This window comes from Geodermatophilus sp. SYSU D01045 (assembly GCF_054050295.1).
On record NZ_JBJGZB010000016.1, the window covers coordinates 54,032 to 110,789 of the forward strand.

At 76.1% G+C, this 56,758-nt stretch carries 56 protein-coding genes and 1 riboswitch (2 of these 57 cut by a window edge); of the genes, 30 read left to right on the forward strand and 26 right to left on the reverse strand.

The annotated features are described in order from the left end of the window. Nucleotides 1–226, reverse strand: partial view of an FKBP-type peptidyl-prolyl cis-trans isomerase gene (locus ACI798_RS14855; protein ID WP_456929985.1) — the 5' portion only. 155 nt of this gene lie to the left of the window's left edge; the window shows 226 of its 381 coding nt (coding positions 1–226); its start codon is at nt 224–226; the stop codon falls past the left edge of the window. Nucleotides 227–342: 116 nt separating this feature from the next. Here ACI798_RS14855 and ACI798_RS14860 point away from each other — a divergent pair, with 116 nt between their 5' ends. Beyond that, complete coding sequence (locus ACI798_RS14860; protein WP_457048259.1) at nt 343–2,052, forward strand: glycoside hydrolase family 13 protein; 1,710 nt, start codon at nt 343–345, stop codon at nt 2,050–2,052. Here the strand turns inward: ACI798_RS14860 and ACI798_RS14865 are convergent. Further along, nucleotides 2,015–3,421: an MFS transporter gene (locus tag ACI798_RS14865; RefSeq protein WP_457048260.1), complete on the reverse strand. Its 1,407-nt coding sequence runs from the start codon at nt 3,419–3,421 to the stop codon at nt 2,015–2,017. The two genes, ACI798_RS14860 and ACI798_RS14865, sit on opposite strands and share 38 nt — an antisense overlap. A gap of 128 nt (nt 3,422–3,549) precedes the next feature. Between ACI798_RS14865 and ACI798_RS14870 the strand changes: the two genes are divergently transcribed. After that, the gene (locus ACI798_RS14870) at nt 3,550–4,782 is read left to right on the forward strand and encodes an MFS transporter (RefSeq protein ID WP_456943443.1); all 1,233 of its coding nucleotides are present in this window, start codon (nt 3,550–3,552) and stop codon (nt 4,780–4,782) included. Nucleotides 4,783–4,839: 57 nt separating this feature from the next. Here ACI798_RS14870 and ACI798_RS14875 read toward each other — a convergent pair whose 3' ends face one another. Together ACI798_RS14875 and ACI798_RS14880 are read right to left on the reverse strand one after the other, a co-directional pair. After that, nucleotides 4,840–5,334 (reverse strand): hypothetical protein, encoded by a 495-nt coding sequence (locus ACI798_RS14875; protein WP_457048261.1) that lies wholly within the window; start codon nt 5,332–5,334, stop codon nt 4,840–4,842. A gap of 140 nt (nt 5,335–5,474) precedes the next feature. Continuing rightward, nucleotides 5,475–6,731, reverse strand: coding sequence for an acyl-CoA dehydrogenase family protein (locus ACI798_RS14880; RefSeq protein ID WP_456943445.1), 1,257 nt, complete (start codon nt 6,729–6,731; stop codon nt 5,475–5,477). 165 nt (nt 6,732–6,896) lie between these two features. Here ACI798_RS14880 and ACI798_RS14885 point away from each other — a divergent pair, with 165 nt between their 5' ends. Genes ACI798_RS14885 through ACI798_RS14895 form a run of 3 tightly spaced genes read left to right on the forward strand, consistent with a single transcriptional unit; the run spans nt 6,897 to nt 8,796 of the window. Next, nucleotides 6,897–7,697: a DeoR/GlpR family DNA-binding transcription regulator gene (locus tag ACI798_RS14885; RefSeq protein WP_456943446.1), complete on the forward strand. Its 801-nt coding sequence runs from the start codon at nt 6,897–6,899 to the stop codon at nt 7,695–7,697. Between the two features lie 23 nt (nt 7,698–7,720). Then, complete coding sequence (locus ACI798_RS14890) at nt 7,721–8,095, forward strand: DUF4406 domain-containing protein (protein ID WP_456943447.1); 375 nt, start codon at nt 7,721–7,723, stop codon at nt 8,093–8,095. Further along, nucleotides 8,092–8,796, forward strand: a complete 705-nt coding sequence (locus ACI798_RS14895; protein WP_456943448.1) for an NUDIX domain-containing protein — start codon at nt 8,092–8,094, stop codon at nt 8,794–8,796. The genes ACI798_RS14890 and ACI798_RS14895 overlap by 4 nt, the downstream gene beginning before the upstream one ends. On the opposite strand, the gene ACI798_RS14900 is transcribed toward ACI798_RS14895, so the two are convergent. Continuing rightward, entirely contained in the window at nt 8,746–10,725 is a 1,980-nt protein-coding gene (locus ACI798_RS14900) for an acetoacetate--CoA ligase (RefSeq protein ID WP_456943449.1), read from the reverse strand. The genes ACI798_RS14895 and ACI798_RS14900 overlap by 51 nt on opposite strands. A 174-nt stretch (nt 10,726–10,899) precedes the next feature. On the opposite strand from ACI798_RS14900, the gene ACI798_RS14905 reads away from it, so the two are divergent. The 8 genes from ACI798_RS14905 (at nt 10,900) to ACI798_RS14940 (ending at nt 18,343) form a co-directional block, all read left to right on the forward strand. Beyond that, nucleotides 10,900–11,799, forward strand: coding sequence for a hypothetical protein (locus ACI798_RS14905; RefSeq protein ID WP_457048262.1), 900 nt, complete (start codon nt 10,900–10,902; stop codon nt 11,797–11,799). Between the two features lie 89 nt (nt 11,800–11,888). Further along, nucleotides 11,889–13,325 carry a hypothetical protein gene (locus ACI798_RS14910; protein WP_456943451.1) on the forward strand — a complete coding sequence of 479 codons (1,437 nt, stop codon included), beginning with the start codon at nt 11,889–11,891 and terminating at the stop codon, nt 13,323–13,325. 100 nt (nt 13,326–13,425) lie between these two features. Further along, complete coding sequence (locus tag ACI798_RS14915; RefSeq protein WP_456943452.1) at nt 13,426–13,833, forward strand: DUF2237 family protein; 408 nt, start codon at nt 13,426–13,428, stop codon at nt 13,831–13,833. A 55-nt stretch (nt 13,834–13,888) separates the two neighbouring features. Beyond that, a complete protein-coding gene (locus ACI798_RS14920; protein ID WP_457048263.1) occupies nt 13,889–14,383 on the forward strand; it encodes a glutathione peroxidase in 495 nt (164 codons plus the stop codon). A gap of 160 nt (nt 14,384–14,543) precedes the next feature. Further along, entirely contained in the window at nt 14,544–15,260 is a 717-nt protein-coding gene (locus ACI798_RS14925) for a mycothiol-dependent nitroreductase Rv2466c family protein (RefSeq protein WP_456943454.1), read from the forward strand. Nucleotides 15,261–15,414: 154 nt separating this feature from the next. Continuing rightward, nucleotides 15,415–16,398, forward strand: a complete 984-nt coding sequence (locus ACI798_RS14930) for a FecCD family ABC transporter permease (RefSeq protein ID WP_456943455.1) — start codon at nt 15,415–15,417, stop codon at nt 16,396–16,398. Continuing rightward, entirely contained in the window at nt 16,395–17,504 is a 1,110-nt protein-coding gene (locus ACI798_RS14935) for a FecCD family ABC transporter permease (RefSeq protein WP_456942550.1), read from the forward strand. Before ACI798_RS14930 ends, ACI798_RS14935 begins: the two co-directional genes overlap by 4 nt. After that, nucleotides 17,501–18,343 carry an ABC transporter ATP-binding protein gene (locus ACI798_RS14940; protein ID WP_456942549.1) on the forward strand — a complete coding sequence of 281 codons (843 nt, stop codon included), beginning with the start codon at nt 17,501–17,503 and terminating at the stop codon, nt 18,341–18,343. Before ACI798_RS14935 ends, ACI798_RS14940 begins: the two co-directional genes overlap by 4 nt. Before the next feature lie 71 nt (nt 18,344–18,414). Here ACI798_RS14940 and ACI798_RS14945 read toward each other — a convergent pair whose 3' ends face one another. Continuing rightward, the gene (locus ACI798_RS14945; RefSeq protein WP_457048264.1) at nt 18,415–19,353 is read right to left on the reverse strand and encodes a siderophore-interacting protein; all 939 of its coding nucleotides are present in this window, start codon (nt 19,351–19,353) and stop codon (nt 18,415–18,417) included. Between the two features lie 110 nt (nt 19,354–19,463). On the opposite strand from ACI798_RS14945, the gene ACI798_RS14950 reads away from it, so the two are divergent. Further along, on the forward strand, nt 19,464–20,465 hold the full coding sequence (locus ACI798_RS14950; RefSeq protein WP_457048265.1) for an ABC transporter substrate-binding protein: 1,002 nt from the start codon (nt 19,464–19,466) through the stop codon (nt 20,463–20,465). Here the strand turns inward: ACI798_RS14950 and ACI798_RS14955 are convergent. Next, nucleotides 20,414–21,442: an EamA family transporter gene (locus ACI798_RS14955; RefSeq protein WP_457048266.1), complete on the reverse strand. Its 1,029-nt coding sequence runs from the start codon at nt 21,440–21,442 to the stop codon at nt 20,414–20,416. The two genes, ACI798_RS14950 and ACI798_RS14955, sit on opposite strands and share 52 nt — an antisense overlap. Before the next feature lie 175 nt (nt 21,443–21,617). Here ACI798_RS14955 and ACI798_RS14960 point away from each other — a divergent pair, with 175 nt between their 5' ends. The 10 genes from ACI798_RS14960 (at nt 21,618) to ACI798_RS15005 (ending at nt 32,689) form a co-directional block, all read left to right on the forward strand. Further along, entirely contained in the window at nt 21,618–21,977 is a 360-nt protein-coding gene (locus ACI798_RS14960; protein WP_457048267.1) for a hypothetical protein, read from the forward strand. Between the two features lie 43 nt (nt 21,978–22,020). After that, nucleotides 22,021–22,803, forward strand: a complete 783-nt coding sequence (locus ACI798_RS14965) for a thioesterase family protein (RefSeq protein WP_456942544.1) — start codon at nt 22,021–22,023, stop codon at nt 22,801–22,803. Nucleotides 22,804–22,873: 70 nt separating this feature from the next. Next, on the forward strand, nt 22,874–23,764 hold the full coding sequence (locus ACI798_RS14970) for a mechanosensitive ion channel family protein (RefSeq protein WP_456942543.1): 891 nt from the start codon (nt 22,874–22,876) through the stop codon (nt 23,762–23,764). Further along, nucleotides 23,761–24,285: a hypothetical protein gene (locus tag ACI798_RS14975; RefSeq protein ID WP_457048268.1), complete on the forward strand. Its 525-nt coding sequence runs from the start codon at nt 23,761–23,763 to the stop codon at nt 24,283–24,285. Before ACI798_RS14970 ends, ACI798_RS14975 begins: the two co-directional genes overlap by 4 nt. Nucleotides 24,286–24,355: 70 nt before the next feature. Beyond that, on the forward strand, nt 24,356–25,936 hold the full coding sequence (locus ACI798_RS14980) for a carboxyl transferase domain-containing protein (protein ID WP_457048269.1): 1,581 nt from the start codon (nt 24,356–24,358) through the stop codon (nt 25,934–25,936). Next, nucleotides 25,933–27,909, forward strand: coding sequence for an acetyl/propionyl/methylcrotonyl-CoA carboxylase subunit alpha (locus tag ACI798_RS14985; RefSeq protein WP_457048270.1), 1,977 nt, complete (start codon nt 25,933–25,935; stop codon nt 27,907–27,909). Before ACI798_RS14980 ends, ACI798_RS14985 begins: the two co-directional genes overlap by 4 nt. Nucleotides 27,910–27,933: 24 nt before the next feature. Next, the gene (locus ACI798_RS14990; RefSeq protein ID WP_456942539.1) at nt 27,934–28,974 is read left to right on the forward strand and encodes an NAD(P)H-dependent flavin oxidoreductase; all 1,041 of its coding nucleotides are present in this window, start codon (nt 27,934–27,936) and stop codon (nt 28,972–28,974) included. A 23-nt stretch (nt 28,975–28,997) separates the two neighbouring features. Further along, nucleotides 28,998–29,114, forward strand: a riboswitch (SAM riboswitch). A gap of 44 nt (nt 29,115–29,158) precedes the next feature. Then, nucleotides 29,159–30,451 carry a bifunctional o-acetylhomoserine/o-acetylserine sulfhydrylase gene (locus ACI798_RS14995; protein ID WP_457048271.1) on the forward strand — a complete coding sequence of 431 codons (1,293 nt, stop codon included), beginning with the start codon at nt 29,159–29,161 and terminating at the stop codon, nt 30,449–30,451. A 10-nt stretch (nt 30,452–30,461) separates the two neighbouring features. After that, complete coding sequence (gene metX, locus ACI798_RS15000; protein ID WP_457048272.1) at nt 30,462–31,535, forward strand: homoserine O-acetyltransferase MetX; 1,074 nt, start codon at nt 30,462–30,464, stop codon at nt 31,533–31,535. 86 nt (nt 31,536–31,621) lie between these two features. Continuing rightward, a complete protein-coding gene (locus ACI798_RS15005) occupies nt 31,622–32,689 on the forward strand; it encodes a threonine aldolase family protein (protein ID WP_456942537.1) in 1,068 nt (355 codons plus the stop codon). A gap of 76 nt (nt 32,690–32,765) precedes the next feature. Here the strand turns inward: ACI798_RS15005 and ACI798_RS15010 are convergent, their stop codons facing one another. Further along, a complete protein-coding gene (locus tag ACI798_RS15010; RefSeq protein WP_456942536.1) occupies nt 32,766–33,353 on the reverse strand; it encodes a gamma carbonic anhydrase family protein in 588 nt (195 codons plus the stop codon). Nucleotides 33,354–33,397: 44 nt separating this feature from the next. Between ACI798_RS15010 and ACI798_RS15015 the strand changes: the two genes are divergently transcribed. After that, a complete protein-coding gene (locus tag ACI798_RS15015) occupies nt 33,398–34,435 on the forward strand; it encodes a uroporphyrinogen decarboxylase family protein (RefSeq protein ID WP_456942535.1) in 1,038 nt (345 codons plus the stop codon). 28 nt (nt 34,436–34,463) lie between these two features. Next, nucleotides 34,464–35,030, forward strand: coding sequence for a YdeI/OmpD-associated family protein (locus ACI798_RS15020; RefSeq protein ID WP_456942534.1), 567 nt, complete (start codon nt 34,464–34,466; stop codon nt 35,028–35,030). A gap of 3 nt (nt 35,031–35,033) precedes the next feature. Here ACI798_RS15020 and ACI798_RS15025 read toward each other — a convergent pair whose 3' ends face one another. From ACI798_RS15025 to ACI798_RS15055, 7 genes are all read right to left on the reverse strand, one after another. Then, nucleotides 35,034–36,518 carry an APC family permease gene (locus ACI798_RS15025; protein WP_456942533.1) on the reverse strand — a complete coding sequence of 495 codons (1,485 nt, stop codon included), beginning with the start codon at nt 36,516–36,518 and terminating at the stop codon, nt 35,034–35,036. A gap of 50 nt (nt 36,519–36,568) precedes the next feature. Then, nucleotides 36,569–37,597 carry a C40 family peptidase gene (locus tag ACI798_RS15030; RefSeq protein WP_457048273.1) on the reverse strand — a complete coding sequence of 343 codons (1,029 nt, stop codon included), beginning with the start codon at nt 37,595–37,597 and terminating at the stop codon, nt 36,569–36,571. A 174-nt stretch (nt 37,598–37,771) separates the two neighbouring features. After that, entirely contained in the window at nt 37,772–38,245 is a 474-nt protein-coding gene (locus ACI798_RS15035; protein ID WP_456942531.1) for a hypothetical protein, read from the reverse strand. A 102-nt stretch (nt 38,246–38,347) separates the two neighbouring features. After that, nucleotides 38,348–38,650, reverse strand: coding sequence for a hypothetical protein (locus tag ACI798_RS15040; RefSeq protein ID WP_457048274.1), 303 nt, complete (start codon nt 38,648–38,650; stop codon nt 38,348–38,350). Nucleotides 38,651–38,905: 255 nt separating this feature from the next. Continuing rightward, entirely contained in the window at nt 38,906–40,294 is a 1,389-nt protein-coding gene (locus ACI798_RS15045; RefSeq protein WP_457048275.1) for a metallopeptidase TldD-related protein, read from the reverse strand. Continuing rightward, nucleotides 40,291–41,802, reverse strand: a complete 1,512-nt coding sequence (locus ACI798_RS15050) for a TldD/PmbA family protein (RefSeq protein ID WP_457048276.1) — start codon at nt 41,800–41,802, stop codon at nt 40,291–40,293. Before ACI798_RS15050 ends, ACI798_RS15045 begins: the two co-directional genes overlap by 4 nt. A gap of 38 nt (nt 41,803–41,840) precedes the next feature. Beyond that, nucleotides 41,841–42,179: a UBP-type zinc finger domain-containing protein gene (locus ACI798_RS15055; RefSeq protein WP_457048277.1), complete on the reverse strand. Its 339-nt coding sequence runs from the start codon at nt 42,177–42,179 to the stop codon at nt 41,841–41,843. A gap of 116 nt (nt 42,180–42,295) precedes the next feature. Here ACI798_RS15055 and ACI798_RS15060 point away from each other — a divergent pair, with 116 nt between their 5' ends. Further along, the gene (locus ACI798_RS15060) at nt 42,296–43,141 is read left to right on the forward strand and encodes an MBL fold metallo-hydrolase (RefSeq protein WP_456942526.1); all 846 of its coding nucleotides are present in this window, start codon (nt 42,296–42,298) and stop codon (nt 43,139–43,141) included. Between the two features lie 60 nt (nt 43,142–43,201). Here ACI798_RS15060 and ACI798_RS15065 read toward each other — a convergent pair whose 3' ends face one another. From ACI798_RS15065 to ACI798_RS15085, 5 genes are all read right to left on the reverse strand, one after another. After that, nucleotides 43,202–43,609 carry a VOC family protein gene (locus tag ACI798_RS15065; protein WP_457048278.1) on the reverse strand — a complete coding sequence of 136 codons (408 nt, stop codon included), beginning with the start codon at nt 43,607–43,609 and terminating at the stop codon, nt 43,202–43,204. Then, nucleotides 43,602–44,084, reverse strand: a complete 483-nt coding sequence (locus ACI798_RS15070; protein ID WP_456942524.1) for an SRPBCC family protein — start codon at nt 44,082–44,084, stop codon at nt 43,602–43,604. The genes ACI798_RS15065 and ACI798_RS15070 overlap by 8 nt, the downstream gene beginning before the upstream one ends. Beyond that, complete coding sequence (locus ACI798_RS15075) at nt 44,081–44,443, reverse strand: metalloregulator ArsR/SmtB family transcription factor (RefSeq protein ID WP_456942523.1); 363 nt, start codon at nt 44,441–44,443, stop codon at nt 44,081–44,083. Before ACI798_RS15075 ends, ACI798_RS15070 begins: the two co-directional genes overlap by 4 nt. A gap of 61 nt (nt 44,444–44,504) precedes the next feature. Continuing rightward, a complete protein-coding gene (locus ACI798_RS15080; RefSeq protein WP_457048279.1) occupies nt 44,505–45,344 on the reverse strand; it encodes an endonuclease/exonuclease/phosphatase family protein in 840 nt (279 codons plus the stop codon). A 50-nt stretch (nt 45,345–45,394) separates the two neighbouring features. Next, nucleotides 45,395–46,690, reverse strand: coding sequence for an amidohydrolase family protein (locus ACI798_RS15085; protein ID WP_457048280.1), 1,296 nt, complete (start codon nt 46,688–46,690; stop codon nt 45,395–45,397). A gap of 89 nt (nt 46,691–46,779) precedes the next feature. On the opposite strand from ACI798_RS15085, the gene ACI798_RS15090 reads away from it, so the two are divergent. Genes ACI798_RS15090 through ACI798_RS15100 form a run of 3 tightly spaced genes read left to right on the forward strand, consistent with a single transcriptional unit; the run spans nt 46,780 to nt 48,751 of the window. Continuing rightward, nucleotides 46,780–47,463 carry a DedA family protein gene (locus tag ACI798_RS15090; RefSeq protein ID WP_456942520.1) on the forward strand — a complete coding sequence of 228 codons (684 nt, stop codon included), beginning with the start codon at nt 46,780–46,782 and terminating at the stop codon, nt 47,461–47,463. After that, nucleotides 47,460–48,116 (forward strand): HAD family hydrolase, encoded by a 657-nt coding sequence (locus ACI798_RS15095; RefSeq protein ID WP_457048281.1) that lies wholly within the window; start codon nt 47,460–47,462, stop codon nt 48,114–48,116. Before ACI798_RS15090 ends, ACI798_RS15095 begins: the two co-directional genes overlap by 4 nt. Further along, entirely contained in the window at nt 48,113–48,751 is a 639-nt protein-coding gene (locus ACI798_RS15100; protein ID WP_457048282.1) for an alpha/beta hydrolase family protein, read from the forward strand. Before ACI798_RS15095 ends, ACI798_RS15100 begins: the two co-directional genes overlap by 4 nt. 140 nt (nt 48,752–48,891) lie before the next feature. On the opposite strand, the gene ACI798_RS15105 is transcribed toward ACI798_RS15100, so the two are convergent. From ACI798_RS15105 to ACI798_RS15130, 6 genes are all read right to left on the reverse strand, one after another. Next, nucleotides 48,892–49,989, reverse strand: a complete 1,098-nt coding sequence (locus tag ACI798_RS15105; protein ID WP_457048283.1) for an SRPBCC domain-containing protein — start codon at nt 49,987–49,989, stop codon at nt 48,892–48,894. Between the two features lie 92 nt (nt 49,990–50,081). Next, nucleotides 50,082–50,939, reverse strand: a complete 858-nt coding sequence (locus ACI798_RS15110) for an FAD binding domain-containing protein (RefSeq protein WP_456942516.1) — start codon at nt 50,937–50,939, stop codon at nt 50,082–50,084. A 28-nt stretch (nt 50,940–50,967) separates the two neighbouring features. Continuing rightward, on the reverse strand, nt 50,968–53,469 hold the full coding sequence (locus ACI798_RS15115) for a xanthine dehydrogenase family protein molybdopterin-binding subunit (RefSeq protein WP_457048284.1): 2,502 nt from the start codon (nt 53,467–53,469) through the stop codon (nt 50,968–50,970). Next, nucleotides 53,466–53,960, reverse strand: a complete 495-nt coding sequence (locus tag ACI798_RS15120; RefSeq protein ID WP_456942514.1) for a (2Fe-2S)-binding protein — start codon at nt 53,958–53,960, stop codon at nt 53,466–53,468. Before ACI798_RS15120 ends, ACI798_RS15115 begins: the two co-directional genes overlap by 4 nt. A gap of 218 nt (nt 53,961–54,178) precedes the next feature. Beyond that, nucleotides 54,179–55,402 (reverse strand): MFS transporter, encoded by a 1,224-nt coding sequence (locus ACI798_RS15125; protein ID WP_456942513.1) that lies wholly within the window; start codon nt 55,400–55,402, stop codon nt 54,179–54,181. Between the two features lie 95 nt (nt 55,403–55,497). Further along, nucleotides 55,498–56,758 carry the 3' portion of a GAF domain-containing protein gene (locus ACI798_RS15130; RefSeq protein WP_456942512.1) on the reverse strand. The gene runs 62 nt beyond the window's last position, so the window shows 1,261 of its 1,323 coding nt (coding positions 63–1,323); the start codon falls outside the window, past its right edge; its stop codon occupies nt 55,498–55,500.

The window sequence follows — 56,758 nt, forward strand, 5'->3', positions numbered from 1 at the left end:
GGATGACCATGCCGACGCCGAGGCGGAACTCCAGCGGGTCGCCGCGGTCCCACGAGGCGTCGAACTGCTCGCCGCCGTCGTGGGTGACGCCGACGTAGTGGGCGCTGACCAGGTCGCCGGCCGTGGCCTCGGGGCCGTCGCCGACGACGAGGTCCTCGATCACCAGGTCGTCGGGCGCGGGCCCGGTGGGCGGCTCGACGTCGGGTCGGCTCAGGGGCTCGGCCATCGGTCCTCCTCGGATCAGGGGTGCCGGGGGGTCCCCGACGGGTCCCGGCCATCCAATCAGCGCGCTCCCCGGGCCGCGCGGGTGCGGACCGGGGCCAGGGGTGCTGGGCTGGTCGGGTGACCCCCGAGCAGTCGCCGTGGTGGACCCGTGCCGTCGTCTACCAGGTCTACCCGCGCTCGTTCCAGGACTCCGACGGCGACGGGATCGGCGACCTCGGCGGGGTCCTGCAGCGGCTGGACCACCTGGCCGACCTGGGCGTCGACGTCGTCTGGCTCTCGCCGGTCTACCCCTCGCCGCAGGCCGACAACGGCTACGACATCAGCGACTACCAGGACGTCGACCCGCTGTTCGGCACGCTGGGGCAGCTCGACGAGCTGGTCGCCGGGCTGCACGCGCGCGGGATGAAGCTGGTGATGGACCTGGTGGTCAACCACACCAGCGACGAGCACCCGTGGTTCGTCGAGAGCCGGTCGTCGCCGGACTCGCCGAAGCGGGACTGGTACTGGTGGCGGCCGCCGCGGCAGGGCATGACGGCGGGGCAGCCCGGCGCCGAGCCGACCAACTGGCACGGCTTCTTCTCCGGCTCGACCTGGGAGCTCGACGAGGCCAGTGGCGAGTACTACCTGCACCTGTTCGACCGCAAGCAGCCCGACCTGAACTGGGAGAACCCCGAGGTCCGGCAGGCGGTCTACGCGATGATGCGCTGGTGGCTCGACCGCGGGGTCGACGGGTTCCGCATGGACGTCATCAACCTGATCAGCAAGGACGTCGGGCCGGACGGCGAGCTGCACGACGGCCCGCCGCTGCCCGGACTGCCCTACGGGGACGCGACCGCGTCGGTGGTGTGCGGCCCCCGCATCCACGAGTTCCTGCAGGAGATGCACCGCGAGGTGTTCACCGGCCGGCGCGAGCAGCTGCTCCTGGTCGGGGAGACGCCGGGCGCGACGGTGGAGGACGCGCTGCTGTTCACCGACCCCGCGCGCGAGGAGGTGGACATGGTCTTCCAGTTCGAGCACGTGGGCCTGGACTTCGAGGGATCGAAGTTCAACCCCCGGCCGCTGCGGATGCGCGACCTGAAGGCCTCCCTCGGCCGCTGGCAGACGGGCCTGGCCGACGTCGGCTGGAACTCCCTCTACTGGGACAACCACGACCAGCCGCGCGCGGTGTCCCGCTTCGGCGACGACTCACCCCGCTACCGCCGGGACTCCGCGACGTGCCTGGCCACGCTGCTGCACCTGCACCGCGGGACGCCCTACGTCTACCAGGGCGAGGAGATCGGGATGGCGAACTTCCCGTTCACCGACCTGGCGCAGTTCCGCGACGTCGAGTCGATCAACCACCAGGTGCAGGCCGTGGCACACGGCGCCGACCCCGACGAGGTGTTCGCGGCGCTGCGCCGGATGAGCCGGGACAACGCGCGCACGCCCGTGCAGTGGGACGCCTCGCCGAACGCTGGGTTCACCACCGGGACGCCGTGGCTCGCGGTCAACCCCGACCACGTCGAGTGGAACGCCGCCGCCCAGCGCGAGGACCCCGCCTCGGTGTTCGCCCACCACCGGCGGCTGATCGCGCTGCGGCACGAGGACCCGGTGGTGGCGCTGGGCTCCTTCACCATGCTGCTGCCCGAGCACGACGAGGTGTACGCGTTCACCCGCAGCCTCGACGGCGACACGCTGCTCGTCGTCTGCAACCTCGGCGCCAAGGAGCAGGACCTCGCCGGCCTGCTGCCCGAGGCGGTGGGCGCGGAGGTCGTCCTCGGGAACCTGCCCGAGGACGACCCCGCCGTGCTCAGGCCCTGGGAGGCCCGGATCCTGCGCCTGCCGTAGGCAGTCCGTCTCGCTCTCCGGCCCCGTCCAGGGCCCCGCCCCGAGCCTGCGAGGGGTGGGGAGGACGGGGTCCTTCGCCTGCGCCTGCCGGCTCGTTGACCGCCTCGCTCCCGGCCGGTTCCTCGGCCGGGACGTCGAGCGGGTGGGCGATCTCGTCGGCGGGCAGCCGCCAGTACAGGATCGCCGCGACCGCCAGCAGCGGCGGCACCAGCCCGGTGAGCAGGAACGTGCCGGTGAGCCCGACGACCTCGCTGACCGGCCCGGCCAGCGCCATCGACAGCGGCATGAACGCCAGCGAGACGAAGAAGTCGAGGCTGGACACCCGGCCGAGCAGCGCCGGCGGCACCCGCCGCTGCAGCAGCGTCCCCCAGATGACCGTGCTCGACTCGAACGCCGCGCCCAGCACCCCGGCCGCGGCGATCATCAGCCACAGCGACGACGTCCAGCCGAAGACGACCATCGGCACGCAGCCGAAGCCCCACAGCAGGTTCATGACCGTGAGGTAGCGCCGCGGCAGCCGCAGCGAGGCGACGACGGCCGACCCCAGCGCGCCGCCGATGCCGAACGCGGCCAGCACCCAGGCGTGCTCCGTCGGGCCGCCGCCGGCCTGGTCGCGGACCGCGAAGGGGACCAGCACCTCGAACGGGCCCATGAACACCAGCACCATGAGCGAGGCGAACAGCAGCGTCGCCAGCAGCCACGGCGTGCGGACCATGTAGGCGACGCCCTCCCGGACGTCGGCGAACAGGCCCGAGCCCACCTCGTCGCGGCGCACCGGCACCGTCGTCAGCGCCGCCACGCACGCGGCCGCGACCGCCGAGGTCACCGCCGTCGCGAGCAGCGCCGCACCGGGTGAGAACGCGCCGACCAGCAGGCCGCCGGCGGCAGGCCCGATCGCCATCGCCAGCGCCGGGCGGACGACGCCCTCCAGGCCGTTGGCGGCGAGCAGGTCGCCCGCCGGGACCACGCTGGGGACCAGCGCGGAGTAGGCCGGGTAGTACAGCCCCGTCGCGACGCCCTGGGCCAGCGCGGCCGCGGCCAGCGGACCGAGCGCCAGCGCCCCGGCCAGCGACAGGACGGCGACCAGCCCGACCGCCGCGGTCTGCAGCAGCGCGACGCCGAGCAGGATCCGCCGCTGCGGCACGCGGTCGGCCAGGGCGCCGCCGAGCAGCGTGCTGGCCAGCATGCCGCCGGCCGACAGCGCGGTGGCGAAGGAGAGCGCGGCGGGCCCGCCGCCGAGGTCGACCACCTGCCAGACCAGCGCGACCGTCCACAGCCCCTGGGCGAGCAGCGAGAGCCCCATCGACGCGGCCAGCAGGCGGTAGTCGCGGTGCCGCAGGGGCGCGAGCGCGCGCGGCAGGCCGGTCATGACGGGTCCTTCCTCGGGGGACGGCGCACCGTCGGCGCCGTCGGCCCCATGCTCGCCGACGGGACCGACAGCAGTCAGCCGGATTACCGGAGGAGCGCAGGAACGGTCGCGTCTACAGTCCCGTTCCCGTGGGCCGGGTGGTCGAGGCGGTGCTGCCCGCCCGGATGGGGACGTCGTTCCGCTGGCTGATGGCGTCGTCGTGGGTGAGCAACCTGGGCGACGGCGTGGCGCTGGCGGCCGGGCCGCTGCTGGTGGCCGCCCGCACCCAGGACCCGCTGCTGGTCGCGCTCGGCGCCCTGCTGCAGCAGCTGCCGTGGCTGCTGTTCGGCCTGCACGCCGGCGTCCTGGCCGACCGGGTGGACCGGCGGCTGCTCGTCGCCGCCGTCGACCTGGCCCGCGCCGGGGTGCTCGCCGTGCTGGCCGCCGCCCTGTTCACGGGCGACGTCGGGCTGGTGCCCGTGCTGGTCGCGCTGTTCGTGCTGGGCACCGCCGAGGTGTTCGCCGACACCGCCGCCGGCACCCTGCTGCCGATGGTCGTCGACCGCGCCGACCTGGGCATCGGCAACGCCCGCCTGACCGCGGGCACGCTGACGATGAACCAGCTGGCCGGGCCGGCCGTCGGGGGCCTGCTGTTCGTGGCCGGCGCCGCGTGGCCGTTCCTCGCCCAGGCGGTGCTGGTGGCCCTGGGCGCGGTGCTGATCGCGCGGATGCGGGTGCCGCCGCCGGAGCGGGCGGCGCGGCGGGGGCGGATCGGCCGGGACGTCGCCGAGGGCCTGCGCTGGACCTGGGGCCACCCCGCGGTGCGGACGCTGACGGTCACGATCGTCCTGTTCAACGTCACCTACGGCGCGGCCTGGTCGGTGCTCGTGCTCTACGCCGACCAGCGGCTGGGCCTGGGCGCGGCCGGCTACGGCCTGCTCACCACGGTCGGTGCGCTGGGCGGCATGGTCGGGACGGCGTCCTACGACTGGCTCGAACGGCGCGTCGGCATCGCCGCGCTCATGAAGGTGGGGCTGCTGCTCGAGACGCTCACCCACCTGTTCCTGGCGCTGGCCACGACGCCGTGGGTCGCCGTACCGGTGCTGTTCGTCTTCGGCGCGCACGCGTTCGTCTGGGGGACGACGTCGCGCACGGTCCGGATGCGCGCGGTGCCGGCCGGGCTGCAGGGCCGGGTCGGGAGCCTGTACGCGATGGGCGTCTTCGGCGGCATCCTGGCCGGCCAGGCCGTCGGCGGGCTCGTGGCCCGGGCCTGGGGCGTGACCGGCCCGTTCTGGTTCGCGTTCGCCGGGTCGGCGGTGCTGCTGGCGCTCATCTGGCGCGAGCTGGACAACGTCGCGCACGCCGACGACGCCGCCGGGTGACCGTGGCGACGCTCGTGCTCCGCGCACACCGGTGAGCGGAGCACGAGCGTCGAGGCGTCAGGCCCCGGGCGCGAAGACGAGGCGGAAGCCGCCGTCGACCGGCTCCACCTGCCAGGAGACGTCCCCGGAGGTGCCCGACACCGCGGGCTCGCCCAGGCCGGTCTCGGTCCGCTCGGCGGCGGGGGCGGCCGACGCGTAGTGCGCCAGGACGTCCTCGGCGGCGAGGTCGGAGGCGTAGTTCGCGTACTCCTGGCTGCCGTCGGCCGTGCCGCCGGTCTCGCACAGGGTCGACCCGTCCGGCGGCTCGGGGAAGCCGGCGGGGACGGACTCGACGTCGACGATGTCCGCCCCGCCGGCGACGGTCAGCGGGAACGCCGCCAGGCACTCCTCCGGCACGTCGGTCGCGGCACCGCCGTCCCCGGCCGCGGCGACGTCCTCAGCCGCGGCGGCGAGGTCGTCGAGGTCCTCACCGCCGCAGGCGGACAGCAGCAGGGCGGAGCCGAGCAGCGCCCCGGCGAGGGCACGGCGGACGGTCGGACGGGTGCGGGACACGGTTCTCCTCGGGCGTCGTCGGGCCCCGGGCGGACGACCGGGACCGGCCCGCCGGCGCCGCCGGGGGGCGGTCGGGCTGCGGGCCGCGCGGGACCGTAGAGGAGGGACGCCGTCCCGTCAGCACCTCGCGACGCGGGAGATCACGTCAGCGGCGAGCGGGGCAGCAGGCGGTCGCTGATGATCCGCTTCTGGATCTCGCTGGTGCCCTCGAAGATCGTGGTCAGCCGGGCGTCGCGCCAGTGCCGCTCGACCTGCCGCTCGGTGGTGTAGCCGTTGCCGCCGTGCAGCTGCATGGCCTGGTTGGTCACCCGCACGGCCATCTCGGTGGCCTCGAGCTTGACCATCGAGGCCTCCTTCTCGCAGCGCACGCCGAGGTCGACGAGGTGGGCGACCTGGCGGTAGAAGGCGCGCGACTGCTCGATCTGGGCGGCCATCTCCGCGACGGCGAAGCGCAGCGCCTGGAAGTCGCCGATCGGGTGGCCGAACTGCTCGCGCTCCTGCAGGTAGACGATCGAGTCCTCGAGCGCGGCGCGGGCCAGGCCGACGGCGCGGGCGGCGGTGTGCACGCGCGCGGTGTTGAGGAACTTCTGCGCCTCGGCGAACCCGGCCCGCTTCGCGGCCTCGCCCTGCTCGTCGCTGGCCGCCGCCTGGTCGACGACGTTCGCCCGCGGGATGCGGACGCCGTCGAAGACCAGGTCCCAGGTGAGGAAGCCGTGGTAGCCGATCTTGTCGATCGGGGTGCCGGTGAGCCCGGGCGGGAACGCGCCGCGCTCCTTCTCCAGCAGCAGGTTGACCAGCCCGGCGGAGCGCGACTCCCCCGGCTCGGGGTCGCGCTCGCGGACGAGGACCTGGATGAAGTCCGCGGCCTCGGCGTTGCCGCACCAGCGCTTGTGCCCGGTGACCACCCACTCGTCGCCGTCGAGGACCGCCCGGGTGGAGACGCCGGCGAGGTCGGAGCCGGCGTCGGGCTCGGACAGCGCGATGGCACCGATCCACTCGCCCTTCGCGCTGCGGCGCAGCAGCTCGCCGCGCCGCGCGGGGTCGGCCACCGCCGTCCCGAGGCCCTGGGAGCGGGCGAGGATGCTCGCGCTGCTCATCCAGGCACGGGCCAGCTCCTCGGACACCATGCAGTACTCGAAGACGCCGAGGCCCAGCCCGCCGTGCTCGGCCGGCACCGTGATGCCGAACCAGCCGAGCTCGGCCATCCGGGCCAGCAGCGCCTCCGGCAGCAGCCCCTTCTGCGGGTCCAGCTCGTCGGCGACCGGCAGCACCTCGTCGTGGGCGAACCGGCGGGCCTGCTCCTGCAGCGCCTCGCGCTCGGGGGTGTGCCACGGCGGCAGCAGCGCGGGCGGCCGGGGCTCGAGCAGGTCGGCGGGGCGCTCCTGGGTCGACGTCATCGTCGCGGGGCCTCTCTCCGTCGTCGGGGGCGGTCCCCGCCCACCATGCGCGTGCCGCCCCTGACCTGCACGGCGCGCCCGCGGGAGCGTGACGGAGCACACGCTCCCGCGCCGGATCACACAATCACTTCACAGAACTCACACGGTGCTGGTAGGAAATCCGCCGTGGCCGTCCCTGACCGACTCGACGTGACGCTGCGGCTGGTGCGCAACGCCGGCCGGGCCTCGCTCGCCGACCTCGCCGCCCGCCTGGGCGTCTCCGAGATGACCGTGCGGCGCGACCTCGACGCGCTGCAGGCCCGCGGACTGGTCGAGCGCGTCCGGGGCGGCGCGGTCGCCGTCGCCGGGCCGGAGGGCTCCGCGGGCTTCAGCGCGCGGGCCGGCTGGCAGGCCGGCCTCAAGGACCGGATCGGCCGCGCGGCCGCCGCCCTGGTCGAGCCGGGCGCGACGGTGCTGCTCGACGCCGGGACGACGACGGTGCACGTGGCCCGGGCGCTGGGCGACCGGGCGGCGGCGGGCGAGGGCCCGTTCACGGCCGCCGTCGTGAGCCTGCCGGTGGCCGACGCGCTGGCCGACCGGCCGGGGATCCGCCTGCTCGTCGTCGGCGGGGAGTCGCGGCCCGGCGAGCGGAGCCTGGCCGGCCCCCTGACCGCCGCGGTGCTGCGGCAGCTCACCTTCGACCTGTTCGTCATGTCGATCGGGGCGGTGAGCGCGCAGGCCGGCTGGTCGGAGTTCACGCTCGAGGACGCCGCGGTCAAGCAGGTGGGGCTGCAGCAGGCCCGCAGCACCGTCGTCGTCGCCGACGCCTCGAAGCTCGGCGTCCGCGCCTTCGCCTCGGTGGCCCCGCTGGACGCGGTCGGCCGGCTGGTCACGGACGCCAGCGCCCGCGACCCCCAGCTCACCCCCGCGGCGCAGGAGACCCTCGCCGCGCTCGACGACGCCGGCGTGGAGGTCGACTGCACATGACTGCGGACAGGACGCCCGGGAGCGTGACCGGACAGCCCCTGATGATCCTGGTCGCCGGCCCGTACCGCGGGGGCACCGGCGACGACCCGGAGCGGATCGCGGCCAACCACCGGGCGATCCGGCAGGCCTGCCTGGAGCTGTTCCGCGCCGGCCACCTCGCCGTCAACGGGGAGGACCTCGCCCTGCCGCTGGCCGAGCTGGCCGGCTCGACGCGGGTGGGCGACGCCGCCTTCGACGAGGTGTTCCACCCGATGGGCCGCCGGCTGGTCGCCCGCGTCGACGCCGTGCTGCGGCTGCCCGGCGCCTCGGCCGGCTCCGACGAGATGGTCGCGCTGGCCCGCGCCCGCGGCGCCGCGGTCTACACCGGCGTCGACGAGGTCCCGGCGGTGGCGCGGTGACCGGCGTCCTCGGGGTCGACGTCCCCGACGCGCGGGGGCGGACGGGGCTCGACCGCGCCGGTCGCGACCTCACCGGCAACCCCGACGTCGTCGTCCGGGACGTCGAGGTGCTCTCCAGCGCCTGGTACGTCAACCGGCGGACGACGTTCGTCCGCCGCGGCCGCGACGGCGTCTGGCGCACCGAGCAGCGGGAGACCCACGACCGCGGCAACGGCGCCACGGTGCTGCTGTACGACGCCGCCCGCCGCACCGTGCTGCTCACCCGGCAGTTCCGCTTCCCCGCGTACGTCAACGGCTCCCACGACGGGATGCTCGTCGAGACCGCCGCCGGGCTGCTCGACGAGCAGGACGCCGAGGCCGCGGTCCGGCGCGAGGCCGAGGAGGAGCTCGGCGTGGCCGTCGGGGCGCTCACCCGGCTGCCGGACCTGTTCATGAGCCCGGGCTCGGTGACCGAGCGGCTGGCGTTCTTCGCCGGGCCCTACACCCCGGCCGACCGGGTGTCGGCCGGGGGCGGGCTCGCCGAGGAGGGCGAGGACGTCGAGGTGCTCGAGCTGCCGTTCGACGACGCGCTGGCCATGGCCGGCGACGGCCGGATCGCCGACGCCAAGACGGTCCTGCTGCTGCAGTGGGCGGCGCTGCGCGGGCCGTTCTCAGCGCGCGCCGCGCTCCCGGGCGAGGGCGACGTAGTGGTCGACCAGTGACGCGTCGTCGACGGCCCCGGGGTTGACCGCCTTCTCCGGCGCCACGCCCTGGAACAGCCGCTTGAGCGGCACCTCCAGCCGCTTGCCGGTCCGGGTGTGCGGGACGCCGGGGACGACGAGGATCTCGTCGGGCACGTGCCGGGGACTGGCCGAGCTGCGGATGGCTGCGCGGATGCGGTCGGCCAGCTCGCCGGTGAGCTCGGCGCCGGGCGCCATCTGCACGAACAGCGGCATCCAGTAGCCGCCGTCGCGCTGCTCGACACCGAGGACGACGCAGTCGGCGACCTCGGGGAAGCTCTCGACGGCGGCGTAGATGTCGGCGGTGCCCATGCGCACGCCGCCGCGGTTGAGCGTGGAGTCCGACCGGCCGGTGATGACGCAGGTCCCGCGCTCGGTGACCTCCATCCAGTCGCCGTGGCGCCACACGCCCGGCCACGGCTCGAAGTAGGCCTCGCGGTAACGGCTGCCGTCCGGGTCGTTCCAGAAGTACAGCGGCATCGACGGCATCGGCTCGGTGATCACCAGCTCGCCCAGCTCGCCGGTGACCGGCTCGCCGTCCTCGCCCCACGCGGCCGCGGCGACGCCGAGCATCGGCCGCTGCAGCTCCCCGGCGGTCACCGGCAGCAGCAGCGTGCTGCCGATGAAGCCGGTGGCGACGTCGGTGCCGCCGGACACCGAGGCGAGGAAGACGTCACGGCCCACCGCGTCGTAGACCCACTCGAACGCCGAGGCCGGCAGCGGCGAGCCGGTGGAGCCGATCGTCCGCAGCGCCGACAGGTCGTGGGTCTCCCCCGGCCGGATCCCGGCCTTCTCGCAGGCGACGAGGTAGCCGGCGCTGGTGCCCAGGTAGGTGAGGCGGGTCCGGGCGGCGAGGGCGAACTGCGCGTCGACCGAGGGGTACGCCGGGGCGCCGTCGTGGACGACCACGGTCGCGCCGCGCAGCAGCGCCGACGTCGCGATGTTCCACATGATCCAGGCGGTGGAGGCGTACCAGTAGAAGCGGTCGCCGGGCCCGACGTCGCCGTGCAGGCCCAGCTGCTTGTGCTCCTCGAGCACCACGCCGCCGTGCCCGTGGACGATCCCCTTGGGCAGCCCGGTGGTGCCCGACGAGTAGACGATCCACAGCGGGTGGTCGAACGGCAGCGCCTCGAACTCGGGCTCCTGCCGGTCGGCGACGGCGTCGGCCCAGCCCAGCGCGCCGTCGGGGAGCTCGTCGGGGAACAGCCGGGGGACGGCGATCGTCGTCGTCACGGTCGGCAGGGCGGCCCGGAGCTCGGCGACGACGCCGCGCCGGTCGTAGGGCTTCCCGTTGAAGCGGTACCCGTCGACGGCGACCAGCACGGTCGGCTCGATCTGGGCGAACCGGTCGAGGACGGCGCGGGTGCCGAAGTCCGGCGCGCAGGAGGACCACACCGCGCCGATCGACGCCGCGCCGAGGAACGCGACGACCGCCTCGGGGACGTTGGGCAGGTACCCGGCGACGCGGTCGCCGCGGCGCACGCCCAGCCGGCGCAGGGTCGCGGCGAACGCACCGACCTGCGCGCGCAGCTCGGCCCAGGAGACCTCGACCGGCTCGGCGTCCTCCGCGACGGCGATCAGCGCCGGGTGCTCGTCCGTGGCGTGCCGCAGCGCCTGCTCGGCGTAGTTGACCGTGGCGTCCGGGAACCACTCGGCACCGGGCATCTCCCGCCGGGTGAGCACCCGGTCGTCGGGGACGCCGGGCAGCACGCCGGACCACGCGGCGACGTCGGCCCAGAACTGGTCCAGGTGCTCGACCGACCAGCGCCAGATCGCGTCGTAGTCGGTGGGGTCCAGGTCCAGCCCGCGGCGGGCGGCCACCTCGCGCGCGAAGGCCGCCAGCCGCGTCGCCTCCCGGACCTCCCCTGTGGGCTGCCAGAGCACCGGTGCGGGAGAGGTGTCAGCGGTCACAGCGGCACCCTGCCACTCCCCTCGCGTCCCCAGGGAGGGTGGGGCCGCCTCACAGGACGTGACCGTTCCGTCCCGTTTTCACCCCATCGGGGGACGGACTTCGCCTGGCGCCTTCCGTGACCGCCTGGCTCCATGGAGTGAGCACTGTGTCGGCCGACACCAGGGGGAGGTGCGATGGCCGAGCGTTCGCTCCTGCCGGGCCGTCGCGCCCGCCTGCGCCGGTGGGGCGGCCGCCTGGCGGTCCTCGCCGGGACCGCCGCCGGCATCTGGCTGGCCGGCGTGTCCACCGCCTCGGCCGACGAGCCGCCGCCCGGCGGCCTGCTCGGCGCGGTGACCGCGCCGGTGGGCCAGGTGGCCGGGTCCGTCGCGTCCCCCGTCGTCACGCCCGTCGCGGAGGCGGTCGCGCCCGTCCTGGCGCCGGTCGCCGAGGCGGTCGCCCCGGTCGCCGCGCCGCTGCGGGAGGCCGTCGCGCCCGTCGCTCCCGTGCTCGAGCCGGTGACCGACGCCGTCGCACCGGTGACGCGGACGCTGTCCCCGGTCACCGGGGCACTGCGGCCGGCCCTGGCACCCGTCACGGAGGCGCTGTCCCCGGTCACCGGGGCACTGTCCCCGGTCACCGGGGCGCTGGCGCCGGTGCCCGACGTCCCCGCGACCGACGTCCCCGCGCCCGTGGCCTCTGCCGACGACCCGGTCGAGACCCCGGCCGGCGCTCCCGTGGCCGGCGCGGCGGCCGACGTCGTGGGCGCGCCGGCCGTCGGGTCCGGCACCGACGTCGCGGCCCCGCGGGTCCCCGCTGCGGCCGGGCGGTCCGCGGACGTGGCCGGTTCCGCGCCCGCCGTGGCGCAGGTCGCCGTCCCGGCGCCCACCGTGCCGGTGGCCCCGCTCGCGCCCGCCGTGCCCGTCCCGCCGGCCGTGCCGGCGTCGGCGGGCACCGCGTCCGGCGCCGACCAGCCCTCCTCCGACCTCGGCGCGACCGTCCCCGTCGCGCCGCGCGCGGCCGCCGTGGCCGCCACCGCCGGGGCCCGGGACGCCGCCGCCGGCGACCCGGTCGACCCCGCCACCTCCCCCGACTGAGGACGCGCCTCCCGGCCACGGGCCGGTCGAGCGCAGTCCCCGCCGTCCCGTCCGGGACGCGGGTCCCCGTCCTCAGTCAGGAGTCCCCCATGCACCCCTGGGCCACCCGCGCCCTGCGCGTGGCACTGATGACCGGCGGCCTGATGGCCCTCGGCACCGGTGTCGCCGCCGCGTCCGACGACCTCGACGTGACGGTGCCGGTCACCGTCACCGACAACGCGCTCGGTGTCCTCGACACCGGCACCCCGATCGGCGGGCTGGAGCTGCCCGCCGTCTCGCAGGACATCTCCCTGGACCTGGGCCCCGTCGACGTCGCGGTGCCCGTGACGATCGGCGGCAACGACGCCTCGGTCGCCGGCGGCACCGCCACGCAGGAACCGGCCGCGCCCGCCCCGGGCAGCACCGACCCGGCCGACGTCGTCGTGCCGGTGACCGTCGTCGGCAACGGGGTCGGCGTGCTCGGCGACGCCACCGCCGGCGGCACCGCCCCCGCCACGCCCGAGGGCGCGGTGACCGTGCCCGTCACCGTCTGCGGCAACGGCGTCGGCGTGCTCGGCGACGCGCTCGGGGGCTGCACCGCCGCCACCGACCCGGCACCGGCCCCCGCCGACGGCGGCCCGCTCGGCGACCTGCTCGACGTCGACGTCCCGGTCACCGCGTGCGGCAACGGCGTCGGCGTGCTCGGCGACGCCGCCGGGGACTGCACCCCCGCGGCGCCGACCGGGGACACCGGGAGCGGGTCGGACGGCGGCAGCCTGGTCGACGCCGACCTGCCGGTCACCGTCTGCGGCACCGGCGTGGGCCTGCTGGGCGGCGCGGCCGGCGACTGCACGCCCGCGACCTCCGGGGACGGCACCGGCTCCGGCGACTCGGACGGCGGCCTGCTCGACGTCGACGCCCCGGTCACCGTCTGCGGCACCGGCCTCGGCGTGCTGGGCGACGCGCTCGGCGGGTGCTCCCCCGAGGGCACGGAGGGTCCCGGCGGCCCCGGCTCCGGGAACGGCTCCGGGAACGGCTCCGGGAACGGCTCCGACGGCGGCATCGGCGTCGACGTGCCGGTGACCGTCTGCGGTCTGGGCCTCGGCCTGCTCGGCGACGCCGCCGGCGACTGCACGCCGCCGACCGCCCCGGTGACCCCGACCGACCCGACGAACCCGACCGACCCGACGAACCCGACCGACCCCACGGACCCGACCGACCCGCAGCACCCGGGCACGCCGCAGGACTGCCCGGGCCACGGCCGGGGCCAGGACCGTGGCCACGGCTGGGGCCACGGTTCCGGGAACGGCTGGGCGCACGGGACCACCCGCCCGGCGTCCGCGGCCGGTGCTCGGGCGACCGGCTCCTGGACGGCGGACGCCTGGACGGCCGGTTCCTCGGCGGCGTCCGACCGCTCCGGCGACACCGGGGAGCTCGCCTACACCGGCACCGGGACGGCGACCGCTCTCGGGGCGGCGCTGCTGGCCCTCGCCCTGGGGACCGGCCTGACCCTCGCCGGCCGGCGCCGTCGCGAGGACGCCGTCTGACCGGCACCGCCTGACCGCCCTCCGCGGGCCCGGCCGAGCAGCGTCTCCGGCCGGGTCCGCGGACGGCCACGTCCGGGAGCACCTCTGCCACGATCCCGTCGTGACCGAGCCGGAGCCGGGGACCGAACGCAACGTGCTGGGCGGTCCCCTGCAACCCTGCGGCACCGAGCCGCTGACCGGCTTCCACCGCGACGGGTCCTGCCGCACCGGCCCGGACGACCTGAGCAGCCACACGGTGTGCGCCGTCGTCTCCCGCGAGTTCCTCACCCTGCAGCGCGAGCTCGGCAACGACCTCACGACCCCGCGGCCGGAGTTCGGCTTCCCCGGACTGCGGCCGGGCGACCGCTGGTGCGTCGTCGCCGCCCGCTGGCTGCAGGCCTACCGCGCCGGCGCCGCGGCGGGCGTGGTCCTCGCGGCCACGAACGAGCGGTCGCTGGAGGTCGTGCCGCTGGCCGCACTGCGTCAGCACGCCGTCGACGTCCCCGACGACATCAGCGACCTGGAATGAGCCCGGCGTCCCGCGCGCTGGTGCCGTCGACCCGCCCGGCCCGCGAGGAGTGCCCGTGACCGACCTGCTCGACCTGCCCGTCTCGACCCTCCGGGGCGAGGACACCACCCTCGGCGCGCTCACCGGCCGCCGTCCGGCCCTGGTGGTCAACGTGGCCAGCCGCTGCGGCCTGACCCCGCAGTACACCGGGCTCGAGGAGCTGCAGAAGGAGTACGGCCCGCGCGGGTTCACCGTCGTCGGCGTGCCGTGCAACCAGTTCGCCGGTCAGGAGCCCGGCAGCGCCGAGGAGATCGCCTCGTTCTGCTCGGCCACCTACGGCGTCACCTTCCCGATGACGGGGAAGGTCGACGTCAACGGCGAGGACGCGCACCCCGTCTACCAGCGGCTCACCGAGGCCCCCGACGCCGCCGGCGAGGCCGGGCCGGTGCAGTGGAACTTCGAGAAGTTCCTGGTCGACGGCGACGGCGCGGTCGTGGCGCGGTTCCGCCCGACGACCGAGCCGGGCGCGCCCGAGGTCCGGACGGCGATCGAGGGCCTGCTCGCCGGCTGACCCGCGGCTCCTCCTGGGGCGTTCCCCGTCCTCCCGGGCGCTGCAGGACCCGAGGAGCACGAACAGCACCCCGGAAGCGGATGGGATGCCGGTGCCCGGCTGCAGGAGCGGGCCCGGGCGGCGGCGTGCCGGGGTCGCGGGGGCGGGGCAGCATCGGGTCATGGCCGACCTGCACTTCTACTTCGACCCGGTGTGCCCGTTCGCGTGGCTGACCAGCCGGTGGGTGCGCACCGTCGCGGCCCGGCGGGAGTACGACGTCGACTGGCGGTTCATCTCGCTGCGCCTGCTCAACGCGCACGTCGACTACGACGCCCACTTCCCGCCCGAGTACGAGGCCGGCCACACCGCGGGGCTGCGGCTGCTGCGCGTGGCCGCCCGCACCCGCGAGGAGCACGGCCGGGCGGCGGTGGGCACGCTCTACGAGACCCTCGGCCGGCGGGTCTTCGAGACCGAGCCCGACCGGCCCGGCACCGCCGGCGAGCGCGGCACCCGGGCCTACCTCGCGCCGGTGCTGGAGCGCGCCGGGCTGCCGGCGGACCTCGCCGGCGCCCTCGACGACGACCGCTGGGACGCCACGATCCGGGCCGAGACCGACGAGGCGCTGGCGCTCACCGGCAAGGACGTCGGGACGCCGATCCTGCACTTCGAACCGCCCGAGGGGGTCGCCTTCTTCGGCCCGGTCATCAGCCGGGTGCCGGCCGACGACGACGCGGTCGGGCTGTGGGACGCCGTCGTCCGCCTGGCCCGCTTCCCCGGGTTCGCCGAGCTCAAGCGCAGCCTGCGCGAGCGCCCGCAGCTGATCGCCGCCGGGGTGCAGCCGGACGAGGTCGGGGTACAGGAGGACTGGCACGGCGGGAGCCGCCGCACGAAGCGGTGAGCGTGACCTGCACCGGAGCGGGTACTAAGGTGAGCCTTGCCTGATCTCGATCGTCCGGAGCTGCCCGGTGCCCGTCCCCAGCGTCACCCGCGCTCCCGCGGCGACCCGGGAGGTCCCCGCACGCCCGGCACGGTCCGCCCGGACCCGGCGCCGCGTGCTCGGACTGCTCGGGCTCCTCGTCCTCGTGGTCGCCGCCTGCGCGGCCAGCATCGCGGTCGGCACCCGCCCGCTCGGCCTGGGCACCGTGTGGGAGGTCCTCACCGACCGCTCGCTGCGGACCGAGGAGGCGGTCATCGTCTGGGACCTGCGGGTCCCGCGGACCGCGCTGGGCCTCCTGGTCGGGGCGTCGCTCGGGGTCGCCGGCGCCCTGATGCAGGGCCACACCCGCAACCCGCTCGGCGACCCCGGCCTGCTCGGCGTCACCGCCGGCGCCTCCTTCGCCGTGGTCCTGGCCATCGCGCTGCTCGGGATCAGCACGCCGTCGGGGTACGTGTGGTTCGCCTTCGCGGGGGCGCTGGCCGGGACGGTCGCGGTCTACGTCCTCGGCGCGGCCGGCCGCGGCGGGGCCACCCCGGTCACCCTCGCCCTCGCCGGCTCCACCCTGTCGGCCCTGCTCTACGCCCTCGTGCGCGCCGTCCTGGTCAGCGACTCGAACTCGCTGGACGCCTTCCGCTTCTGGGTGGTCGGCGCGCTGGCCGGCCGCGGCGCCGACATCGCCTGGCAGGTGCTCCCCTTCGTCGTCGCCGGCCTGGTGCTCGCCCTGCTCAACGCGCCCGCCCTGGACCTGCTCGGCATGGGCGAGGACGTGGCCCGCGGCCTCGGCCAGCGGGTGTGGCCGGCCCGCGCCGTCGGCCTGGTGGCCATCACGCTGCTGGCCGGCGCCGCGACGGCGGCCTGCGGCCCGATCGCCTTCGTCGGGCTGGTGGTCCCGCACGCCGTCCGGGCGTTCACCGGGCCGGCGCACCGGTGGCTGGTCCCCTGCGCGGCACTGGCCGGGGCGTTCCTGCTGCTGACCGCCGACGTCGTCGGCCGGGTGATCGCACGTCCCGGTGAGGTGCAGGTCGGCATCGTGCTCGCCCTGCTGGGCGGGCCCTTCTTCATCGCGCTCGTGCGCCGCCGCCGGAGCGCGACGCTGTGACCGCCACCGTCGACACCATCCGCGAGACGACCCCGCCCGACCCCGGCGGGCGCGCGGCCGGCCGCGCGGTCGTCCTGCGGTACGGGCCGGTGTCGGTGCGGTTCCGCTGGCGGTCGGTCGTCGTGCCGCTGGCCGCGCTGGCCGTCGTCGTGCTGCTCGGCGCGGTCGCGCTGGGCCGGGGCGACTACCCGATCGCGGTCACCGACGTGCTGCGCACGCTGGTCGGGGCGGGCGAGGAGGGCCAGCGGTTCGTCGTGCTGGAGCTGCGGGCGCCGCGGGTCGTCGTCGGCGCGCTGGTCGGGCTGGCGCTCGGCGTGGCCGGCGCCCTGTTCCAGACCTTCGCGCGCAACCCGCTGGCCTCCCCGGACATCCTCGGGATCACCTCGGGCGCCTCGGTGGGCGCCGTGATCGCGATCGTCGTCACCGGGACCTCGTCGGTCGGCGCCGTCCTGGGCGGCGTCGGCGTCCCGCTCGCGGCCCTCGCCGGGGCACTGGGAGCCGGGCTGCTGCTGTTCCTGCTGGCCTACCGGTCCGGCGTCGACGGCTACCGGCTGGTCCTGGTCGGCGTCGCCGTGTCCTCGATCTCGCTGGCGGTGGTCGACTGGCTGCTCACCCGGGCGGCCATCCACGACGCCGCGGCCGCCTACGTGTGGCTCGTCGGCTCGCTCAACGCCCGCACCTGGGACCAGGCCGTGCCGCTGGCCCTCGCCCTGGCGGTACTGGTGCCGCTGGCCCTCGCGGCGGGGCGCGTGCTCGGCGTGCTGCAGTTCGGCGACGACACCGCGCGCGGACTGGGCGTGCGACTGGCCTCGGCGCAGGCCGCCGTGGTGCTCGTCGCCGTCGTGCTGGTCGCCGCGTCGGTGTCCGCCGCCGGGCCGATCACGTTCGTCGCGCTGGTCGTCCCGCAGATCGCCGTCCGGCTGACCGGCGGCTCTCGCCCGCCGCTGCTGGCCTCCGGCCTGCTCGGGGCGGCGCTGGTGGTGCTGGCCGACCTGCTCACCCGCACCGTCCTGCCCGAGGCCCTGCCGGTGGGCATCCTCACCGCCGTCGTCGGCGCCCCGTACCTGCTCTGGCTGCTCGTCCGCGGGAGGCGGACCATCGCATGACGACTCCCACCACCGACGCGCCCCCGCTGCCCGCCGCCGTGAGCGAGGGACGGGTGCGCCTGGCGGCCGAGGGGCTGCGCCTGGCCTACGACGACCGCGTCGTCGTCGACGGGCTGGACCTCACGTTCACCGACGGCTCGTTCACCGCGATCGTCGGGCCCAACGGCTGCGGCAAGTCCACCCTGCTGCGGGCGCTGGGCCGGCTGCTGCGCCCGGCGGCGGGTCAGGTGCTGCTCGACGGGCGGGCGATCGCGCGGACGCCGACCCGCGAGGTCGCCCGCGTGCTCGGGCTGCTGCCGCAGACGCCGGTCGCCCCGTCCGGGCTCACCGTCGCCGACCTCGTGGCCCGCGGCCGGCACCCGCACCAGAGCTGGCTGCGGCAGTGGTCGGCGGAGGACGAGGCGGTCGTGGCCGAGGCGCTGACCTGGACCGACATGGGCGACCTCGCCGACCGCCCGGTGGACGAGCTCTCCGGCGGCCAGCGGCAGCGGGCGTGGATCTCCATGGCGCTCGCCCAGGGCACCGACCTGATCCTGCTCGACGAGCCGACGACCTACCTGGACCTGTCGCACCAGATCGACGTCCTGGAGCTGGTGGCGCGGCTGCACGCCGAGCGGCGGCGGACGGTCGTCGTCGTGCTGCACGACCTCAACCTCGCCGCCCGCTACGCGCAGCGGCTCGTCGCCATGCGCGACGGCGTCCTGGTCGCCTCCGGCACGCCGCACGAGGTGCTCACCGAGCGGCTGCTCGCCGACGTCTTCGACCTCGAGGCCCGCGTGGTGCCCGACCCGGTGGCCGGCACCCCGATGGTCGTCCCGGTCCGCCGACTCCCCAGGTGAGTTGATGGAACGGCCCCGCTGCAGGGGCCCGCCGCGAGCGTGCGAGCGGTGGGGGGCAGCGGGGTCCTTCGTCAGTTCTCGGCGCGGCCCTCGCGCCAGTAGCCCATGAAGGCCACCGAGCGCCGGTCGACGCCGAGGTCGCCGACCAGGCGGCGGCGCAGCTGCTTGACCATCCCGGCCTCGCCGGCCAGCCAGGCGTAGCAGCCGGCCCCGGCGGCGGGGTCCTCGGGGACCTCCCACAGCAGGCCGGTGTCGAGGTCGACGTCCTCGGGGGCGGGTGCCGGCGCGGCGCAGACCCCCAGGTCGACCAGCGCGGCGTGCACTGCGGGCACCAACAGCTCGCCGCGGGGGCGGTCGGCGCGGGCCAGCCAGCGCACCTGCACGCCCTCGGGCAGCCGCAGGTCCTGCAGGTCCCCGGCCGCGGGCACCTCGAGGACGGCGACGGCGCGCCGGCCGGGCGGCAGCGCCTCGAGGATCGCGCTGACGGCGGGCACGGCGGTCTCGTCGCCGGCGAGCAGCAGGCAGGAGGCCGTGGCCGGCGGCGCCCACTCGACACCCCACGCACGGCCGCGACCGGGCCGGTCGGGGCCCATGAGCACCGTCGGGTCGCCCGGGCGGGCCTGCGCGGCCCAGGTGGCGGCGGGGCCGGCGTGCCCGTCGGCGACGCCGTGCAGGACGACGTCGAGGTCGACCTCGGCCCGCTCGGGACGGGCCGCGCGCACGGTGTACGTGCGCAGGACCGGGCGCCGCTCCTCGGGCAGCGCGCAGTAGGCGGGGTACCACTCGGCGCCGGCGGCCTGCAGCTCGGCCAGCGCCGCCGGGTCGGGCGTCAGGACGAGCTTGACCCGCTGGTCGTCCCCGGCGACGCCGAAGTCCTCGAGCCGCGGGCCGGTGAGCGTGATCCGCACCGTCGAGGGGCCGAGCGGGCGCACGCGGGCGACGACGGTCTCGAAGAACAGCCACTGCGGCAGCTCGGCCACCGCCGCTGCCGGGGCCTGAGTCGTCGTCACGCGGGTCTCCGCTCCGCTCGGGGACGGCCCTCGCGGACCGGTTGTAAGGCAAGGCTAACCTCCCCTCGCTCGCAGGGGGAAGCCGCCTGCCCGAACCGGAGGAGGACCCCGTGTCCCGACCCCCGCGCCTGCTCGGCGCCCCCCTCGCGCTGGCGGCGGTGCTCGCCGTCAGCGCCTGCGCCGGATCCGGCACCGACGACGAGGCGCAGGCCGCGACGGGCGGCTGGTCGTTCACCGACGACGTCGGCACCACCGTCGAGCTCGACGCCGCGCCGGAGCGGGTGGCCGGCCTCAACGACGTCGCCTCGTCGCTGTGGAACCACGGCATCGAGCCGGTGGCCACCTTCGGCCAGACCTCGGCCGCCGACGACGTCCAGTTCGAGGGCCGCGACCTGTCCGGCGTGGAGATCGTCGGCGAGAGCTACGGGCAGATCGACCTCGAGGCGCTGGCCGCCGCCGACCCCGACCTCATCGTCACCACCGTCTACCCGGTGGACTCGGAGGGGACGCTGGACGACACCCAGCCCCTCTACGGCTTCGAGTCCCTGGAGCAGCAGGAGCAGGTCGCGCGGATCGCGCCGGTCGTGGCGATCGCCTGGCGCGGCTCGGCCGCCGAGGTCATCGAGCGCACCGCCGAACTCGCGGGGGCCCTCGGCGCGGACATGGACGGCGACGAGGCGCGCGCGGCCCGGCAGGACTACGAGGAGGCCTCCGCGGCGCTGACCGAGGCCGCCTCCTCCGGGGTCACGGTGCTGCCGGTGGCCGCCTACCCGGACGAGGGCTTCTACATGGCCAAGGCCCCCGACGACCCGTCGCTGCGCCTCTACCAGGACCTCGGCGTGCAGTTCGTCGACCCGGGCGGCGACGGCTACTTCTGGCAGACCGCGAGCTGGGAGCAGGTGCCGCAGTACCGCAGCGACGTCATCCTCTACTCGCTGCGCGGCGCCATGAGCCCCGAGGAGATGGCCGGCCAGCCGACCTACGGCCTGCTGCCGGCCGCGCAGGCGCAGCAGGTCTACCCGTGGGAGTACGTCGGCATGGACCACGCCGCGCAGGCCCGCTACATGGAGCGCCTGGCCGGCTGGCTCGCCGACTCTGACAAGGTCACCTGAGGCGCGAGCGGCGCCGGCGTCTCGGGGACGGGCGCTGGCGCCGGGGCCGGCCGCGCGGCGGTGCGGGCGGTCTGGGCGAGCGCGATGCCGCCGAGCACCACCAGCCCGCCGGCCACCTGCCAGCCGCTGAGCACCTGCTCGAGCCACAGCCAGGCGACGACGGAGGCGAACACCGGCTCGACGGTGGCGACCAGCCCGGCCGTCGTCGGCGGCAGGTGGCGCAGCGCGGCGATCGACAGCCAGAAGGGCGTGATCGCCCCGAGGACGACGATCCAGGCCACGAGCACCCACAGCGGCAGCTGCACCGAGCCCAGCGAGACCGGCACCCGCTCCCCGAGCACGCCGGCGTCGAACGACGCGGTGAACGGTGCGACGACGGCCCAGAACAGCGCGGCGGCCACGAACGTCCAGGTGGTGAGCGCGACCGGGTCGCGGGTGGCCGTCCCGCGCTCGCCCATGAGGTAGTAGGTGGCCAGGCAGACCGCGGCGGCCAGGCCCGCGGCGACGCCGAGCGGGTTCAGCGAGCCGCCGCCCTCCCACACCTGCGCGACGAGGACCAGCCCGGACAGCGACAGCGCGAGCGCCACCCAGATCCGGGGGCGCACGGGCTCCCGGCGGACCAGCCGGACCCACAGCGCGATCCCGACCGGCGCGGTCATCTCGAAGACCAGCGCGATGCCGACGGGCAGCCGGCCGATGGCCACGTAGTAGAGGAACTGGGTGAGCGCGACGCCGACCACGCCGAACACGGCGAGGAAGGGCACCTCGCGCCAGGTGATCCGCAGCCGCCGCGGGGAGACCAGCGCCAGCGCCGCCAGCAGCCCGGCCGCCGCCCCGCCGCAGCGCATCGCCGTCAGCCAGGTGGGCGGGACGCCGGCCTGCAGCGCGAGCGTGGAGACGGTGCCGTTGACGGCGAACAGGCCCGCCGCCGCGACGGTGGTCAGGTAGCCGATCGCGGGGCGGCGGGTGTGCGGCACCCGTCCGAGCGTAGCGGTCGTAGCGCCGGACGCCACCTACCGGCGCATAGCCGGCGGTGCCGTGCCCCGCGATCACGGCGTGGTGACCACGCCCGCCCGGCGCGTCGCGGTTCCGGCGCCATGATCGCGGTCACGGCACGGGTGGCCCCCAGCGAGGGCGGGCACCCTGGACGGCGTGACCGAACCCCGCCCCCCGTGGTCCCGACGGCGCCGCCGCCTGCTGCTGTGGCTGGGCGCGGGGGCCGTCGTCGGCGGGGCCGGGGCGCTCGTGCTGCCCGCCGAGTTCGGCGTCACCGCTGCCTGTCTGGGGGCGCTGTGCGCGTTCCTGCTGGTCGCGGCGGCGGTGGTCTTCGTCGCCTTCCCGGGGCCGGACACCGCCGGCGCGCTGCTGCGGTCGACGCCGGTGGCCGGCGCGGTGCTCGTGGTGGGCGTCCTGGTCGCCCTGTCGGCGGAGGGGCAGCCGCTGTGGTGGGTGGCCGCGGGGGTGGGCGCGGTGTGGCTGGGGTCCGCGGTGTGGCTGGCCCGCTCCGGCTGACCCGCGGGGCGCCCCCGGCCCGGGCGGGGCGAGACTGCGGGACGTGCACCTGCCCTCCGCCTGCTACCTCCCGGACGGCGACGGCTACGTCGCGACCGCGCTGACCATCGGCCCCTGGGACCCGGGTCTCCAGCACGCCGGGCCGCCGGCCGCGCTGCTCGCCCGCGAGGTCGAGCGCGCCGGCGGGATCCCCGGCGGGCAGACGGTGCGGCTGGCCTACGACGTCCTCGGGCCGGTGCCGGTGGGCCCGGTGCAGGTGGAGGCGCGGGTGCTGCGCCCGGGCAAGCGGATCGAGCTGGTCGAGGCCACGCTCACCGCGGCGGGACGCACGGCGATGCGGGTGACCGCCTGGCGGATGCGCAGCCGCGACGCGGCCGACACCGCCACGCCCCCGCAGCCGGCCGCCGTCGGCCCGGAGGACGCCCGCCCGGCGGTGTTCGACGTGTTCAGCGAGGAGGTCGCCTACCACCGCGCACTCGACTGGCGGGAGGCGTCGGGCTCGCTCACCGGCACCGGGCCGGCCGCGGCCTGGACCCGGCCGCTGTGCGCGCTGGTCGAGGGCGGGCCGATGACGCCGCTGGAGCACCTGCTGGTCATGACCGACGCGGCCAGCGGCATCTCCGCCGAGCTCCCGTGGGACCGGGCGACCTTCGCCAACGTCGACCTCGTCGTCGCGCTGTTCCGGCAGCCGGCGGGCGAGTGGCTGGGCATGGACGCGACGACGACGATCGGACCCGGCGGCGTCGGGCAGTGCTCGGCCGACCTCCACGACACCACGGGGCGGATCGGCCGCTCGGTCGCCTCGCTGTTCGTCGAGCCGAGGTAGCGGCGGCGGCCGGCCGCACCGGGTTGGATGGGCACCGACCCCTCGAGCAGACCGGAGGACCGGATCCCGCATGGCACCGTTCACCGACCTGCTCGACTGGCTGGCCGGCCGCGGCCTGGAGATCGTGCTGATCGTCCTGGGCTCGGTCCTGGTGGCCCGGTTCACCAGCTGGGTGGGCGACCGGATCACCAGCCGCATCGACGCCCGCTCCACCGGCGGCGACGTGCTGGTCCGCTCCGAGGCGGCCAAGCACCGGCACTCGCTCACCCAGGTCGTCACCTGGACGCTCATCGTGCTCGTCTACGCGGTGGCGGTGTTCTACGTGCTCGACCGCCTCGGCGTCCCGGTCACCGGCCTGGTCGCCCCGGCCACGGTGCTCGGCGTGGGCCTCGGGTTCGGCGCGCAGCGGATCGTCGGCGACGTCCTGGCCGGGTTCTTCCTCATCACCGAGCGGCAGTACGGCTTCGGCGACGTCGTCTCGATCCAGGTCGTCGGCGGCGGCGACCCGGCCGACGGCACGGTCGAGGACGTCACCCTGCGGATCACCCGGCTGCGCTCGGCCGACGGCGAGGTGGTCACCATCCCGAACGGGCAGATCGTCAAGGTGGTCAACCTGTCCCGTGACTGGGCGCGCGCGGTGGTCGACGTCCCGGTGCCGACGACGGCCGACGTCAACCGGGTCAACGAGATCCTCCGCGAGGTGGGCCGGCAGGCCTTCGCCGACGCCGACCTGCGCCGCCTGCTGCTCGACGAGCCGAGCGTGATGGGCGTCGAGAGCATCGACCTCGAGCAGGTCAACGTGCGGGTGGTCGCCCGCACGCTGCCCGGCCGGCAGTTCGAGGTGAGCCGCGACCTGCGCGCCCGGATCGTCCTGGCGTTCGGCCACGCCGGCCTCAACGTCACCCCCGAGCCGGCGCCCGCCCCGGCTCCCGCCCCCGCCCGGCAGGGGGCCCAGCAGTGACCGTCCCCGGCGCCCCGCGCCCCGACGAGCAGCCGGGCGGCGGCGACCCCGCCGGCCGCGGCCGCTTCGGCCTGTCGACCGTCCTGCGCCGCTCGCCGGGGCACGTCGGCCGGGCGCGCACCTCCACGCTGGTGCTGGTCGCGCTCTTCCTGGGCCTGGGCGTGCTCTACCTGTACGTGAAGCCACCGGACCCGGCGACCGTCCCGGCCGGCGGCACGACGGAGGTCACCACGCCGGCGCCCGCGCCGGAGACGACGGCACCCCCGACGACCACCGGGCCGGAGCCGACGACGGCACCCCCGACGACCACCGGGCCGGAGCCGACGACGCCGGGCGAGACGCCGGAGGGGACGACGGTGCCGCCGTCCGCCCCGACCACCACCGAGCCGGCCACCCCGACCCTCCCGGCGCCGACCACCCCGCGGCCGACGGGGCCCGCGACGGAGACGCCGACGACGCAGAGCCCGCCGTCCCCCGCCGAGGAGCCCGCGCCGACGACGGGCAGCACCCCCACGACCTGACGCGGCGCGTGGACAGCGCATGTGAACGGCCGTTAACGTCGGGGGCGCAGACCCCACACAGGAGGCACACATGGCGGTGGCCGCGCCGGAGTCGTCGCGCGCCCGGCACGAGGACCTGGTCGCCGAGCTGCGCGAGCGGCTCGCCCGGCGCGCGCTCGGCGGCTCCGAGGCCGCCCGCGCCCGGCACGTCGAGCGCGGCAAGCTGCTCCCCCGCGACCGCGTCGCGCACCTGCTCGACCCCGGCAGCCCGTTCCTCGAGCTCTCGCCGCTGGCCGCCGAGGACATGTACGACGGCGACTCCCCCGGCGCCGGGATCATCGCCGGCATCGGCCGCGTCGCGGGCCGTCCGTGCGTCGTCGTCGCCAACGACGCCACGGTCAAGGGCGGCACCTACTACCCGGTGACGGTGAAGAAGCACCTGCGGGCGCAGGAGGTGGCGCTGCAGAACCGGTTGCCCTGCGTCTACCTCGTCGACTCCGGCGGCGCGTTCCTGCCGATGCAGGACGAGGTCTTCCCCGACCGCGAGCACTTCGGCCGGATCTTCTTCAACCAGGCCACGATGAGCGCCCGCGGCATCCCGCAGGTGGCCGCCGTCCTCGGCTCCTGCACCGCCGGCGGCGCGTACGTGCCGGCGATGGCCGACGAGTCGGTGATCGTCCGCGAGCAGGGCACGATCTTCCTGGGCGGGCCGCCGCTGGTGAAGGCCGCCACCGGCGAGGTGGTCAGCGCCGAGGACCTCGGCGGCGGCGACCTGCACAGCCGCGTCTCCGGCGTCACCGACCACCTGGCCGACGACGACGAGCACGCGCTGGAGATCGTCCGCGGCATCGTCTCCACGCTGGCCCCGCCCGCGCCGTCGGCCTGGGAGGTGGCCCCGCCGCGGGACGCCGTCCGCCCGCAGACCGACCTCTACGACCTGGTGCCGGTCGACCCCCGCACGCCCTACGACGTCCGCGACGTCATCACCACGCTGGTCGACGGCGGCGAGCACCAGGAGTTCAAGGCGCTCTACGGGCCCACCCTGGTGACCACCTTCGCCCGGCTGCACGGGCACCCGGTCGGCATCGTCGCCAACAACGGCGTGCTGTTCGGGGAGTCCGCGCTCAAGGGCGCGCACTTCGTCCAGCTGTGCGACCAGCGGCGCATCCCGCTGCTGTTCCTGCAGAACATCACCGGCTTCATGGTCGGCCGCGACTACGAGGCCGGCGGCATCGCCAAGCACGGCGCCAAGATGGTCACCGCCGTCGCCTGCGCCCGCGTGCCCAAGCTGACCGTCGTCATCGGCGGGTCCTACGGCGCCGGCAACTACTCGATGTGCGGCCGGGCCTACTCGCCCCGCTTCCTGTGGATGTGGCCCAACGCCCGCATCTCGGTGATGGGCGGCGAGCAGGCCGCCTCGGTGCTGGCCACCGTCCGCCGGGACGGGCTGGCCGCCCGCGGCACCGACTGGCCCGCCGAGGAGGAAGAGGCGTTCAAGGCGCCGATCCGCGGCCAGTACGAGGCCCAGGGCAACCCCTACTACTCGACGGCGCGGCTGTGGGACGACGGCGTCCTCGACCCCGCCGACACCCGCACCGTCCTCGGCCTGGCGCTGTCCGCGTGCGCGCAGGCCCCCCTCGACGACGTCGCCTACGGCGTCTTCCGGATGTGAGCAGCAGCGTGTTCGACACCGTCCTCGTCGCCAACCGGGGCGAGATCGCCGTCCGCGTCGTCCGGACCCTGCGCCGGCTCGGCATCCGCTCGGTCGCCGTCTACAGCGACGCCGACGCCGGCGCCCCGCACGTCCGCGCCGCCGACGTCGCCTACCGGCTCGGCCCCGCCCCGGCCGCGGAGAGCTACCTGTCGGTGGAGCGGGTCGTCGAGGCCTGCCTCGCCACCGGCGCGCAGGCCGTGCACCCCGGCTACGGCTTCCTCTCGGAGAACCCGGCCCTGGCCGCCGCGCTGGACGACGCCGGCGTCGTGTTCGTCGGCCCGCCGGCCGAGGCGATCCGGGTGATGGGCGACAAGATCACCGCCAAGAAGACGGTGGTCGCCTCGGGCGTGCCGGTCGTCCCCGGCATCGCCGAGCCCGGCCTCACCGACGACGACCTGGTGGCCGCCGCCCCCGGCATCGGGTTCCCCGTGCTGGTCAAGCCCTCGGCGGGCGGTGGCGGCAAGGGCATGCGGGTGGTCGAGGACGCCGCCGGCCTGCCCGCGGCCCTGGCGTCGGCCCGCCGCGAGGCCCGCGCGGCGTTCGGCGACGACACGCTGTTCCTCGAGCGGTTCGTGCAGCGGCCGCGGCACGTTGAGGTGCAGGTGCTCGCCGACGCGCACGGCGCGGTCGTCCACCTCGGCGAGCGCGAGTGCAGCCTGCAGCGCCGGCACCAGAAGGTGGTCGAGGAGGCGCCGTCGCCGCTGCTGGACGCCGCCACCCGCGAGCGGATCGGCGCGGCGGCCTGCGCCACCGCGCGCAGCGTCGGCTACACCGGCGCGGGCACCGTGGAGTTCATCGTGTCGGCCGACCGTCCCGACGAGTTCTTCTTCATGGAGATGAACACCCGGCTGCAGGTCGAGCACCCGGTCACCGAGCTGGTCACCGGCCTGGACCTGGTCGAGCAGCAGCTGCGGGTGGCGGCCGGGGAGCCGCTCGCCTTCGCCCAGGACGACGTCGCGCTCACCGGCTGGGCGGTCGAGGCACGGGTCTACGCCGAGGACCCGGCCCGCGGCTTCCTCCCCACCGGTGGGCGGGTGCTGGCGCTGGCCGAGCCCGAGGGCGCCCGCGTGGACTCCGGCATCGCCGCCGGCACCGTCGTCGGCTCGGACTACGACCCGATGCTGGCCAAGGTGGTCGCCGCGGGCCCCGACCGCGCCACCGCGCTGGCCGCGCTGGACCGGGCGCTCGCGGACACCGCGGTGCTCGGCGTGACCACCAACGTCGGGTTCGTGCGGTCGCTGCTCGCCGAGCCCGCGGTCCGCGCCGGGGACCTGGACACCGCGCTGCTCGACCGGTTCGCCGCCGCCTGGGAGCCGCCCGCCGTCCCCGACGACGCCGTCCTCGCCGCCGCCGCGCACGTGTGGCTGGCCACCTGGGCCGCCGCCGACCCGGCCGACCCGTGGAGCGCGCCCACCGGCTTCCGCGCCGGCGCGCCGTCCGCGCCGTTCACCGTCCGGCTGGAGGCCGGCGGGCGGCAGCGGACGGTGACGCTGACCGGCACGCCGGCCGCCGCGCGCGCCGGCCTCGACGGCGCCGACGCCGGCCCGCTGAGCTGCGCGCCCGAGGACGGCGGCCTGGCGCTGGTCCGCGACGGCGTGCGGTCGCACTGCCGGGTGGCCGAGGACGGCGACGCGCTGTTCGTGCACGCCGGCGGCGCGGACTGGCCGCTGCGGCGGGCCCGGCGGCTGGTGCTGCGGCCGGACGCCGCCGCGCACGCCCCCGAGCTGACCAGCCCGATGCCCGGCACGGTGATCGCCACCCCGGCGTCCGGCGGGCAGACCGTCGGCGCGGGGGACCCGGTGGTCGTCGTCGAGGCGATGAAGATGGAGCACACGCTGCGCGCCCCGGCCGACGGCGTCGTCGACCTGCTCGTCGCCCCCGGCGACCGCGTGGCGCTCGACCAGGTGCTGGCCCGGCTGACCCCGGCCTGAGCCGCGGGGCGCAGGATGCCCGGCATGGTGCTGGGGCTGCGTCGACCGGTCGTGCAGGCGCCGATGGCCGGCGGGCCGTCGACGGTGGAGCTGGCCGCGGCGGTGTCGGAGGCCGGCGGCCTGGGATTCCTCGCCGCCGGCTACCGGACGCCGGAGGCGGTGCGCGAGGAGGTCCGCGCCGTCCGGGCGCGGACCGGGGAGCGGTTCGGCGTCAACGTCTTCGTCCCCGGGCCGCCCGCCGACGAGGGTGCCCTGCGCCGCTACGCCGAGCGGCTGCGGCCCGAGGCGCGGCGGTGGGGCGTGGACCTCGGCGAGCCCCACGCCGACGACGACGCGTGGGAGGCCAAGGTCGCGGTCCTCGCCGAGGAGCGGGTGCCGGTGGTGTCGTTCGCCTTCGGCCTGCCGCGGCCGGACATGGTCGCCGCGCTGCACGACGCCGGCGCCACCGTGCTGGTCACCGTCACCTCGCCGGAGGACGCGCTCGCCGCCCGCGACGCCGGCGCGGACGCCCTGGTGGTGCAGGGCGTCGAGGCCGGCGGGCACCGCGGCGGGCTCCGCGACGAGGACGGCGCGGGCGAGTACGGGCTGCTGCCGCTGCTGCGGCTGGTCGCCCGGGCGGTGGACCTGCCGATGGTCGCGGCCGGCGGGATCGCCGACGGCCCCGCGGTGGCCGCGGTGCTCGTCGCCGGGGCGGAGGCCGCGCAGCTGGGCACGGCGTTCCTCCTGTGCCCCGAGGCGGGGACCGGCGCCGCGCACCGGGCGGCGCTGGGCGCCGGCCGGCCGACGGCGCTCACCCGGGCGTTCAGCGGCCGGCGCGCCCGCGGGCTGGTGAACCGCTTCCTCGCCGAGCACACCGCCGCGGCCCCGGCCGCGTATCCGCAGGTCCACCACCTGACGACGCCGCTGCGCGCGGCGGCCCGGCAGGCCGGCGACCCGGAGGCCATCAGCACGTGGGCGGGGCAGGCGTACCCGCTGGCCGAGGCGCTGCCCGCCGGGGAGCTGGTCGCCCGCCTCGCCGACGACGCCGCGGCCGCCCTCGCGCACCCCCGGCCCGGCGCCTCCTGACCTGGCGCTAGGGTTCCGCGCAGGCTCACGAGAGGCAGCGACAAGTACCTGGCTGGCTGCCCGGCAACCTCTCCTCCGTCCGAGGTGCTCCCAGGGGAAGAGCCGGCCGTGCGGCGTCCGCCGCGCGGCAAGACGGAGCCCTCCGTGCGCCGCGGGGTCTCCGCGAGCGAGAGGAGACGGCGCCGTGCCCGACCAGCAGAGCTGGAGCTTCGAGACCCGGCAGATCCACGCCGGGACCAGCCCCGACCCCACGACCGGGGCCCGCGCCCTGCCGATCTACGCGACCACCAGCTACCAGTTCCGCGACGCCCAGCACGCCGCCGACCTGTTCGCGCTGGCCGAGATGGGCAACATCTACACGCGGATCATGAACCCGACGCAGGACGCGCTCGAGCAGCGCGTGGCCTCGCTCGAGGGCGGCGTCGCCGCGCTCGCGGTGGCCAGCGGCCAGGCCGCCGAGACCCTGGCGATCCTCAACGTCGCCGAGGCCGGCAGCCACGTCGTCGCGTCGGCGTCGCTGTACGGCGGCACCTACAACCTGCTGCACCACTCGCTGCCCAAGCTCGGCGTCGAGGTGTCCTTCGTCGAGGACCCCGACGACCCGGAGAACTGGCAGTCGCTGGTCCGCGAGAACACCAAGGCGTTCTACGGGGAGTCGATCGGCAACCCGAAGGGCGACGTCCTCGACATCTCCGCGGTGTCGGAGGTGGCGCACCGCAACGGCGTGCCGTTGATCGTCGACAACACCATCGCCACGCCGTTCCTCGTCCGCCCGCTCGAGCACGGCGCCGACGTCGTCGTCCACTCGGCCACCAAGTACCTGGGCGGCCACGGCACCGCGATCGCCGGGGTCATCGTCGACGGCGGGAACTTCGACTGGACCCGCGGCCGGTTCCCCGGCTTCACCACGCCGGACCCGACCTACCACGGCGTCGTCTACGCCGACCTGGGCGCCCCGGCCTACGCGCTCAAGGCCCGGGTGCAGCTGCTGCGCGACCTCGGCCCGGCGATCAGCCCGTTCAACGCCTGGCTGGTCGTGCAGGGCATCGAGACGCTGTCGCTGCGCATGGAGCGGCACGTGGCCAACGCCCAGCGGGTGGCCGAGTTCCTCGAGGCGCACGACGAGGTGGAGTCGGTGCACTACGCCGGCCTGCCGTCCTCGCCGTGGCACGCCGCCCAGCAGCGCTACGCCCCCCGTGGGGCCGGCGCGGTGCTGGCGTTCGAGATCCGCGGCGGCGTCGAGGCGGGCAAGCGCTTCGTCGAGGCGCTGGAGCTGCACAGCCACGTGGCCAACATCGGCGACGTCCGCAGCCTGGTCATCCACCCGGCGTCGACGACGCACTCGCAGCTCACGCCGGAGGAACAGCGGACCACCGGCGTCACGCCCGGCCTGGTGCGGCTGGCTGCCGGCCTGGAGGGGATCGAGGACGTCCTCGCCGACCTCGAGGCCGGGTTCCGCGCCGCGAAGGGCGCCTGACGTGGGCGGGGTGCGGGACCTCCCGGGGTCCCGCACCCCGCCGCGCACCGGCGGGTGGCGCGACGGCGACCCCGCCGGGGACCGGCTGTTCCTCGACCTGGACGGACCGGTCCGGCTCGAACGCGGCGGGGTGCTGCCCGGCGTCCGGGTGGCCTACGAGACCTGGGGCACGCTCGCCCCCGACGGCGGCAACGCGGTGCTGGTCGAGCACGCGCTCACCGGCGACAGCCACGTCACCGGCCCCGCGGGGCCCGGCCACCCGACGCCGGGCTGGTGGGCGTCGCTGGTCGGGCCGGGCGCGGCGCTGGACACCGACCGGTTCTTCGTCGTCTGCGCCAACGTGCTCGGCGGGTGCCAGGGGACGACCGGGCCGTCCTCGACCGCGCCCGACGGCCGGCCGTGGGGGCAACGGTTCCCCGAGGTGACCGTCGGCGACCAGGTGCTGGTCGAGGCGGCGCTCGCCGACACGCTCGGCGTCGACCGCTGGGCCGCCGTCGTCGGCGGGTCGATGGGCGGGATGCGGGCGCTGGAGTGGGCGGTCGCGCTGCCCGACCGGGTGGCCGGGCTGTTCTTCCTCGCCTCGGGCGCGGCGGCCACCGCCGACCAGATCGGCACCCAGACCACCCAGCAGGCCGCGATCCGCGCCGACCCGGTCGCCGGGCTCGGCGTCGCCCGGCGGATCGCGCACCTGACCTACCGCAGCACGTTCGAGCTGGAGGAGCGGTTCGGCGCGACCGTGCAGGCCGACGGCCGGTTCGCCGTCGCCTCCTACCTCGACCACCACGCCGACAAGCTCACCCGCCGGTTCGACGCCGGCAGCTACCTGGTGCTCACCGAGGCGATGAACACCTGGGACGTCGGCCGCGGCCGGGGCGGGGTCGAGGCGGCGCTGGCCCGGGTGACCGCGCGGGCGGTGGTGGCCGGCGTCGACTCCGACCGGCTCTACCCCCTGGAGCTGCAGCGGCGGGTGGCCGACGCACTCGGCGTGCCGCTGCGGGTGGTGACCTCGCCGTACGGGCACGACGGCTTCCTCATCGAGGCCGGCACCGTCGGCGTGCTCCTCCGCGAGCTGCTCGACGCCTGACCCGTCCCCCGGTCGAGATCGCGCGATCTCGCACGCTCCCCCGGCCCCGGGCGTGCGAGATCCCGCGATCTCGACAGACTGGGGCCGTGGACGACGACCTCGACGCCCTCCGGCTGGCCTGCGACCGCGCCCTGACCGGCCACGGACCCCAGCGCGCCGCCGACCTGCTGGCCAGCATCCCGCCGGACACCGCGCTGGACCGGTACGGCGCGGGCGGCGTCGTCGCGGAGCTCGAGGCGGAGGTCGCGCGGCTGCTGGACAAGCCGGCCGCGGTCTACCTGCCCAGCGGGACGATGGCCCAGCAGGCGGTGCTGCGGGTGCACGCCGGGCGCAGCCGCCGGTCCACCGTCGTCGCCCACCCCGAGTGCCACCTGTTCCGGCACGAGGGCGGCGCGCTGGCGCGGCTGCAGGGCCTGGTCGAGCGGCCGGTCGGCGACCGGCACCGGATGCTGCTGCGCGCCGACCTCGACGGCGTCGCCGAGGCGCCGGCCGCGCTGGTGGTGGAGCTGCCGCAGCGGGACCTGGGCGGTCCGCTGCCGCCGTGGGACGACGTCGTCGAGCAGGCCGCGTGGGCGCACGACGTGCACTCGGTGGCCCACCTCGACGGCGCCCGGCTGTGGGAGGCCGCCGCCGGCTACGAGATGCCGCCGGCCGACGTCGCGGCGCCGTTCGACACCGTCTACGTCAGCTTCTACAAGGGGATCGGCGCGCTGGCCGGGTGCTGCGTGGCCGGGCCCGCGGACGTCGTCGCCGAGGTCCGGGAGTGGCGCGGGCGGATGGGCGGCACGCTGTTCGGCCTGTGGCCGGGCGCGGCCTCGGCGCTGTCGTGCCTGCGCCGCCGGCTGCCGCTGTTCCCCGCCTACCTGGAGCGGGCGCGGGAGGTGGCCGAGACCGTCCGCGGCCTGCCCGGGGTGCGCGTGGTGCCCGACCCGCCGCAGACACCGATGCTGCACCTGCTGCTGTCGACCACCCCGGACGCCTTCGGCGCCGCCGCCCGCGCGCTGGCGGAGGAGGGGCTGTGGACCTGGGCGCAGGCGGGCGTCACCGGCGACCCCACCGTGGTGCGCGTGGAGCTCCCCGTGGGCGACGCGACGCTGGCGCTGTCCCTCGACGAGGTCCGCGACACGGTCGCCCGCCTCGCCGGCGCCCTCTGAGGTGACGTGAGGGAACGGCCGCCCTCCAGGGGCCCGCGCCGAGCATGCGAGGCGTGGGGGGAAGGGCGGTCCTTCGTCAGTCCGCGGCGTCGCCGGGGGTGTAGCCGGCCGGGGGCAGCGGACGGCGCACCACCGGCCGCACCTTCCGCGCCGCCTCGAGCCGCTCGGTGTAGCTGGCCGCGTTGAGCCGGATGTGGGTGAGGTCGTCGTCGGTGGTCGGCCGCAGCACCCGCGCCGGGACGCCGGCCACCAGCGACCCCGGCGGCACGACCGTGCCCTGGGTGACGACGGCGCCGGCGGCCACGATCGAGCCGGCGCCGATGTGCGCGCCGTTCATGACCACGCTGCCCATGCCGACCAGCACGTCGTCGTCGACGCGGGCGCCGTGCAGGACGACGCGGTGCCCGACGGTGACGCCGCGGCCGACGAGGAGCGGGAAGCCGGGGTCGGAGTGCAGCGTGCTGCCGTCCTGGATGTTCGAGCCCTCGCCGATCTCGATGACCTCGGCGTCGGCCCGGGCGACCGCGCCGTACCAGATGCTGGCGCGCGGCCCCATGGTGACCGCGCCGACCACCACCGCCGTCGGCGCGACGAAGGCCTCCTCGTCGATGGCCGGGGCGCCGAAGGGCAGTTCCGCGATGTAGTTGTCCGCCACGGCGTCCACCCCAGCACACCCGGAGCCCGGTCGGCGCGGGCAGGATCCTCCCCGTGCCCGCTTCCCTGCCGCCGCTGCCCACCACGGTCGTCGGGAGCCTGCCCCAGCCCGGGTGGCTCATCGACCACGAGCGCCTGGCACACCAGTTCCCGCCCCGGGTGCGCGCCCGGGAGCTGTGGCGGCCGGCGCCGGACCTGCTCGAGGAGGCGCAGGACGACGCGACGCTGCTGGCGGTCCGCGCCCAGGAGGCGGCCGGCCTGGACCTGGTCGGCGACGGCGAGCAGCGGCGGGAGTCCTACTCCAACCACTTCGCCACCGCGCTGGACGGCGTCGACGTCGACACCCCCGGCACCGTGCTCAACCGCTCGGGCCGGCCGATCCCCGTGCCCCGGGTGGTCGGCGAGCTCCGCCGCCGCGGCCCGATCCAGGCCCGCGACGTGCGGTTCCTCCGCGCCGCCACCGACCGGCCGGTCAAGATCACGCTGCCCGGCCCGTTCACCATGGCCCAGCAGGCGGCCGACGAGCACTACGGGGACGACCGGGCCCTGGCGCTGGCCTACGCCGACGTCGTCCGCGAGGAGATCGCCGACCTGTTCGCCGCAGGCGCCGACGTCGTGCAGATCGACGAGCCGTGGCTCCAGGCCCGGCCCGAGGTGGCCCGCCGGTACGGCGCCGAGGCGGTGACCCGCGCCGTGGAGGGCGCGCCCGGCCCGGTGCACCTGCACCTGTGCTTCGGCTACGCGGCCATGGTGAGCGAGCGCCCCGAGGGCTACTCGTTCCTGCCCGAGCTCGCCGACACCCCGGTCGACACGGTCTCGGTGGAGACGGCGCAGGCGCACCTGGACCCGGCGCAGCTGCAGCCGCTGCGCGGCAAGGGAATCGCCCTCGGCGTGCTGGACCTGTCCACGCCGGAGGTGGAGACGCCGGAGGTGGTGGCCGACCGCGTCCGGCGGGCCCTCGACGACGTCGACGTCGACCGGCTGGTCCTCACCAGCGACTGCGGCCTGAAGTACCTGCCGCGGGCCTCCGCCGAGGGCAAGATGCGGTCGCTCGCCCGGGCGGCGGAGGTGCTGCGCGCGGAGCTGTCGTGAGCGCCCGGCAGGGGCCAGGATCCCCGTCGTGACCCCGCCGACCGACCTGCCGGTCCTCGCCTTCTCCGATCAGGCCGCGTTCGAGGCGTGGCTGGAGGCCGAGCACGCCACCGCCCCGGGCCTCTACGTGAAGCTGGCCAAGAAGGGGGCCGGCGTCCCCTCGCTCACCTACGCCGAACTCGTGGAGTCGGTGCTGTGCTTCGGGTGGATCGACGGCCGGTCCAACCGCCTCGACGAGCGGTGGTACCTCATCCGCGTGACGCCGCGGCGGCCGCGCAGCGTGTGGTCGCAGAAGAACGTCGACGCCGTCGCCGAGCTCACCGCGGCCGGCCGGATGCGCCCCGCGGGGCTGGCCCAGGTCGAGGCGGCCCGGGCCGACGGCCGCTGGGACCGCGCCTACGCGGGCCCGGCCACCATCACCGTCCCCGACGACCTCGCCGCGGCACTGGCCGCCGAGCCCGCCGCGGAGCGGGCCTTCGCCGCGCTCGGGGCGCAGGACCGCTACTCCGTCCTCCACCGGGTGCAGACCGCGGCCACCCCGGCGACCCGCGCGAGGCGGATCGCCGCGGCGGTGGCGCAGCTGGCCGGGGGCTGAGGATCAGCCCACCAGCGGGTCGGCGTCCTCCGGGGCCACCGAGGGCCGCTCCTGCCAGAAGCGGGCGTCGCGCCACCGCCACAGCAGCATGAGCACGATCCCGGCGACCATGATCCCGACGCCGATCACCAGCGGCGGGCCGAGGCCGAGCCAGGCCTGGCCGGTGTAGCTGTTCTCCGGGTCGGCGAGGTCGCGCACGGAGAGCACCAGCAGCCAGCCGAGCATCGCCGCCCCGGCCAGGGGGCCGACGCCGAGCAGCAGCGCGTCGCGCAGGCTGCGGACCAGCCGGCGGCGGAAGTACCAGGCGCAGGCCAGGCCGGTGAGCGCGTAGTACAGCGCGATCAGCAGCGACAGCGCGGTGATCGAGTCGAACAGCGCGTTCTCGCTGACCAGGTGCACGCCCACGTACCAGGCGACCGCCACGCCGGCGACCCACCAGGTGGAGACGTCCGGCGTCCGGAACCGCTCGGACACCGACCCGAACCGCGCCGGCAGCGCCGCCCGCCGCGCCATCGACAGGCCGGTGCGCGAGGCCGGGATGATCGTCGTCTGCGTGGAGGCGATCGCCGAGGTGGCGACGGCGGCCAGCACCACCCAGTCCCAGCCCCCCAGCGCCTGCGTGGACAGCAGCGCGAAGACCGCCTCCTCCTCGTCGGCGTTGCCGGCCAGCCACGTCGTCCCGGCGAAGGAGACGACGGCGACCGCGACGCCGACGTAGGTGAGCAGCAGGACGACCGTCGACAGCACGCCGGCCCGGCCCGGGGCGACCCGCGGGTCGGCGGTCTCCTCGGTCAGGTTGACCGCGGACTCCCAGCCCCAGTAGGCGAAGACGCCGAGCAGGAGACCCCCGGTCAGCGCCGCCCCGCCGGCGCCGAAGGGGTCCAGCCAGTCCCAGGACGGCGTCAGCCCGCCGAACGGCGAGTCGCCCCGGACGCCGCGGACGACCGCGACGACCGCGAACGCCAGCAGCGCCGCGGTCTGGGCGAGGATCAGCCCGTCCTGCAGCCGGGCGGAGATCTCCGTGCCGAGCACGCAGATCGCCGACATGACGACGACCAGCAGCACGCTCAGCGCGACGACCGCGGGCGTGGAGTCGGCCAGGGCGTCCAGGCCCAGCACGAGCAGGGTGAACCGGACGCCGACCTCGGCCAGCGACCCGACCACCAGGACGCCGGTCATCGTGATCGCCCAGCCGCCGATCCAGCCCGCCGTCGGGCCGAAGGCGCGGGTCACCCAGGAGAACGTCGTCCCGCAGTCGGGGTCGGCCCGGTTGAGCGCGGCGAACGCGCCGGCGATGAGCAGCATCGGCACGAACGACGCCAGCATCACCCCGGGGGCGTGCACCCCGACCAGGGCGACGACGGGGCCGATGACCGCCGCCAGCGAGTAGGCCGGCGAGGTCGCGGCCAGGCCGATGACGAGCGAGTCGAGGAAGCCGATGGCCTCGGGCCGCAGGGCGGGTTCCTCACGCGGCAGTGCCCGGGTCACGGAGGGCAACGCTACGGCCCCTCCGCGGGCGCAGCGCGCCCGACGGGCGCCTAGGCCACGCGGACGGCGCCGCGGTACCCCGACTGGTCCACGCTGGTCACGGCGACCGGCTGGCCGTGGGTGCGGGCGTGCACCATCTTCCCGTCGCCGATGTAGAGGCCGACGTGGCTGACCGGCGAGTAGAAGTAGACGATGTCGCCGGGCATGAGGTCCGCCCGTGCCACCGGCGTCCCCATCGTCGACTGCGCCTTGCTCGAGTGCGGCAGCGCGATGCCCGCGGCGGCGTAGGCGTAGGAGGTCAGCCCGGAGCAGTCGAAGCCGTCGGGCCCGGAGGCGCCCCAGACGTAGGGGTCGCCGAGCTGGGCCAGCGCCGTCTGCACGGCGATTGCGGCGGCGGGGCCGGGTGCGGCGGCCGCGGCGGCGGCGGCCGACGGCGCGTCGAGGACCGGGCCGGCCAGCGCGGTGGTGACGCGGGCCTGCTCGGCGGCCGACAGCCGCTCGAAGTCGGCCTCGTACGCGTCGGCCTGGGCCTGGGCCTGCGCCTGCTGGTCGTGCAGCGCGGTGAGCGCGGCGGTGGCCTCGGCGGCCGCGGCGTCGGCGTCGGCCCGGGCCTGCTCGGCCGCGGCCTGGGCGGCGGCCACCTCGGTGAGGACGCCGTCGGTGTGCTCGGCGATGAGGTCGATCATGGTCATCTGGGCGACGAGGTCGTCGGCGGAGTCGCTGCCCAGGAAGGCGGCCACGCGGGAGCGGGTGGTGCCGGTGTAGCCGCTCTGCGCGATGGCGCGGATGGCCGGGGCGTACTGCGCGAGCGTCGCCTCGGCGGTGTCGGCGGCCGCGTCGGCGGCGGTGGCGGCCTGCTGCTGGGCGGCGACCGCCAGCTCGGCCTGGTGCACCTGCTCGTCGAGGGCGGTCAGCTGCCGGCCGGCCTCCTCGACCAGCTGCGCGGCCTCCGCGGCGGTGGCGGGCGGCGTGCCCGGCTCGGCGGAGGCGGACGAGGGGGCGAGCACGAGGGCCACCAGGCCGGTGGCGGCGACGACCGCGCCCGTCCAGCGCCGTCCCGTCGTCCGGTTGCGCTGCACGATCGGCCTCCCCCTGCCGCCTCCCGGCGGCGCTCCCCGTGGTCTCGTCGGTACGGACCGTATGGAGGAGGTCAGCGGAGCGTGCGCAGGGCGCGCGGTTCCCGGGGCCGGCGGGACCCCACGCGCCCCGTCCGTCCCACCCGCCCCGGCCGTACCGCGAGGAGGCCGGTCCTGTCAGGGGGAGGTGCTGCGGCGGCGGTCGGGGGCGAGCGGGACCAGCGCGTCGGACACCGCGCCGGTGACGAGGGAGTAGACGGCCTTGCCGGCGACGTCGACGACGCGGTCCTGCCGCGACCAGGTCCACGGCGGGTCGCCGACCCCGGTGGCGTTCTCCAGCGTCTGGTCGGTGGCCAGCCGGACGGAGGTGTGCCAGGCCGAGGCGCGCCAGCCGCGCAGGCCGCTGGCCGACCAGATCCCCCGGAGCGCACCGACGGCGGCGCCGGTGCCCCAGTGCATGAGGTGGTTGCGCACGAACGGCCGCTCGGACCCGGGCGGCCGGCGCCGGGTGGCCAGCGCGGTGAGCGTGCGGGCCGGCACGTAGGAGTCGGGCCGGCCGGTCACCCGCTGCTCGGCCTTCGTGACCAGGGTCATCGCCGCGGTGCCGGCCAGTCCGGCCAGGGCACCGCGCACCGCCGCTCGTCCCAGCATGCGAGGCCGGGTACCCCGCGGGGCGGGCGCCGAACGGCGCCCGCCCCGCGGGTCGGTCTGTCCGGGCCGGCTCTGTCAGCGGCCGACTCCATCTGGGCCGGCTCAGCCGGCGAGCGGCTCCTCGGCGTCGAGCCCGGCGACGCGCTGCAGGTCGCGCAGGACGGCGGACAGCTCGTCGGCGGTCCACGGCTCGCAGCAGTCGCAGCCGTCCTCGTCGAAGCAGCGCAGGCCCAGCGTGCCGCCGGCCTGGTCCTCGTCGATGGAGAGGTGCCCGCTGACGGGCGAGCGGTGGCAGGCGCAGGCCGAGGCGCACAGCCCGATGCCCCACCCGGAGACGACGACCGTGCGGCCGTCGTCCCAGATCTTGCCCACCTGGAACACCGAGGGCTTCTGGTTGCGGGTCATGGCGTGCTCCCCTCGCGCCCCCGGGACCCGGAGGCTCTCTGCGGTTCGCCGGAAAAATATCCGGGATCCGTGTTTGAGGGGAGCAGCCGTGCGGTATGGGTGCTCCTTTTCACTCCTGCGTCACAGCGGCCCCACGCGCCCCCGTCCGGGACGCCGCTCGTCGCCGGTGCGGGCCCCCGGGGTCTTCCTCGCGGTCCCGGGGTGCTGCAGGGCTCCGGGACCGCGAACTCGACCCGAGGAGCGGGCCGACGGCGTCTAGCTGGCCGGGGACACCGAGCTCATGTTGAAGTCCGGCACGCGCACCGGCGGCATCGCGGCGCGGGTGAACCAGTCGTTCCACTCGCGCGGCAGCGTCCGCTCGGTGCGCCCGACCTCGCCGATCCGCGCCAGCAGGTCCACCGGCGACTCGTTCCACCGGAAGTTGTTCACCGCGCCGGTGACCTCGCCGCCCTCGACGAGGAACACGCCGTCGCGGGTCAGGCCGGTGAGCAGCAGCGTCTGCGGGTCGACCTCGCGGATGTACCAGAGCGTGGTCAGCAGCAGCCCGCGGTCGGTGGCGGCGACCATGTGCTCCAGGGACGCCGTCGCGCCGGGCTGCTCGAGCAGCAGGTTGTCGACGGCGGCCACCGCGGGCGCCGTCGTCTTCAGCGCCCAGGCCCGCGGCCGGATCAGGTTGGTGAGGACGCCGTCGCGGATCCAGTCGACGGCGGGCGTCGCCATCCCGTTGTCGAACACGCTGGCCGAGCCGGACGAGGTGCTCACCACCTGGAACGGCGCCGTCTCCAGCCCGGGGGCGTGCGGGTCGCTGCGCAGGGTCAGCGGGAGCTGGGCCAGCCGGTCGCCGATCCGGTTGCCGCCGCCGGCCTTGGCGTAGACGTTGCGGCCCTCGTCGGCGTCGCGGGCCTCCATCGTCCAGTAGGCGTAGATCATCAGGTCGCTCACGGCCGAGGGCGGCAGCAGCGTCTCGTACCGCCCGGCCGGCAGCTCGACGCGCCGCTGCGACCAGCCGAGCTTGCGCTCCACGTCGGCGGCGAGGCCGGCCACCGACACGTCGCGGAAGTCCCGGGTGCCGACGCCGGACCACACCGACCGCGCGAAGTCGCTGCTCTTGCCGTTGAGCTCGACCCGGCCGCTGGGCTGGTCGGTGCGCAGGCGCAGGCCGGTCGAGGTGCCCACGTACGTCGTCGTCAGGGCGTGCTCGGCGTAGCCGAACAGCAGGTCGCCGCGGTCCCGCGCGGCCCCGAACGCCTCCCCCAGCGCCGGCGCGAAGTCCGCGAACACCTCGATCGAGGTCTCTGCGGGCTCGGCGTCCCAGTCCCCCGCACCCGGCGGCGTCTCGCTGACCAGCGGCACCGCGTCCTCGGCCGGGCCGGCGTCGCGGGCGGCCTGCTCGCTGGCGGCGACCAGCTCGGCGACGTCGGGCGTGCCGGTCCGCGCGACCGTGCCGGTGGCCATCCCGGCGCCGCCGTCGACGAACGACACGACGACGACCTGGCGCGAGCGCATCGCCCCGTTCGTCGTGAGGCTGTTCGACGCCCACCGCAGGTTGGCCTCGGTGCTCTCGACGACGTAGGCGACGCAGCCGTCGGCGGTCGAGGCGGCCAGCGCCTTCTCGACCAGCTGCTGCGCGGTCAGCTGGCTCATCGCCCGCCCTCCTGGATCGTGTTGAGGATGGTGACGCCCTCGAAGAGCGCGGCCGGGCAGCCGTGGCTGACCGGCGCGATCTGCCCGGGCTGGGCCTTGCCGCAGTTGAACGCGCCGCCGAGGCGGTAGGTCGAGGCGCCGCCGACGGCGCGCATCGAGCCCCAGAAGTCCGTCGTCGTGGCCTGGTAGGCGACGTCGCGCAGCTGCCCGGCCAGCCGCCCGCCCTCGATCCGGTAGAAGCGCTGGCCGGTGAACTGGAAGTTGTAGCGCTGCATGTCGATCGACCAGCTCTTGTCGCCGACGACGTAGATGCCGCGCTCGACCCCGCCGATCAGCCCCGCGAGGTCCGGCCCGTCGGCGGCCGGCTGCAGCGAGACGTTGGCCATCCGCTGCACCGGGACGTGCCGCGGCGAGTCGGCGAACGAGCAGCCGTTGGAGCGGGCCATCCCGCCGAGCCGGGCGGTGTTGCGGTCGACCTGGTAGCCGACCAGCACGCCGTCGCGGACGATGTCCCACTGCTGGGCCTCGACGCCCTCGTCGTCCCAGCCGATGCTCGACAGGCCGTGCTCGACCGTGCGGTCGCCGGTGACGTGCATGAGCTCCGAGCCGTAGCGCAGGCTGCCCAGCCCGTCGACGGTGGCGAACGACGTGCCGGCGTAGGCGGCCTCGTAGCCCAGCGCCCGGTCCAGCTCGGTGGCGTGGCCGACGGACTCGTGGATGGTCAGCCAGAGGTTGGAGGGGTCGACGACGAGGTCGTAGCGGCCCGGCTCCACCGACGGCGCCTTGGTCTTCTCCCGCAGCAGCTCGGGGATCTGCGCGAGCTCGGCGTCCCAGTCGACGTGGTCCCCGGTCAGGTACTCCCAGCCGCGGCCGGCCGGCGCGGCGAGGGTCCGCATGCTCTCGAACGCGCCGGTGCCGCGGTCGACGGTGAGCGCGGTGAACTCCGGGGAGATGCGCACGCGCTGCTGGCGGGTGCGGGTGCCGTTGGTGTCGGCGTAGTACTTCTGCTCCTTGACGTGCATGCACCCGGACTGCACGTGCTCGACGCCGTCGGCGGCCAGCAGCCGCTCGGACAGCTCGGTGAGCAGCGCGGTCTTCTCGGCGTCGGGCACCTCGAACGGGTCGACGTCGTAGGACGACACCCAGGAGCCCTCGTGCTGCGGCTCGGGGGCGAGCTCGACCCGGTCGGTGGCCAGCGCCGCCGACACCTGCGCGACGGCGACCGCCTGCTCGGCCAGCCGCACCGCCTCGGCCGCGGTGAGGACGACGCCCGCGGCGAACCCCCAGGTGCCCTCGTGCACCACGCGGACGGCCAGGCCCAGGTCCTCGCCGTCGGCCAGGGCCTCCAGCCGCGCGTCGCGCAGGCTGATCGACTGGGTGCGGATGCGCTCCACCCGGATGTCGGCGTGCTCGCAGCCGAGGTCGACCGCGCGGGTCAGCGCCGCCTCGGTGAGCGCGGACAGGGGCAGGGCGAGGAAGGACTCGTCGACGTCGCGGGGCTGCACCACCGCCCCTGTCTACCAGCCGGGTGCTCCCCGCCCCGCCCTCAGTGCAGGTGCCGCTGCCAGTCCGCGGGCACCCGGCCGACAGGCCCGGGCGCCGGCTGGCCCACGGGGTGCGAGGTCGGCGGCGCCAGCCGGAGGTCCCCGCCGAACTCCCCGGCGGCGTAGTCCCAGGTCCAGTCCTCACCGGGCTCGAAGCTCTGCGCGATCCGGTGCCCGGTGGCCGCGGCGTGCGCCGAGGCGTGCTGCGACGGCGAGGAGTCGCAGCAGCCCACGTGGCCGCAGGCGGCGCAGCGGCGCAGGTGGAACCACCACCCGCCGGTGGCGTCGCAGTCGGCGCAGCCGGTGCCGCTCGGCGGGACGGACGGATCGACCTGGCTCATCGGGCTCCTCCTGGGTCCTGCGACGGGTCCTCCGGGAGGCACCCTCCCGCGGCCGGCGACCCGCCGACAAGGCCGGCCGGGTTGCAGGACGACGGCTGACGGGTAGCCGCCCGGGCATGACCGCCGACCCGGGCAGCGCCGACCGCAGCACCGCGCCGACCGACGAGAGCACCTCCGACGTCACCCTCACCTTCGGCGGCAACGCGACGACGCTGCTGCGGCTGGGCGGGTTCACCCTGCTCACCGACCCGAACTTCGTCCGGCGCGGCGAGCGCGTCTACCTGGGCAAGGGGCTGTTCGCCAGGCGGCTGACCGACCCGGCGCTGCTGCCCGAGGACCTGCCCGACCTCGACGCCGTCCTGCTGTCCCACCTGCACGGTGACCACTGGGACCGGGTCGCCTACGCGACCATCGACAAGGCCACGCCGGTCGTCACCACCCCGGCGGCCGCGCGCACGCTGTCCTCGCGCGGCTTCTCGGCGACGGCGGACCTGCGGCCGTGGCAGGTGCACGAGGTCAGCCGCGGCGAGGAGACGCTGCGGATCACCTCGGTGCCCGGCGTCCACGGCCCCGGCCCGCTGGCCCGGGTGCTGCCGCCGGTGATGGGCAGCGTGCTGGAGTTGCTCCGCGACGGCGAGGTGTCCTGGCGCGGGTACGTCACCGGCGACACCCTGTTCCGGCCGTGGCTGGGCGAGGTGCTGGAGCGCTGCGGGCCGCTCGACGTCGTCGTCCCGCACCTGGGCGGCACGAAGGCGCTGGGCGTCACCGTGACCATGGACGGCCGGCAGGGCGCCGACCTGGTGGAGCTGCTGAAGCCGCCGGTGACCGTGCCGGTGCACTACGACGACTACGACCGGTTCGCGTCGCCGCTCGGCGACTTCGTGCGGGAGGTCGCCGAGCGGCGGGCGCCCGGGCAGCTGCGGACCGTCGTGCGCGGGGAGACGATCTCGCTGCGCGCCTAGGAGGCGTCGCACCTGGAAGGCGTCGCACCTGGAAGGCCGCGCACCCAGAAGGCGTCGCACCTAGAAGGCGTCGCCCGTCCGCCAGGCCATCTCCTGGAGGGTCAGGGTGTTGCCGTCCGGGTCGGCGATCGCCGCGTACTTCACCCCGCCCCCCACGTCCACCACGGGCCCGACGTCGGCACCGCGGCTCACCAGGTCCGCACGGGCCTGCTCGATGTCGGCGACGACGAGGTGCAGCGCCCGCACCGAGCCGGGAGTGCCCTCGTAGGCCGCCAGGCCGGTGCCGAAGCCGACGGAGCAGGCCGAACCCGGAGGGGTCAGCTGGACGACCCGCACGCCGTCGGCCGGCCGCACGTCGACGTCGACGGTGAAGCCCAGCCGGTCGGCGTAGAAGGCCTTCGCCCGGTCGACGTCGGCGACGGGGATCGGCACGAGCTCGAGCTTCATCTCCACGGCGTGTTCAGCCACGCGCGAGCACCTCGTCGAGGCGCTCGTAGCCCTCGACGACGCCGACCTCCATGCCGCTGGCGAGCATCGCGTCGCGGTCGGCGAACGAGTCGCACAGCGAGGTGGCGGTGAGCCGGGTCCGGCCGTCGCCGAGGTCCTCGAGCACGAGCTTCTCCAGGGCGACGCCGTCGGGCTGCCCCTCGAAGGTGAACGTCTGCACGATCAGCTCGTCGGGCCGGACCTCGTGGAAGGAGCCGTGGAACGCGTACTCGCCGTCGGCGTCGCTGTGCACGTAGCGGTAGGAGCCGCCGGTGCGGCAGTCGTAGCGGTCGATGCGCATCTCCAGCCCGCGCGGGCCCATCCACTGCACGAGCAGGTCCGGGTCGGTGTGCGCGCGGAACACCTTGCTGCGCGGGGCGTCGAACTCCCGGGTGATGCGGATCAGCGGGACCTCGGGGTCGGCGGCGATCTGCGTCTGACGCGTGCTGGTGGTCATGACCGGTTCTCCTCCTGCGCGATGGGCGGGGAGACGTCGTCCGGCATGGACCGGAGGACGTCGTCGAGGCGGCGGTAGCGCTCCTCGGCCTGGCGCCGGTAGCGCTCGATCCACTTCGTCATCAGGTCGAACACCTCCGCCTCCAGGTGCACCGGGCGGCGCTGGGCCTCCCGGCTGCGGCTGACCAGGCCGGCGTCCTCGAGCACCTTCAGGTGCTTGGAGACCGCCTGCACGGTCACGTCGTAGGGGGCGGCGAGCTCGCCGACCGTCGCGTCGCCGATCGCGAGCCGCGCGACCATGTCGCGCCGCGTCGGGTCGGCCAGCGCCGCGAACACCCGGGAGAGCGGGTCTGCCGCCACCAGCGACCTCCTTCGTCAACCTCTCGGTTGAACACAACGGTAGGGTCGGCAGACTCCCTTGTCAACCGATCGGTTGAGCAGCCCAGGAGCCCGGCGGGTGGCCGGGCAGGTCGAGGTCGGCGACGACGCCGGAGTGGTCGCTGGCCCAGACGCCGGCGACCGGCTCGTCCAGCACCCGGGCGCAGGAACGGACCTGCAGCGTCGGCCCGTGCGCGCCGCTGCGCACGAGGACCCAGTCGATGCGCCGGCTGACCGCCGTGGCCACCTCGCCCGCCCGCACCAGCGGGTTCCGGGCGTCGAAGGTGAACCCGGGATCGGCCGGGTGCAGGGTCTCCCAGGCGTCCTGGAAGCAGACGCTCGTCCCCTCCAGCGACCGGCGTCCGCGCAGGAACTGTGCGCTCGCCGCGTCCGGGGTCGCGTCGAGGTCGCCGAGGAGGACGGCGTGGTCCACCCCGCCGGCCCGGCGCTCGACCGCCCGCGCGGCGGCGAGGGCCTGCTGCTCGCGTTCGAACTCGAACCCGAACTGCCAGCTCGGCTTGTGGTGGGCGACCAGCACGCGGCCGACCGCGGTGTCCACCTCGGCGAGCAGCGTCGCGCACCAGGGGAGGTCGTGCGCCCGCGGCGTGCAGCGCTGGTCGACCTCCTCGACCACGCGGTGCGGCGCCCGCGTGGCCAGCACGCCGCCCACCCCGTCGTCGGCGGCCCGGGAGAAGGGGGTCATGTGATACCCGGGGCCGAGCAGCTCCTCCACGGTGCCGTCCGCGACGGGCACCTCCTGCAGCGCGACGACGTCGGCGGCCAGCCGGCGCAGCGTCTCCCCGACCAGGGCGCTGCGCCGGGCCCAGTCCGGGTTGGCCGGCCCGAGCACGTTCATGGTCAGGACCCGCAGGGACGCCGCCATGCGGCGCAGTCAACCGCCGCGCGCCCCGGTCCTCCAGCCCCGCGGGCGCCTCAGCCGGCCAGCCGGGCCGCCCGCTCGGCGACCTCGGTGCGCAGCGCGTCGACGTCCACGGTGGTGACCGCGCCGCCGGCGACCACCTGACGGCCGCCGACCCAGACGTCGCGGACCAGCCGCGAGGCGCCCGACCAGACGAGGTGCGTGAGCAGGTCGGTCTCGTCCCCGACCGGCTCGAAGCCGAGGTCCCGGGTGTCCACGTGCACGAGGTCCGCGCGCCGGCCCGCCTCGACCTGGCCGAGGTCGGGGCGGCCGATCGCTGCGGCGGCCCCGCCGGTGGCCAGCCAGAACGCCTCCGCCGCGGTGAGCGCCGTGGCCGAGGACTCGCGCAGCCGCGCCAGCCCCGCGGCCAGGCGGACGTCGGCGAGCAGGTCCAGGCCGTCGTTGGACGCCGGCCCGTCGGTGCCCAGGCCCACCCGGATCCGGCGGTCGAGCATCGCCCGGACCGGCGCGATGCCGCTGGCGAGCTTGGCGTTGCTGGCCGGGCAGTGCGCGACGGCGACGTCGTACTCGGCCCACAGCTCCAGGTCGGCGTCGTCGAGGTGCACGCAGTGCGCGGCCAGCACCCGCCCGCCCAGGACGTCGTGCGCGGCCAGCAGCGCGGGCACCGACAGCCCGTGCGCCGCGAGCAGGCCGTCGCCCTCGGTGGCGGTCTCGGCCACGTGCAGGTGCAGCAGCATCCCGTGCTCGCGGGTGAGCTCGGCGGCGCGGCGCAGCAGGGGCAGCGGCACGGTGTAGGCCGCGTGCGGGCCCAGGCCGTACTCCACCAGGCCGTCGGCGTCGGCGTGCCCGGCCAGGTCCACCGCGGCGGCCATCTGCTCCTCCAGCGGCGGCATGCCCGGCAGCGGCACCATCGGCGCCGCGACCACCGCCCGGGCGCCGGTGGCCCCGACCGCCGCGGCGATCCGCTCGGGCGAGAAGTACATCTCCACGCTGGCGGTGACCCCGCCGCGCAGCATCTCCGCCGACGCGGCGGTCATCGCCACCTCGACGTCGTCGCCGGTCAGCCGGGCCTCCCGCGGCCACATCACCTCGCGCAGCCAGCGGTCCAGCGGCAGGCCCTCGCCCTGGCCGCGGAACAGCACCATCGGCGCGTGCGAGTGGGCGTTCACCAGCCCCGGCACGAGCAGGCCGGGCAGCGCCACGACCTCGGCGTCCCCGGCCGGCGGGGCGTCGGCGGCCGCGCCGGCCCACGCGATGCGCCCGTCCTCGACGTCGACGACGGCGTCCGGGACGACGGTCCCCGCCCGGTCCCCCACGACGACGGCCCGGGCGGTGAGGCGCTGACGCATGGCGGCACGCTAGCCCCATCCGTCCCGGCCGTCCGGGCAGCGCTCCGAGGTCCGGGCGACGTCCGGATGCCGCCCGTACCGTGGGGACCATGTCCTTCCTGGCCGCCGCGGCATCCTCCGACCAGGGTGGGCTCACCGCCTGGCTGCTCTCCCTCGTGGACTCGCTGGGCCCGATCGGCGTCGGCTTCAGCATCCTGCTGGAGACGGTCATCCCGCCGATCCCCAGCGAGGCCGTCCTCGGGGCGGCCGGTGTGCTCATCGACAGCCCGTTCGCGTTCGTGGCCGTCGTCGGGTGCGCCACGATCGGCTCGATCCTGGGCGCGATCTTCTTCTACTACGTCGGCCGGGCGCTGGGCCCGCGCCGGTCGCACGCCTTCCTCGACCGGCTGCCGCTGGTGGAGACCGCCGACGTCGACAAGACCTTCGCCTGGTTCGAGCGGCACGGCCGCTCCGCGGTGTTCTTCGGCCGGATGGTGCCGATCGTGCGCAGCTTCATCTCCGTGCCCGCGGGCGTGGTGCGGATGCCGTTCGGCCAGTTCCTCCTCTACTCCGCGGCCGGCAGCCTCATCTGGAACACCGTCCTGGTGACGCTGGGCTGGCTGGCCCGTGACTTCATCGAGGCGAACCTGCACTACCTGGACTACGTCGTCGTCGCCGTCGCCGTCCTGGCCGTGGGCTACCTGGTCTACAAGCGGGTGAAGGACGTCCGCCACCACCGCCGGCGGCAGACCACCGCGGGCCGCGCCGAGGACCCGCGCGGCGCCGACGCGTGACGCGCCCCGAGGTCGTCGCGTTCGACGTCAACGAGACGCTGCTCGACCTCTCCCCCGTCGGGGCCGCGCTCGTCGAGCACGGGCAGCCCGCGGAACTGCTGCCCACCGTGTTCGGCCGCACCCTGCACACCGGGACGGCGGCCACGGTGGCCGGCGTCTGGCTGCCCTTCCGCGCCGCCTTCGACTCGGCGCTGGCCCAGCTCACCGACCTGCCCGACGGCGCCCGCGCGGAGGTCGCCGACGCCTTCCTCGAGCTGTCACCGCACCCGGACGTCGAGCCCGCGCTGCGCCGCCTCCACGACGCCGGCGTGCGCGTGGTGACGCTGTCGCACGGCTCCCCCGGCGTGGCCGAGGCGGGGCTGGAGCGCGGCGGCGTCACGCCGCTGGTCGAGCGGACGCTCACCAGCGAGACCGTGCGCGCCTGGAAGCCCTCCCGCGCGGCCTACCTGTGGGCCGCGGGCGCCTGCGGGGTCGAGCCGTCGCGGATGGCGCTGGTCGCCGCGCACGGCTGGGACGTGCTCGGCGCCGAGCGGGCCGGCCTCACCGGGGCGTGGTTCCCGCGCAGCGAGCGCGTGTACCCGCCGGGCTACCCCGCGCCGGCCGTCGTCGCCCCGGACCTCGCGGGGGCGGTCGACGCGCTGCTGGCACGGTGAGCTCCCCCGCGCCGGTCGCCACCCCGCTCGGCCCGGCCGCGGTGCACGCCGACGGCCCGGCCGACGGCGCCCGCGGCACCCTCGTGCTCGGGCACGGCGCCGGCGGGGGCGCCGGGTCGGCCGACCTGGTCGCCGTGACGACCGCGGGCGCCGCGGCGGGCTGGCGGGTGCTGCGGGTGGAGCAGCCGTGGCGGGTGGCCGGCAGGCGGATCGCGCCCGCGCCGCCGCGCCTCGACGTCGCCTGGACCGCCGTCGTGGAGGCGCTGCGGGCCGGTGGCGCACTGACCGGGCCGCTGGTGTTCGGCGGGCGCAGCGCCGGGGCGCGGGTGGCCTGCCGGACGGCGACGGCGCTCGGGGCGGACGGCGTGCTGGCGCTGGCGTTCCCGTTGCACCCGCCGGGCCGGCCCGAGCGCAGCCGCGCCGGCGAGCTCACCGGCGCCGGCGTGCCGCTGGTCGTGGTGCAGGGCGAGACCGACGCCTTCGGCCGGCCCGCGGAGGTCGCGGCGGCGCTGGACGGCGTGCCGGCGGCGTCGGTGTGCCCCGTGCCGGGCGACCACTCGCTGGGGAAGGCGCCCCAGGCCGTGGCCGCCGCCGCGCTGGCCTGGCTGGAGGAGCTGGCCGCCGTCAGGAGTTGATCATCGGCTGCGTGCACGCGACACGCGCGGACACGCCGCCCGCCCGTGCACGCGTCCGATGATCATCGGGTCGTTGCCGCACGAACCGGCGTGTCCGCGCGTGTCGGCGGCAAGGATCCGATGATCAACGGGCCCGACGCTCAGGAACGACGGCGGCGGGCTGCGAAGAGGATGAGCAGCAGCACCGCGAGGACGGCGGCGCCGGGACCGGCGTAGCGGGCGAGCGCAGCGCCGCCGGCCACCTCGAGCAGGTCGATCGGCTCGGGCTCGGCGGCCGGCTGGCGGCTGACCGGAGCCGCGGCCGGCGTGCTGCGCGGCGGGGCACCCGTGCCCGGGCGGCTCGGCGGGGCGGTGTTGCGCGACGGCGGCGTGCTCGGCACCGGACCGACCGCCGCGGCCGGCGCGGTGTCCGAGGCCGACGGGGCGGCGTCCGCCGCGGCCGGCGCGGTGTCCGACACCGCGGGGATGGAGACGGTGTCGGTGGCGCCGGTGACCGGGGCGGTGATCGGCGCGGTCTCCGTCGGCGACGGGGAGGACGACGCCGCCGCGGCTGCCGCCTTCTTCGCGGGGGCCTTCTTCGCGGGCTTGCGCGCGGCGTCGGTGGCGGACGCCGCGGCCTCCCGCGCCGCCGTGCCGGCCCCGCGCACCTTCGCGGCGACCGCGTTGTCGCCGGGCACCTGCTCGACCGACTGGGCGACCTCCTCGGCGACCCCGGCCGCGGTGGCGGTGACCTTCCCGGTGACGGTCGGCTCCTGCTGCTCCGCGGCGGCCGCCTGGTCGACGGTCACGTCGTCGCCGCTGGCCAGCTGGGCGGCGAGCTTGTCGGCGAACTGGCCGAGCAGCTTGTTGCCGACGTCGGTCATGACGCCGCGGCCGAACTGGGCCGGGCGGCCGGTGATGTTGAGGTCGGTGAGGACGTCGACCCGCGTCGTCGTCCCCTCGCCCTGGAGCTGGGCGGTGATGGTGGCCGCCGCCGTCCCGTTGCCCCGCTGGTCCTTGCCGCGCGCGTCGATGACGGCGCGGTGCGCGGCCTCGTCCTTCTCCACGAACGACGCCTTGCCCTGGTAGGTCAGGTTGATCGGGCCGAGCTTGACCTTGACCCGGCCGGTGAAGTCGTCACCGGAGACCGAGTCGAGCGCGGCGCCGGGCATGCACGGGGCGATCCGCTCGATGTCGAGCAGCACCCGCCAGGCCTCGTCGACGGGCACGGGGACGGTGAACGAGTTCTCCAGCTGCACGGTGCGACCTCCGGGGTGGGAAAGGACCTCGGCCGGTCCGCCCGGGAGGGCGGGCCGGCCGAGGGACGGCGGAGCCGGGGTTGTGTCGGACGCTACAACCCGGCGGCGGCGGTGACCGCGCGGCGGGTGAGCACCTGCGCGAGGTGCTCGCGGTAGTCGGCCTGGGCGTTGAGGTCGCTGCTCGGGCTGGTGCCCTCGGCCGCCGACCGCGCCGCGGAGGCCACCGTGTCCGGGGACGCGGCGGCACCGCTGAGCGCGGCCTCGGTGGCCGACGCCCGCAGCGGGGTCGGGCCCATGTTGGTCAGCCCGATCCGCGCCTCGGCGATGTGCCCGTTCTCGCGCCGCACCGCCGCGGCGACCGCGACGATCGACCACGCCTGCGCCACGCGGTTGAACTTCTCGTAGCGCACGCCCCAGTCGCCGGCCAGCTTCGGCACCCGGATCTCGACCAGGACCTCGCCCTCGTCGAGGGCGGTGGTCAGGTAGTCGACGAAGAACTCCCGCGCGGGCACCGTGCGGCGCCCGCCCGGCCCGGCGACGACCATCTCGGCGTCCAGCGCGAGCGCCACCGCCGGCAGGTCGCCGGCCGGGTCGGCGTGCGCCAGGGCGCCGCCGAAGGTGCCGCGCCGGCGGGTCTGCCGGTCGGCCACCGTCTCGGTCGCCTCCGCGACGAGCTTCGCGTGCTGCGCGATCAGCGGGTCGGTGAGGACGTCGGCGTGCGTGGTCATCGCACCGATGACCAGCGAGTCGCCCTCCTCGCGGACGCCGCGCATCTCCGCCACCCGGCCGAGGTCGACGATCGTCTCCGGCGCGGCCAGGCGCAGCCGCATGACCGGGATGAGCGACTGGCCGCCGGCCATGACCTTGACGTCCTCGCCGCCCTCGGCGACCGCCTGGACGGCCTCCTCGACCGTCGTCGGCCGGACGTACTCGAACGGGGCGGGGATCACGGCTCTACTCCTTCGTCGTGTCGGCCGGTCACCGGTCGCCTCCGAGAGCGGACTGGGGGGTCGAGACACCGGCGGTGGTCTCGGTCTGGGCGCCGCCGTAGGCGTTGGACCCGGCCGTGGCCCGGTCCCCGCCGTCGCCGCCCTCGTGGATGGCCCGCCACACCCGCTCGGGGGTCAGCGGCATCCGGATGTCCTCCACGCCGAGGTGCCGGACGGCGTCGAGCGCGGCGTTGACCACCGCCGGGGTGCTGGCGATGCAGCCGGCCTCGCCCACGCCCTTGGCGCCGATCGGGTTGCCCGGCGCCACGTGCACGGTGTTGCCGGTGTCGAAGTGCGGCAGGTCGGCGGCCGAGGGGACCAGGTAGTCGACGAAGGTGCCGGTGGTGAGGTTGCCGTCGGCGTCGTAGACGGCCTCCTCGTACAGCGCCTGCGCGATGCCCTGGGCCAGGCCGCCGTGCACCTGCCCCTCGACGATGAGCGGGTTGACGATCGTGCCGACGTCGTCGACGCAGGCGTACTTGCGGATCTTCACGAACCCGGTCTCGGTGTCGACCTCCATCGCGCACACGTGCGTGCCGTGCGGGAAGGAGAAGTTGACCGGGTCGAAGGTCGCGTCCGCGTCGATCGAGGGCTCGATGTCCTCGGGGTAGTCGTGCGCGGCGAAGACGGCGAGCGCGATCTCCTGGATCGACATCCCGGTGCCCGGCGTCCCGCGGACGGTGAACTTCCCGCCGGAGAAGTCCAGGTCGTCCTCGTTGGCCTCGAGCAGGTGCGCGGCGACCCGGCGGGCCCTGGCGATCACCTTGTCGGCGGCCTTGACCACCGCGGTGCCGCCGACGACCAGCGAGCGCGAGCCGTAGGTGTCCATGCCCTTGTGGGCGACGGCGGTGTCGCCGTGCAGCACCTCGACGTCCTCGAACGGCACGCCGAGCTGGTCGGCGACCAGCTGGCTCCACGCCGTCTCGTGGCCCTGGCCGTGCGGCGTCGAGCCGGTGACGACCTCGACCTTGCCGGTGGGCAGCATCCGGATCGACGCCGACTCCCAGCCGCCCGCGCCGTAGGACAGCGAGCCGAGCACCCGGGAGGGCGCCAGGCCGCACATCTCGGTGAAGGTGGAGAAGCCGATGCCGAGCTGCACCGGGTCGTCCGACTCGCGCCGGCGGCGCTGCTCCTCGCGCAGCTCGTCGTAGCCGAGCAGCTCCAGCGCCTGCTGGGTGGCCGAGTCGTAGTCGCCGCTGTCGTACTCGAGGCCGGCGACGGTGGTGAACGGGAACTCCGCGGCGTCGATCCAGTTCTTGCGCCGCAGCTCGAGCGGGTCCATCCCGAGCTCGACGGCGAGCTCGTCCATGATCCGCTCGACGGCGAAGGTGGCCTCGGGCCGGCCGGCGCCGCGGTAGGCGTCGGTGGGGACCTTGTTGGTGAAGACGCCGTCGCACTCGAAGCGGTAGGCCGGGAACTTGTAGATGCCGGGGAACATGAACGCGCCCAGCGCCGGGACGCCCGGGGTGATCAGCCGCAGGTAGGCGCCCATGTCGGCGAGCAGCCGCACGCGCAGGCCCTTGACGTTGCCCTCGCGGTCGGCGGCCACGTCGATGTACTGGATCTGGTCGCGGCCGTGGTGGGCGGTCATCAGCGACTCGCTGCGCGTCTCGGTCCACTTGACCGGCTTGCCGAGGCGGCGCGCGATCAGCAGCGCGAGGATCTCCTCGGGGTTGACCTGCAGCTTGCCGCCGAAGCCGCCGCCGACGTCGGGGGCGACGACGCGCAGCTTGTGCTCCGGGATGCCGGTGACCATCGCCAGCATCACCCGCAGCACGTGCGGGATCTGGGTGGCCGACCACAGCGTGAAGTTCTCGCCCTGGGGCTGGACGACGACCGAGCGCGGCTCCATGAACGCCGGGATCAGCCGCTGGTTGACGAACCGCCGGCTGACGACGACGTCGGCGTCGGCGAAGGCCTGCTCGGTGTCCACGCCCGTGCCGGCCTCGCCGGCGTCGAAGACGAAGTGGTAGCTCGTGTTCGTGCCGAGCTCGTCGTGCACCAGCTCCGCGCCGTCGCGGACGGCCTCCTCCATGTCGAGGACCGGCGGCAGCGTCTCGTAGTCGACGTCGACCAGTTCGACGGCGTCGGCGGCCGCGGTGCGCGAGCGGGCGACGATGACCGCCACCGCCTCACCCACGTGGTTCACGCCGTCGACGGCGATCGAGGGGTGGCCGGGGTTCTTCATGTCCGGCGTGACCGGCCAGGCGCAGGGGATGGAGCCCTGCTCGTCGGCGAGGTCGCGGCCGGTGAACACCGCGACGACGCCGGGGGCCTCCTTCGCCGCCGAGACGTCGATCGAGGTGATGCGGGCGTGGGCCACGGGGCTGCGCACGACGCTGAGGTGCAGCATCCCGGGCAGGACCATGTTGTCGGTCCAGGTGGTGCGCCCGGTGATGAGGCGGGCGTCCTCCTTGCGGCGGCGGGCCTTGCCGACCTCCTTGTCCGGGGCCGGGGTCTGGGTGGTGGCCGCGTCCTCGGTGACGGTCACGCCTGCGCTCCCAGGGTCTCGGAGGAGCCGGACATCTCCCCCGCGGCCTGCTGCACCGCGCGGACGATGTTCTGGTAGCCGGTACAGCGGCAGAGGTTGCCCTCGATGCCCTCGCGGACCTCGGTCTCGCTGGGGCTCGGGTTCTCCTTGAGCAGGTCGATCGAGGCCATGATCATCCCGGGCGTGCAGTAGCCGCACTGGAGACCGTGCATCTCGTGGAAGGCCTTCTGCACCGGGTGCAGTGCGCCCTCGCTGCCGATGCCCTCGATGGTGGTGACCTCGGCGCCGTCGGCCTGGACGGCGAGGACGGTGCAGGACTTCACGGCCTGCCCGTCGAGGTGGACGGTGCAGGCGCCGCAGTTGCTGGTGTCGCAGCCGACCACGGTGCCCACCTTGCCAAGGGCCTCGCGCAGGTGGTGGACCAGCAGGGTCCGGGGTTCGACCTCGTCGGTGTAGGTCACGCCGTCGACCCTCATGCTGACCTGGGTCATGGATCCTCCGCTCCGGTGCAGGGGGCGATCGCGCCCGTCCCGCGGGCGCTCCGCGGCGGAGTCTGTCAACGGCGGAGTGACTTAGGCCACGCTTACCTGTGACCGGGTGACCTGCTTGTCCGCAGTTGCGGAGGTCCGCGGGCGTACTGGCCGCAGCTGCGGCGCAGCGGCGGCCGGTCTGCCGCAGCGGAGAGGTTGCAGGCCCGTTGCAGCGCGCGTCAGGCGGGAACGGCGCGCAGCTCCCGCCGCCGCAGGGCCGCGCTGCCGGCCAGCGCGACCAGGCCGAGCACGGCCAGCCCGACGCCGACCAGGCTCGGTGCGGTGTAGCCGTACCCGGCGGCGATGACCACGCCGCCCAGCCACGCGCCGAGGGCGTTGGCCGCGTTGAGCGCCGAGTGGTTGAGCGCGGCACCGAGCATCTGCGCCTCCCCGGCGACCTCCATCAACCGCAGCTGCAGGCACACGACCAGCGTCGACGCGGCGACCGCGAGCAGGAAGATGCCGGCCAGCAGGGTGGGGCCGGTGGCGGCGGCGGGGCCGACCAGCGCCAGGAGGACGGCCAGCGCGACGAGCGTGGCGACCAGCGAGCGGAACAGCGCGATGTCGGCCAGCCGCCCGCCGAGTGCGGTCCCCACGACGCCGCCGATGCCGAAGGCGAGCAGCACCCAGGGGACGACGCCGCGCGAGAGGCCGGTGACCTCGGTGGTCAGCGGCGCGACGTAGCTGTAGACGGCGAACATGCCGCCGAACCCGACGGTGGCCACGGCCAGGGTGAGCAGCACCTGCGGGCGGCGCAGCGCGCCGAGTTCGGCGCGCACGCTCGCCTCCTGCGACCCGGGCGTGGAGGGGACGACGGCGAGCACGGCCGCGACGGTGAGCGCGGCGAGGACCACCACGGCCCAGTAGGCCGAGCGCCAGCCCAGCGTCTGCCCGAGCCAGGTGGCCGCGGGGACGCCCGCGACGTTGGCCACGGCCAGCCCGAGCATCACCGTGCTCACCGCCCGGCCGCGCAGCGACGGCGGCACCAGGGAGGCGGCGACCAGCGAGGCGACGCCGAAGTAGGCGCCGTGCGGCAGGCCGCTGACGAACCGGGCCAGCAGCAGCGACGCCGACCCGGGCGCGAGGGCGCTCAGCGCGTTGCCGGCGAGGAAGGCGGCCATGAGCCCGACGAGCAGGGCGCGGCGGGGCAGCCGGGCGCCCAGCGCGGCGATGACCGGGGCGCCGACGACGACGCCGAGCGCGTAGGCGGAGATGACGTGGCCCGCCGTCGGGATGTCCACGCCGACGCCGGCGGCGATGTCGGGCAGCAGGCCCATCGTGACGAACTCGGTGGTGCCGATCGCGAACCCGCCGAGCGCGAGCGCGACCAGCGCGACGGCGACGCGCGGCGTGGCCAGGGACGGGGTCGCGGGAGCCGGCGGGGCGGCGGTGCTGGCACTCACGTGACCGTGCCAAGTGAACGCCGCCGGGCCGTATTCCCCGGGTGGCGGAAATGATTCCCCGGGTGGCGGAGATGGCCATCTCTGCCGCAGGGGCCTCAGGCGCGGGGGGACCGCCGGAGGGCGAGCAGGTGGGCGGCGACGGCGCCGCGGCGCGGGGACCCGGCGGGCAGGGCCTCGAGGCAGGCCTGCCAGGCGGCGGCGTCGTCGCGGGCCTCGGGCAGGGCGGTCCAGCGCAGCAGCAGCTCGGGCCGGCGGCTGCCGAGCACGGCGCCGCGCAGCGCGGCGACCAGGCGGCGGCGGGCGAGGGCGACGCCGGGCGCGGTCGAGCGGGGCAGGACCGGGCCGGGGTAGCGGTCCAGCGCCGCGGCGACGGCGCCGCGGTCGAGCAGCCGGCGCACCGCCTCCAGGTCGGTCTCCAGCGGGCGCAGCAGCCGGTAGGGGCGCGAGCCGACCAGGTCGTCGCCGACCAGCCGGCGCAGCCGGGACAGCTCGGCGCGCACGGTGACCGCGGCGGTGTCGCCGGCGTGGCACTCGGCGGCCAGCTGCTCGGTGCTGCGGCCCTCCCCCGCGGCGGCCGCCTCGGCGAGCAGGAGCAGCAGCTCGGAGTGGCGCAGCGAGAGCTCGACCGGTCCGCCGGGCAGGGTCAGCCGGGCGCGCTCGCGGCCGAGGACGTCCAGCCGGGGCGCGGCGGGCCGCACCGGCGGTGCGGGCCGGGGACCGCGGGCGGCGTCGCGCTGCTCCTCGCGGTGCAGCCAGCGCAGCTCGGACTCGACGGCGGCCACGGTCGCGCGGACGAGCGTGAGCACGTGCGGGCTGGCCACGTGGTCGCCGCCGGTGACGTCGATGGCGCCGAGCAGCACCCCGGTGACCGGGTGGTGGACCGGCGCGGCCGAGCAGCTCCACGGCTGCACCGGGCGGCGGTAGTGCTCGCTGCCGTAGATCTGCACCGGGTGGTCGAGGGCGAGCGCGGTGCCGGGGGCGTTGGTGCCGGCGACCTCCTCGGCCCACCGGGCGCCGGCGACGAAGTTCATCGTCTCGGCCAGCGAGCGCAGGCGGCGGTCGCCCTCCACCCACAGCATCCGGCCGTCGGCGTCGGTGACCGCGACGATCATCCGGTCGGCCTCGGCGTCCTCGACCAGCAGCCGGCGGATCACCGGCAGCACCGGGGCCAGCGGGTGGGCGGCGCGGTAGCCGGCGAGGTCGTCGTCGAGCAGGTCGACCGGCGGGCCCTGCCCGTCGGGGTCGACGCCGCTGCCCAGGCTGCGCCGCCAGGAGTCCCAGACCACCGACCGCACGTCCGGGCGGGGCGGCGGGGCGCCCCGGGTCACCAGCGTCTCGTGGGCCGCGCGCAGGCGG

What these genes read in the sequence shown, in the direction of transcription:
- ACI798_RS15080 (WP_457048279.1), bottom strand. Translation starts at nt 45,344, where the DNA reads ATGGCGGCGTCCCTGCGGGTCCTGACCATGAACGTGCTCGGGCCGGCC.
- ACI798_RS15060 (WP_456942526.1), top strand. Translation starts at nt 42,296, where the DNA reads ATGACCGCCGACCCGGGCAGCGCCGACCGCAGCACCGCGCCGACCGAC.
- ACI798_RS14940 (WP_456942549.1), top strand. Translation starts at nt 17,501, where the DNA reads ATGACGACTCCCACCACCGACGCGCCCCCGCTGCCCGCCGCCGTGAGC.
- ACI798_RS14970 (WP_456942543.1), top strand. Translation starts at nt 22,874, where the DNA reads ATGGCACCGTTCACCGACCTGCTCGACTGGCTGGCCGGCCGCGGCCTG.
- ACI798_RS14880 (WP_456943445.1), bottom strand. Translation starts at nt 6,731, where the DNA reads ATGACGTCGACCCAGGAGCGCCCCGCCGACCTGCTCGAGCCCCGGCCG.
- ACI798_RS14925 (WP_456943454.1), top strand. Translation starts at nt 14,544, where the DNA reads ATGGCCGACCTGCACTTCTACTTCGACCCGGTGTGCCCGTTCGCGTGG.
- ACI798_RS15045 (WP_457048275.1), bottom strand. Translation starts at nt 40,294, where the DNA reads ATGAGCCAGCTGACCGCGCAGCAGCTGGTCGAGAAGGCGCTGGCCGCC.
- ACI798_RS15035 (WP_456942531.1), bottom strand. Translation starts at nt 38,245, where the DNA reads ATGCTGGGACGAGCGGCGGTGCGCGGTGCCCTGGCCGGACTGGCCGGC.
- ACI798_RS15090 (WP_456942520.1), top strand. Translation starts at nt 46,780, where the DNA reads ATGTCCTTCCTGGCCGCCGCGGCATCCTCCGACCAGGGTGGGCTCACC.
- ACI798_RS15085 (WP_457048280.1), bottom strand. Translation starts at nt 46,690, where the DNA reads ATGCGTCAGCGCCTCACCGCCCGGGCCGTCGTCGTGGGGGACCGGGCG.
- ACI798_RS15120 (WP_456942514.1), bottom strand. Translation starts at nt 53,960, where the DNA reads ATGACCCAGGTCAGCATGAGGGTCGACGGCGTGACCTACACCGACGAG.
- ACI798_RS14905 (WP_457048262.1), top strand. Translation starts at nt 10,900, where the DNA reads ATGGCCGAGCGTTCGCTCCTGCCGGGCCGTCGCGCCCGCCTGCGCCGG.
- ACI798_RS15070 (WP_456942524.1), bottom strand. Translation starts at nt 44,084, where the DNA reads ATGACCACCAGCACGCGTCAGACGCAGATCGCCGCCGACCCCGAGGTC.
- ACI798_RS15040 (WP_457048274.1), bottom strand. Translation starts at nt 38,650, where the DNA reads ATGACCCGCAACCAGAAGCCCTCGGTGTTCCAGGTGGGCAAGATCTGG.
- ACI798_RS14865 (WP_457048260.1), bottom strand. Translation starts at nt 3,421, where the DNA reads ATGACCGGCCTGCCGCGCGCGCTCGCGCCCCTGCGGCACCGCGACTAC.
- ACI798_RS15055 (WP_457048277.1), bottom strand. Translation starts at nt 42,179, where the DNA reads ATGAGCCAGGTCGATCCGTCCGTCCCGCCGAGCGGCACCGGCTGCGCC.
- ACI798_RS14910 (WP_456943451.1), top strand. Translation starts at nt 11,889, where the DNA reads ATGCACCCCTGGGCCACCCGCGCCCTGCGCGTGGCACTGATGACCGGC.
- ACI798_RS14990 (WP_456942539.1), top strand. Translation starts at nt 27,934, where the DNA reads ATGGTGCTGGGGCTGCGTCGACCGGTCGTGCAGGCGCCGATGGCCGGC.
- ACI798_RS14980 (WP_457048269.1), top strand. Translation starts at nt 24,356, where the DNA reads ATGGCGGTGGCCGCGCCGGAGTCGTCGCGCGCCCGGCACGAGGACCTG.